Below are 51,772 nucleotides of genomic sequence, written 5' to 3' on the forward strand. Positions count from 1 at the left end.
TGGGCCATCTTGAAGACCGGATCGCAGCGCAGCCGGTTGGCGTCGTTGCCGTCCTCGTAGCCGGCGGCGATCATCTTCATGCGAAAGCCGATCATGTCCGCCAGGCTGTGGACGACCTGGTCCGGGCAGCGCGGATCGTCGATGCAACGCGCCAGACGCTCGGCCACCCGCAACCGCTTTTCCACCTCGGCCAAGGCCAGAACGCCGCTGTTGGACGACAGCATGCCGCCGTCGAAACGGGCGACGACGGACTTGCCGCCGACTGATGACAAACCGCTCAGCGGCAGCGCAAGATCGTTCATGGTGGGTGTGGTCTCCGGGAAATGGTTCGGATCGGCTTAAGCAACCAAATCCTACGTCATTTCAACGGCTTGCGCCACATCCACCAACCCCCATGAATTTGGTTAGGTTGATGCGGCGTGCCGCCGCCGTGAGGCCGCGCTCGCTCAGCAGCGCGTCGAGAACGACGAGAAGATTCAGATCGAGCCCTTTGAAACGCATGTCTTAGCTATCCATAGCGTGGATGCATTTGATTGAAACAAACGATTTTACCAATTTTCCGGAATGTCGCATGGACTTGGCAGGACCTCACGTGCGCCGATCACTGCCTCTATCGCGTGGCGAGTCCCTTGAGAAGAGCCCGAAAGAGGAAATCTGTCGCGTGCGGTGGAGATTGTACTGGGAATGAGAGGCAGCGCTCCGATCATGTCGAACTCTCCGACGAATGGCGGACCGGTACAATAGTTGATCGCATGGTCCGGAGCTATGAAACATCTCGATTACATATGAGGTGCCGAGTGAATACGCTGACAGCACCCACCGTCGCAGCGTTTAGCTGACGTTTGACGACGGTTCCTATCCATTTACACGCAGATTCTTGATGTGCTGGCGCAAAAGCGGGAGGCCGGCGACTTTCTTCGTCATCGGGCTGACGCCGCAGAAGCCGGAACTCGTCCGGTTCCTATGGGCATTGGGCTTGGTCGGTCGCACAGGCTCTATGAGGGGCAATTTTGGCAACGCGACGCGACTCGGGTTTTGAACGACGCCGAAAACGCAAGCTGGAAAGGAACAAGATGGCAGATCAACTCGCCAACGAAATAATCGCCATGATCAAGAAGCGCGCCGCGTCGGAGGGCGGCATAGCGCCTGCCACAGGCGGCGAGATAACGGCTGCCACGGGACTGACTTCGCTCGGTATCGATTCACTGGGATTGGCGGACGTTCTCTGGGACCTGGAGCAGGCTTACGGCATCGAGATCGAGATGAATACGGCCGAGGCATGGTCGGATCTCCAGAATGTTGGGGACATGGTGGAAGCCGTGCGCAGCTTGCTCGCCAAGGTGGTGTGAATGGACAGGCGCGTCGTGATTACTGGGATTGGCGGGATTTGCGGGCTTGGGACCAACGCCGCCGCCATTTGGAGAGAGATGCGAGAAGGCCGCTCCGCCATCGGCCCAATCGTCAACTCCGAGCTCCATGAATTGAGGGTCAGGATCGGTGCCGAGATCAAGGCGCTGCCGGAGCATGACATCGACGGCAAGCAACTCATCTCCATGGACCGCTTCAGCCTGCTCGCTGTGCTTGCGGCGCGCGAAGCCATGCGTCAGGCCGGACTTTCCTCCAAAGAGGGAAATAGCTATCGCTTCGGTGCGACGGTGGGCGTTGGCGGCTGCGGGTGGGATGCGATCGAGCAAACCTACCGCGCCATCCTTCTGGGCGGTAAGCGTGCCGCTCTCTTGACTGTACCCAAGGCGATGCCGGGTGCCGCTGCCGGCCAGGTCAGCATGAGTCTCGGCCTGCGCGGGCCGGTCTTCGGCGTCACGTCCGCCTGTTCCTCGGCAAACCATGCGATTGCCTGCGCGGTGGACCAGATCAGGCTCGGCCGGGCCGACGTGATGCTTGCCGGCGGCAGCGAAGCGCCGCTCATATGGGGTGTGCTGAAGGCATGGGAAGCGATCCGCGTGCTTTCGCCCGATACTTGCCGGCCATTCTCGGCCGATCGCCAGGGCCTGTCGCTTGGTGAAGGCGCCGGCATGGCGGTGCTGGAAAGCTACGAGCATGCCCAGGCTCGGGGCGCCACCATCCTTGCCGAAATTGCCGGTGCCGGCCTTTCCGCCGATGCGTCCGACATCGTCGCGCCGACTGTCGAGGGGCCGGAGGCAGCAATGCGGGCCTGCCTTGCCGATGCCAGGCTGGACGCCGAGGATGTCGACTATCTCAACGCGCACGGCACCGGCACCAAGGCCAACGACCAGATCGAGACGGCGGCGATCAAGCGCGTCTTCGGTCAGCACGCCTTCTCAATGTCCATTTCTTCTACCAAGTCCATGCACGCGCATTGCCTCGGCGCGTCCGGCGCGCTCGAGTTGATCGCCTGCGTGATGGCTATCCGCGAGAGCGTCGTGCCGCCGACTGCCAATTATCGTGAGCTGGACCCCGATTGCGATCTCGACGTCACGCCCAATGTGGCACGCGAGCGCAAGGTGCGCGTGGCACTGAGCAACTCCTTCGCCTTTGGCGGCACGAACGCGGTTCTGGCGTTCAGGCAGGTGTAGAAGCCATGAGAGATGCCTCCGGCAACATTATCTCTCGCATCCAGATGCTTGCCGGATAACGTTGTGAAGGGCGGGTCATTGACCGCCTCGGCGAATGCGGGAAGTGGCAGCGGAAGCTCGACGATCCGGGGGTATCGTCTTTGCGAAATTCTTAACTGTTGAAGCGGCTTGGACGTACCGCCGCCCCGTAAAAGGTAAGCGAGGCCCTGCGGGCTCGGCTTGAGGGTCTGAAGCTGTACACGACAATGTCTGGAAGCCGCAGGGTCGGCTCTGCGCCCGTTATAGTCGCCTGAGTGCTGCCGGCCCGGCCGCGCCGCGGGCGCCGTCAACGAACTCCTTGAACCTGCGGACCTTGCCTGTCTTGGCCGACGCTTCGAGGCGCGCCGTCGTGCTGGCCTCCAGATCCGCGACATGCTTGCGCAGGGTCGTGGTGGGCGCGAGGCCAAAGATGAAGTCGACGTCGTTGGCGCGGCACCAGTCGATGACCTGCGGGTTGCAATAATGGTTATCGCCGCGGAGCAGGATTCGAATGTTCGGCCAGTTGATCCGGATCGCCCGCACCAGACGGCGCAGGTGGGGGCGGATCTCAGCCCCACTCGGCCGCTTGGCCGGTCGCAGGATCGCGCTGACGAACCGTCCCGGACCATCGAACACGACGATCGGCTGGAAGCCGTACTCGTCATGGTGGGCATTGAACAGGCGAAGCTGTGGGCCTCCGTGCACAGCGTCGAAGGTGTCGTCAATGTCGAGTACGATCCGCTTCGGCACCTGCCGGAACGAGGCGCAATAGAGATCGACCATCGCCCGTCCCATCGCGACCAGCTCCCGCACGCCGGGTAGGTTCTCCAGCCGGCACAGCGTCGATTGCGACGCCAGATCCCGACCCGACGGCAGCGCATCCTGGGCCATCTTGAAGACCGGATCGCAGCGCAGCCGGTTGGCGTCGTTGCCGTCCTCGTAGCCGGCGGCGATCATCTTCATGCGAAAGCCGATCATGTCCGCCAGGCTGTGGACGACCTGGTCCGGGCAGCGCGGATCGTCGATCCAACGCGCCAGACGCTCGGCCACCCGCAACCGCTTTTCCACCTCGGCCAAGGCCAGAACGCCGCTGTTGGAAGACAGCATGCCGCCGTCGAAACGGGCGACGACGGACTTGCCGCCGACTGATGACAAACCGCTCAGCGGCAGCGCAAGATCGTTCATGGTGGGTGTGGTCTCCGGGAAATGGTTCGGATCGGCTTAAGCAACCAAATCCTACGTCATTTCAACGATCAGATCCCGAGCAGCCAGCCAGTATTCGACCGTCGCTGGCGCCTCCGCCCACTGAGGCCTTGTGCTTCCTCCAGCGAGTCAAGCCGATCACCATGCGTGTCGCCAGTTCTGGTGCTCACCCACATGCCATTTGCGATCTTGTGTCGGTGAGAGCACCGCAAGCACCTCCCCTGCTAGAGGGCAAGGCGGCTTGCGTCGCCCGTGTTGTTACTATTCTTCGCTGGGGTCGGAGTTTTTTCCTTGGCTTCGGTTGGGACATTCGGCTTTGCAAAAAAACAGGCCATCGTGGTCGATCGTCACGCCCCCGAGTTCGGCGGCACGATGGGACGACGACGGCAGCGCAAGCTCCATTTGCGCGAGGGGCTCGTCCCTTCAACTACTTGACGCATTTGCGCTTTGCGTACCTCCGTGCATGTTGCTCGATGGCAGGCGGAGACCTCCGTCTAAACGATCGCGCATCTATGCAACGCCCACGCGTTGATCGCCATCATCGCGGCGATCGCTTTGCCGCGATCGCCGCAGCCGTTTTCGAGCACGACAATCATGCCAGGCGGTGTCGGCAGCGATGCGCATGCAAAAATTCACAGATGCATTCTGGCCAAATGCTAGCTGCCCAGCAAATGTCCGGCATTTCGCAAGGCCCCTAGGAAGAGACTGGCATGGCCGTTGGCATTGATCTTGGCCTGCATCGACAGGGGCATGCTGTGCCAGTTCTCCAAGGGCGCAGTGAAATGTGAGAACGTACCGTTGACGATGCAATGGTGGGTAACAAGGCCCTGTCTGTCCAACGCCAGCACGCCGATCTGGTCGCCCTGATATCGGATGGCTGCGACCCGCTGGACCTCCGCGTCACCGTCGACCCGCACGTCGAAAAGCAGGATGCCGCGGCTCCTGGTGGCTACCTCGGCGGCCTTTTCTGCGAAGCTTAAGGAGAGCGAGCGAACGCTTTCGACCGCCAGCTGTAAAATCATCAAATCCAGTTCATCCACTGCCATAAGATACCTGCGCGCAACACATGGGTGATAGCAATCGACCACACCGCTTGTTCACAGATGTCGGCTCACGACCGATCATTCAGGGTTTGCCGGTCGTCTATTGACCGAGGGCGTGCTCCGGTTCGAACCGATCCTGAAGCGGAATGCGCTGGATCTACGGAGCCCGAGGAGCAGGCCAGCCAAAGTTGCCGCGACAATTGATGTCGTGATCATTCCAGACATCTGCATCGGCGTCGCTGAACATCCACTGGTAAGTCCGTTCTCTTGCGGCAAGCCCATCCTCGGGCCGTCTTGTACCTGAAGCCCTCGCGGTGGCGTCCCTCGAAGCTCGGGACCGCCGGGCGCTTGATCGTCGAGAACTTTGTTTACGAAGGTCCGGACCTCCTGCAGAGCTTATTCTGGTGCGCTCGCCTTTGAGCATTCCGCTGAAGCGTGACGTTTCGCTAGTCAGTGTTCCTTGCAGGCTCACCGCGAGGGCGCCTTGCACACAGCGGCACGTCAGCGCATGAAACTCGTCCCCCGTTCACTTCACAAAATGGATTTCCTGAAGTACTGGGAGCGCAGAGAAATCTCCGGTCGCAGCCTACCCGGTTAAAACAAGGACCCAAAAATGAAGACTCTCGTCGTCTGCTCCGGCGGATTGGACTCCGTTACCCTTGCTCACAAGGTGGCAGCGGAGCACGAACTCGCCGGCCTCCTATCTTTCGATTACGGCCAACGGCATAGAAAGGAATTGGGCTTCGCCGCCCTTTGCGCGGAGCGACTGAGCGTCCCGCACCGCATCATCGACATCCACGAGATCGGCGGCGGCCTTTCCGGCTCCGCGCTGACCGATAATGTGGACGTGCCCGACGGGCACTACGCCGAAGACACGATGAAGGTCACGGTGGTGCCGAACCGGAACGCCATCATGTTAGCCATTGCCTTCGGCTTCGCCGCAGCGCACGGCGCTGACGCGGTGGCGACGGCCGTGCATGGTGGGGATCATTTCATTTATCCCGACTGCCGTCCGGCCTTCATCGACGCTTTCCAGATGATGCAGGACCACGCGCTCGACGGCTACGCGAAGATTCGCATTTATGCACCCTATGTGAATCTCACGAAGGCGGACATTGTTAGGAATGGAGCAGCATACGGCACGCCATTTGCGCAGACCTGGTCCTGCTACAAGGGCGCCGAGCGTCACTGCGGGAGGTGCGGGACCTGCGTCGAGCGGCGCGAGGCGTTTCATCTCTCTGGGCAGCCGGACCCCACCGACTACGAGGACTCCGACTTCTGGCTCGATGCGCTGCGAAGGAGGACCGCGTAATGTTCCGCATCACCAAGGAATTCCACTTCTCAGCCTCGCATCAGCTCACCTCGTTGCCACCCGATCACCAATGCGCGCGCCTGCACGGGCATAACTACATCGTTGAAGTGGAGCTTTCAGCGAATGGACTGAACGACAACGGCTTCGTGCGCGACTATCACGATTTGGCGCCATTCAAACGCTACATCGACGAGAGCTTCGACCATCGACATCTCAACGACGTGCTGGGACATGAGCAAGTCACGGCGGAATATCTGGCCAGACATTTTTATGAATGGTGCAAGGCACGCCTGCGCGAAACCTCGGCCGTGCGGGTGAGCGAAACACCGAAAACCTGGGCGGAATACCGGCCATGACCGATACGCATCCCGCAATCCGCGTGAGTGAGATTTTCGGGCCGACGATCCAGGGCGAGGGCGTGCTCATCGGTTTGCCGACGGTCTTCGTCAGAACCGGCGGGTGTGACTATCGCTGTTCCTGGTGCGACAGCCTGCATGCGGTGGACAATCAATTCCGCCATGAATGGGAGATGATGTCCATTGGCGCGGTGTGGCAAAACGTGCTTGCGTTTTCCGGTGGCCGCCCGCTGATGGTGTCGCTGTCAGGCGGCAATCCGGCCATCCAGCCGCTCGGCGCGCTCATCGAGCGAGGCCATGGTGAAGGTTACCGTTTTGCGCTGGAAACCCAAGGTTCGGTGGCCAGAGACTGGTTTGCCGACCTTGACGTGCTAGTCCTCAGCCCAAAGCCGCCGTCAAGCCAAATGACGACCGATTGGGCCGCTTTCGAGGCGTGCCTCCAGGCGGCACAAGGCAGGCCGCAAGTCGTGCTCAAGCTCATTGTTTTCGATGAAAGGGACTACGCCTACGCGAAAGACGCCGCTGCGAGATTTCCGCGACTTCCGATCTATCTGCAACCCGGCAATCACACGCCGCCACGCCCCGCAAATGAAGACGCGCCTGTCGACCTTGACGGAATATTGAAGCGCATGGAGTGGCTGGTTGATAGCGTGACCCGCGACAGGTGGTTCGAAGCCCGTGTGCTGCCGCAGCTGCACGTTATGCTCTGGGGTAACAAGAGAGCCGTCTAGCCTAGGCCCGCTTTTCACTGAAACTGTGCCGGCGGATATTCGGGTGGACGGGTTGTCCCAAGCTTTACGGCGCTGCCGGGATGCTTGCGGACTTCTGCCACCGGCACCAAGAGCGTGGCCAGCCGCTTACGACTCGGATTGTTGCCGAGGCTCGGTTTCGACGGGCGTCGGCCTGGCGCGAACCAATCAAAGGTTAGTGCGAGCCACGGGTGGATAGTATGGTGGTGCGATTCGGCGGTGCCTGCTGCAGCTGGCACGGTCCTTGCGGATTCTTGTTGCAAGGCCGAAGGGAGCTGTCGGCCGACAACCATGATCTGGCCAGGACGATTGTCGACTGCTTCCGATACAGAAAAGAGGCCGGACTCGACGTGGCGCTTCAGGGACTGCGAAATGGAATACGGCGCCGGAAGGCACGACCGGACGATATCGTCGCTATGCCAAGACGCGTCTGGTCCGCTCCGAATCCTGTCTCGACACGACGGTCGCCGATCAACAGTGAAAAATGTAGCGCAATCGGTTCACGATCGACTGAGAACCATGACCGTTCCTCTGCGGTGCTCAGACTGCCGCTGAGTGCCTGGCCGTTCCACTTTCGAAATATTTGTCGAATTTTGCCGCGATGCTCCTGACAAAGGGCCGGCTTTCCGCAGGCACGACGAAGCGGTCACCATCAAGTTCAAGCAACCGCGCAGGATCTTGGAGGGCCGTGGAACTCGCTCGGACGAGAAGTCTTTGGCCGGCTTCGCCAAAGCGCTCCACCAGCTCAATCGCCGAGAAGGCGAAGTCACACATCAGCCGCTCGATGATCCAGCCGCGAACACGGTCGTCGTCGGAAAGCGCGATACCCCGAACAGCGGCCAGCCCGCCATCAGCAACCATGCGTCCATACTCGGCGGTCGAAGGCATATTCTGTGCATAGCCCTGGCGAAACTGGCTGATGGACGATGGGCCGAGGCCGATCAAGGTCTCGTAGCGGTCCTCGGTGTAGCCTTGGAAGTTCCGGTGCAAAGTCCCGGCGCGGGCCGCAAGCGCCAGCCCATCGCCCGGCTTGGCGAAATGATCGAGCCCGATTGCTTCGTATCCCTGGTCGATGATCGCCCGCGCTGCCAATTGCGATTGAGCAAATCGCTCCTCTGGCCCTGGCAGCCACGCCTCGTCGATCATCGTCTGATGTTTCTTGAACCACGGCACATGGGCGTAGCCAAAAAGCGCGATCCGATCCGGTTCCAGGGTCAGTGCCTGTGCAACCGTGGAGGCGACGCTCTCCCTGGTCTGATGCGGCAGGCCGTAGAGCAGATCGAGATTGACGGATTCGACGCCGCGCGAACGAACGCCATCAACAACCGTCTTGGTCTGCAAAAAGCTCTGCTCGCGGTTGATCGCTTTCTGCACTTTCGGGTCGAAATCCTGGACGCCGAGGCTCGCACGGGTCATGCCGATTTCGGCAAGTGCATCGAGGCGGGCATCGTCCATATCGTTGGGGTCGATCTCAACGCTGATCTTTGCACCGGGCAGAAACGTGAAGCTGTTGCGCAGGACGGTTCCCAGCGCCACCAGATCCTCCGGTTTGAGCATCGTCGGCGAACCGCCGCCGAAATGGACGGCACGCACGCGGCCCTTGCCTGCGACAAGACCGGCGACGGTGGCGATCTCGGCATGCAGTGAGCGAAGATATGTGGTCACTGATTCGTAGTGGCGTGTCTGCTTGGTGTGGCAAGCGCAGAACCAGCAAAGCTTGTCGCAATACGGGATGTGCAGATAGAGCGAGATCTCATCGCCATCGTTGAGCGCCTGCAGCCAGCCACGACAAATTGCAGCATCAATGCCTGTATGAAAATGCGGCGCTGTCGGATAACTGGTATAGCGCGGGACGTTCTCGCCAAGTCTGGCAGCTAGCTTCAGTCGCATGTCGTGGTCCACCGTGTTTGCGTCGCCGGAACTGTGGATGCTTGGATGAGCCTAAGCCCTGATTTCGATCAACCTTCAGCACGGACAAACTGCCGCAAGGATTTTTCTACCGTCGATTGCTATCCTGCCCGCACTGGACCGGTAGAGCGATCGAATGACATTACGGCAGGACATTCACAGTTCCGGCATTCCCGTTCTTTGCCTGTCTTGCGAGGCACGGCACCGCGGTGTCTGTGGTGCGCTCGAACCAGACCATTTGGCTCAGCTCGCCAAGACGTCGTCGCGGCACAATATCGAGCCGGGGGTCGAACTGATCGGCGACGCCGAGGCGGTCGACTGTTATTCAAACGTGCTTTCAGGCGTGGTGAAGCTCACGAAGAGCCTTTCGGACGGCCGCCAGCAGATCGTCGGTCTCCAGTTCGCGCCGGATTTTCTGGGACGGCCCTTCAAGATGAAAAGCGCGATCAATGCGGAAGCGGCAACAGCTGTCTCGCTATGCTCGTTTCCGAGAGCGGCCATCGAACGGATGATGAAGGAATCACCGGAATTTGTGCATCGCCTGTTCAAGCAGGCGCTGAACGAACTCGACGAGGCACGCGAATGGATGGTGACTCTGGGGCGCAAGACCGCACCGGAGAAGGTGGCGAGCTTTCTCCTCATGATCGCCCGGAACATCGATTCCAGTGTTGACCCGGCGGCCAGCTCGGCGTGCTTCGAGCTGCCGATGACGCGTGCCGACATCTCTGATTTCCTTGGAATTACAAACGAGACCGTGAGCCGTCAGCTGACCAGCCTGAGAATGGACGGCGTGATTCGGATCGAGAACAACCGCCGTGTCACCGTGGACAGCATGAGCCGGCTGGAACGGCGCTGCGGCGGCCGAGGCGCAACCGCCGTTTGAATGACACCGAAGCTGCATGGCCTACGTCACTTACTTCGTTCGGGGCAGGGCATGCTCGCGTTGGGCTTAGAAGAAGTCGCATAGCGACAGCCCGCTCTCCATCCGATCGCATGAGCCAGGTGCGTTTCGGCCAACTCGTCGGAGAAGCATCCATCCTCGACGTGCTCGACGTGCAACCGGCTGTTCCAGGCAGGATCGCACTCGGCCGAAGTCATTACGCCTCATACGCAGGGGAAAATCGCCGTCTCCCCGAACCATGAATGTCACGAAGGCAGCGCAACGCTGGCGCTGGCTGTCCCAAGGCATTGAAACGATCGACGTTCGGCAAGGCATCTGCCCACTTTCCAGCGTCACAGAAGGCGCGCTTCCCCACACGCCCGCGATCGCCTCCATACCCGGCCCGACCGGGGACGCGGGGCCTGTCCATAAGCGTGGCGGCCGGTGCTGCGCTTCCACATTCGATCGCCACAGTCTGATCGCACCGAACTCGATGCTGCTCGAAGCAAAATCGTGCGGCTCTGACATGGATCAGGGCGAGCAGGCCACGGCTGCGCAATAAGGCACTGCGGTTGGCGCCCGCCGGAATTGGAAATCGGGGCTTGCGATGAAATTCGGCACAGAGATCGTCCTTCTAAGCCTGTTTGCGTTTGCGGCCCTGGTGGCTGCCGGCTTCGGCGTAGATGAACCTTTTCGCCGGCATATGTGGGTTTTGTTCTTCGCCGTGGCTGGCTTCACTGCGATTCTGTTGCGCAACACGGAGTTCAAGCCGGCAGTTCCGATCGACCCCGCCGCTTACATGGATGGGCCGATCCGCTTCGGTGCCGTCGCCACCGTATTCTGGGGCGTCGTCGGCATGCTGGTCGGCGTGGTCATCGCCCTGCAGCTCGCCTACCCCGATCTCAACATCCAGCCCTGGTTCAATTTCGGCCGACTGCGGCCTTTGCATACTTCCGGCGTGGTTTTTGCCTTCGGCGGCAATGCACTCATCTGCACGTCACTTTATGTCGTGCAGCGGACCTGTCGTGCCAGGCTGTTCGGCGGCGATCTCGCCTGGTTCGTGTTCTGGGGCTATCAGCTGTTCATCGTCATGGCGGCAACCGGCTACCTGCTCGGTATCACCGAGAGCCGCGAATACGCCGAGCCCGAATGGTATGTGGACCTGTGGCTGACCATTGTCTGGGTCGCCTATCTCATCCTGTTCCTCGGCACGATCCTAAAGCGCAAGGAACCGCACATCTATGTCGCCAACTGGTTCTACCTTGCCTTCATCGTGACCATTGCGATGCTGCATGTGATCAACAACCTGTCGATGCCGGTCTCCTTCCTGGGCTCCAAGAGCTATTCAGCCTTCTCCGGCGTACAGGACGCCCTGACGCAATGGTGGTACGGCCACAATGCCGTCGGCTTCTTCCTCACCGCCGGCTTCCTCGGGATGATGTATTATTTCGTGCCCAAGCAAGCCAACCGACCGGTCTATTCCTACCGGCTGTCGATCATCCACTTCTGGGCTTTGATCTTTCTCTACATCTGGGCCGGTCCGCACCACCTCCACTACACCGCCCTGCCGGACTGGGCCCAGACGCTCGGCATGGTGTTCTCGATCATGCTGTGGATGCCGTCATGGGGCGGCATGATAAACGGCCTGATGACGCTCTCGGGCGCCTGGGACAAGCTGCGCACCGACCCGATCATCCGTATGATGGTGATGGCCATCGCCTTCTACGGGATGTCCACCTTCGAAGGCCCGATGATGTCAATCAAGGCCGTCAACTCGCTCTCGCACTACACCGACTGGACCATCGGTCACGTCCATTCGGGCGCGCTCGGATGGGTTGGCATGATCTCGTTCGGCGCGATTTATTTCATGGTCCCGAAGTTATGGAACCGCGACCGGCTTTATTCGCTGCGGCTCGTCAACTGGCACTTCTGGCTGGCGACGCTTGGGATCGTCGTTTACGCCGCGGTGATGTGGGTCTCCGGCGTCATGCAGGGCCTGATGTGGCGCGAATACAACGAGCAGGGCTTCCTGGTCTACTCCTTCGCCGAAACCGTCGCCGCCATGCATCCCTACTACATCATGCGTGCCATCGGCGGCGCGATGTATCTGTCGGGCGCCCTCATCATGGCCTGGAACGTCGCCATGACCATCCTCGGCTACCAGCGCGAGGAGGATCCGATGCCGCGCTCCATCCCCGCCCTCCAGCCTGTGCGATCAGGAGCCAGAAAATGGGCCTGATGGACAGACACGCGGTCATCGAGAAGAACGCCACACTTCTTCTCCTCGGGTCCCTGCTGGTCGTAACCATCGGCGGTATCGTCGAGATCGCGCCGCTCTTCTATCTCGACAACACCATCGAGAAGGTCGAAGGCATGCGGCCCTATTCGCCGCTCGAGCTCGCCGGGCGCAACATCTATGTGCGTGAGGGCTGTTACCTCTGCCACAGCCAGATGATAAGGCCGTTCCGCGACGAGGTCGAGCGCTACGGCCACTATAGCCTGGCGGCCGAGTCGATGTACGACCACCCGTTCCAGTGGGGCTCGAAGCGCACCGGGCCGGATCTCGCCCGGGTCGGCGACCGCTACTCGAACGGATGGCACGTCCAGCATCTCACCGAGCCGCGTTCGGTGGTGCCGGAATCGATCATGCCGAGCTACGCGTTCCTGAAGGACATGCCAATCGAGGTGAAGGATTTCTCGACGCATCTGATCGCCAACAGCCGTGTCGGTGTGCCCTATTCCGACGACATGATCGCTCATGCCAATGCCGATCTCATGGCGCAGGCCGATGCGAATGCCGATACATCGGGCCTGGAGAGACGCTATCCGAAGGCCAAGCTTGGGGACTTCGACGGCGATCCGCAGCAGTTCACCGAAATGGATGCGCTGGTCGCCTATCTCCAGATGCTCGGCACGCTGGTCGATTTCAGGACCTATGACGAAGCCGCCGGTTACCGCTGAGGAGAATGGCGATGACCTACAATTTCATGCGGGAGTTTGCCGACAGCTGGGGCCTGCTTGCCATGGCACTTTTCTTCCTCGGATGCGTTGCCTTTGCATTTCGTCCCGGCAGCCGCAGGCAAGCCGAGAGAGCCGCTCACATTCCTCTCAAGGACGACTGATCATGGGCAGCGAGCATATCGACGAGGTTTCGGGCATCTCGACGACCGGCCATGAGTGGGACGGCATCAAGGAACTCAACAACCCGCTTCCGCGCTGGTGGGTCATCACCTTCTACATCACCATTGCCTGGGCGATCGGCTACACCGTCGTCTATCCGGCATGGCCGATGCTGACCTCCGCGACCAGGGGTGTGCTGGGGTATTCGAGCCGCAAAGACGTCAAGATTGAACTGGCGGCGGCCGAAGTGGCCAAGGGCAAATATGTCGCTGCCATTCAGGCGAAGACCGTCTCCGAGATTACTGCCGACGATACACTACGCGAATTCGCGGTCGCCGCAGGTGGCGCCGCGTTCAAGGTCAATTGCGTGCAGTGCCATGGCTCGGGCGCTCAAGGGTCCAAGGGTTTTCCCAACCTAAACGACGACGATTGGCTGTGGGGTGGCAACGCCGAACAGATCCAGCAGACGATTGCGCACGGCATCCGCTTCGCATCTGACCCGGATACGCGCCTGTCGGAAATGCCTGCTTTTGGCGACATCATCACGACGGATCAGATCAAGCAGGTCGGCGCCTATGTCGCAAGCCTCTCCGATCCTGTTCAGGACACAAGCCTGATCGAACTCGGCGCCAATGTTTTCGCCGAGAATTGTGCGGCCTGTCATGGTGAGAATGCAAAGGGCAACAGGGAGCTCGGCGCACCCGACCTGACCGACGCGATCTGGCTTTACGGGTCTGGCGAAACAGCCATCGCCGCGCAGGTCCGCGCCCCGAGGCATGGCGTCATGCCGGCCTGGATCGGGCGTCTCGGCGAGATCAAGGTCAAGGAACTCGCGGTCTATGTCCATTCGCTTGGCGGCGGAGAATAGGAACGCAAGCCTATTCTCGTCCTCCCCCCAACCGCCAAGCGACGAGGCCCGGCGCGAGCCGGGCCTCGGCATCATCCAGAAACCGATGGGTCGGGCTTCCGGCGAAATCGTCGCTGGTGACTGGAGCTTCTCGTGCTCGATAACACGCAAATAGAACGGCTCGAAGCCGATGCGGTCAACTCCGCCAAGACCCGTCAGCCGCTCTATGCCGGACGCAAGAAGATCTTCCCGAACCGGGCTTCTGGCAGTTTCCGCCGCTTCAAGTGGTCGGTGATGGCAATCACGCTGGGGATCTACTACCTGACCCCCTGGCTGCGGTGGGATCGCGGGCCATTTGCCCCTGACCAGGCCGTGCTGGTCGATCTTGCCAACCGCCGCTTCTACTTCTTCTTCATCGAGATATGGCCGCAGGAATTCTACTACGTCGCCGGCCTGCTGGTCATGGCCGGTGTCGGCCTTTTCCTGATCACATCCACCGTCGGCCGGGCCTGGTGCGGCTATACGTGCCCGCAGACCGTGTGGGTCGATCTGTTTCTGGTCGTCGAGCGAGCCATCGAGGGCGACCGCAACGCGCGCATCAAGCTCGATGCCGGTCCCTGGACTGCGCGCAAACTCGTGCTGCGAACATCGAAACACGCCATTTGGCTGGTCATAGGGGTGCTGACCGGCGGCGCCTGGATTTTCTATTTCGCCGATGCGCCGATGCTGCTTGGGGAACTCTTCACCGGCACCGCCGCCCCCGTCGCCTACATCACCGTCGCCGTGCTGACGGCGACGACCTATACGTTCGGCGGGCTGATGCGCGAGCAGGTCTGCACTTACATGTGCCCATGGCCGCGCATCCAGGCGGCCATGCTCGACGAGAATTCCCTCACCGTCACCTATAATGACTGGCGCGGCGAACCGCGCTCGCGTCACGCCAAGAGGGTCCTTGCCGCCGGGCAGCCCGTCGGCGACTGCGTCGACTGCAATGCCTGTGTCGCGGTGTGCCCGATGGGGATCGACATTCGTGATGGCCAGCAGCTTGAATGCATCACCTGCGCGCTCTGCATCGATACCTGTGACGGTATCATGGACAAGCTCGGCAGGGAGCGCGGACTGATTTCCTATGCGACGCTGGCCGACTACAACGCCAATGTGATGCTGGCGACCCCGGGCGGCTCCGGTTCAGTCAACCCGTCACTGGTCAGGAGCGCTGACGGCCTGTTCTCCGACAAGGTGGCCCGTTTCCATATTCGCAAGATCTTTCGCCCGCGCACCTTCATCTACATGGGCGCCTGGTCGGCGGTCGGTCTCGCGCTGCTCTATTCGCTGCTGACCCGCGAACGGCTCGAATTGAATGTCCTGCACGATCGCAACCCGCAGTTCGTGACGCTGTCCGACGGTTCGATCCGCAACGGCTACACCGTCAAGCTGCTCAACATGATCCCCGAACCAAGAACGATCATTGTCACGATGCAGGGCCTGCATGGAGCCGAAATAAGCGTTGTCGGCATCGACCTGCCGGCGGATCGCTCCTTCGCCGTCCCGGTCGAACCCGACCGGCTGAAGATGCTCAAGGTTTTCGTGCGTCAGCCGGCAGATCAGGTTCGGGGTGCAGCGCAAAGCTTCAAGTTCCGGGTCGAAAACAAGGCAACGTTCGAATCGGACGAATATACGGCCACTTTCAACGCACCGGAGAGCGCCAGATGAGCGACACCTCGCGACAATCCCGCGAATTCACCGGCAGGCATATGCTGTTCACCATCCTTGGCTTCTTCGGCGTGGTCATAGCGGTCAATCTGGCGATGGCGACGCTCGCCAACACGAGCTGGACCGGCCTTGTCGTCGAAAACACCTATGTGGCGAGCCAGCAATTCAACAAAAAGGCCGAGCAAGGGCGAGCTCAGGCGGCCCTCGGCTGGACTGGCAAACTGACCATCGCAGGCGGTGAGGTCCGCTACAGCCTCACCGATGCTGTCGGCAAGCCGGTTGCCTTGCATGGCGTCAAGGTGCTGTTCCGTCATCCCGCCTACGAGGCCGAGGACAAATCCGTCACTCTTGAGGCTGCCTCCGGTCAGATATTCGCCGCGCACCACACGCCCAAGGATGGCCTCTGGATCGTCGAAATCGACGCCGATGCGAGCCTTGCGGAACCCTATCGCGACGTTCGCCGGATCATGATTTCCCACGGGGCGCTGCAATGAGCTGCTGCGCGCCAGGCGCCGAAATGGCATTGGACCTGGAAAAGGTCACACTGGTCCTGCCTTCTGGCCAGGAAATCAGACTGGCGAGCCGCTCGATTGGCGAAAATCTTCGCCAGACCGACCTCTCGGTGCCGGCTGTGCATTGTGCCGCCTGCATCCAGACGATCGAGACGGCGATCGGCAAGCTAGATCGCGTCGAAGGCGCTCGTGTCAATCTTTCGACGAAACGTGTTTCGGTCCGGTGGCGCGGCGAGGAGGTTCCGCCATTCGTCGCCACACTTGGACGGCTGGGCTATGGCGCGCACCTGTTCGATCCCGAGGCTAGCGGGAAGGACAAGACGCTCTCGGAACTGATCCGCGCCGTCGCGGTCGCCGGCTTTGCGGCGGGCAACATCATGCTGCTATCAGTCTCCGTCTGGTCCGGCGCGCAAGGCGCGACCCGCGACCTGTTCCATTGGGTCTCGGCCTTGATTGCCATTCCTGCGCTCGCTTTCGCCGGCGGCATCTATTTTCGCTCGGCCTGGAATGCGCTGCGCCACAGCCGCATGAACATGGACGTGCCGATCGCGGTCGGGGTATCGCTCGCTTACGCCATGAGCCTCTACGAGACGATCAACCATGGCGACCATGCTTATTTCGACGCGTCGGTGTCGCTGCTGTTCTTTCTGCTGATCGGCCGCACGCTGGATCACGTGATGCGGGAACGGGCACGGACGGCCGTAAACGGACTGGCTCGGCTGGCGGCGCGCGGCGCCATGGTGCTGCGCGAGGATGGTTCGCGCGACTACTTGCCGGTTGGCGAGATCGAACCAGGAATGGAGCTCTTGATTGCGGCTGGCGAGAGGGTGCCCATCGACGGCAGGATCATTGGCGGGGCATCGGATCTCGACTGTTCCCTGGTTTCCGGGGAAAGCACGCCCAGAACGGTGGGCCCGGGGGCGCAGGTCCAGGCCGGTACACTCAATCTCACCGGTCCGCTGACCATCGAGGCGACGGCCGCCGCGAAGGATTCATTCCTGGCCGAAATCGTTCGGCTGATGGAAGCGGCAGAGGGCGGCCGCGCCCGCCATCGCAGGATCGCCGATCGCGTCTCCGCGCTCTATGCCCCCGTGGTCCACCTCACCGCCTTTGTGACGTTCCTCGGCTGGATGGCGGCGACCGGCGACTGGCACCGGGCAATAACAATCGCGATCGCCGTTTTGATCATTACATGCCCGTGTGCGCTCGGTCTCGCCGTGCCGATCGTGCAGGTGGTCGCTGCGCGGCGGCTGTTTGAAAGCGGCGTCATGGTCAGGGACGGCTCCGCCATGGAGCGCCTGGCGGGGATCGACACGGCATTGTTCGACAAAACCGGCACGCTTACGCTCGGACTGCCCAGGCTGATCAATGCGCCGTCCATCGATCCGACGATGCTCGCCATGGCGGCCGAGATGGCAGCGCATTCCCGCCATCCCTTTTCGAAGGCAATCGCTGGCAATGCAGCCTTTGCCGGCCAGCCGAAACTCGCGTCCGTCAGCGAGCATCCGGGCTTCGGCATCGAAGCCATCGCCGAGGGCAGTACCTGGCGGCTGGGTCGCCGCGGATGGCGTGAGTGGAAAGCTCGGATCGGCGGCGAAGGCAAACAAGGCTATGGCGGAACCGTTCTGACGAAGGACGGGGTCATTGTCGCGACTTTCGATTTCGAGGATGAGCTGCGTGCCGATGCCAAGGCGGCCATCGAGCAACTGAACGGCGCCGGCGTGTCGGTGGAGATGCTGTCGGGCGACACAGAAGCTCCCTGCGGCGAAGTTGCGGAAGCACTGGGCGTCGAGCGCTTCGTTCCCGCGTTGCTTCCCTCCGGGAAGGTCGAACACGTCGAAGCATTGACGCGAACTGGCCACAAGGTGCTGATGGTCGGCGATGGGCTCAACGACACGCCTGCATTGGGCGCCGCACACGTTTCGATAGCTCCGGCCACGGCGGCGGATATCGGTCGCAACGCCGCGGATTTCGTGTTCCTGCGTAAAAGTCTTCTGGCGGTCCCACTTGCTTTAGACATTTCGCGGAAGGCCGGACGGCTGATCCGGCAGAACATCGCCCTCGCGATCGTTTACAATGGCATCGCCGTGCCGGTCGCCATCCTGGGGCACGTTACGCCACTGATCGCGGCGGTCGCGATGTCCGCCTCGTCCCTCCTGGTCATCGGCAATGCGCTACGCTTGCAAGGTTTCGTGTCAAATGCATCGGTGCAAGATGCCCGACATGACAGGCACTCCGACATTGGCGCACTGGCACAATCCTCATGACGACGCTCGCCTACCTCATACCTGTGGCCCTGTTCCTCGGAGCGCTTGGGCTGGCCGGGTTTCTGTGGGCCTTGAGGAGCGGCCAATATGAAGATCTCGATGGCGCCGCCGAGCGGATCCTGATCGACCGCGACGAGCCACGCAGCTGAGCCAGCCTGCCCTGCAACGACTCGCTCGAATATTTTCCGCGGTTGCTTCGCGTCATGCCGATTTCGGCGCGCGACGGGTGCGAACCGATCAGCCAGAATACGTTGCCGAATTTCGGCCAGGAAAGTGCTGCGTTTGTGCCGCTTCGCGCATTGCTATTTTCCATACGTTTCCACATAATTCAATAAGTTAGCGGGCATCTCTCCATTGGCCTCCACAGGTCTACGCGGGGCGATATTATAAGAATATTAGACGAGTCGCGGGGGAAGTAATGCCAAGAACGCTTGAAGAGTCGCCGGTCACGACTAAGGCCGCGCGTGCGAAATTGGCGCCCGGAACTCATTGGCGATCAATCGACCCGACCGTGCACCTGGGCTACCGCGTCGCGCCGCGAGGTGGGCGTTGGGTGGTGCGCTTGACGGCAAGTACCGGCAAGAAACGGTTGCGACTGCTGACGATGCGATGGACGCGGACGGCGTGACGTGTCTTTCTTTCCAGCAAGCAGTCGGCGCGGCACGAAGACTGGTCGAGGCAAACGTATCGAGGCCGTCTCAAAGGCCGCTGGCGACCCTGTAACCGGCCGCAGTGTCACCGAGGCTTACATATTAGAACGCGAGAAGGTTGAGCGCGCTCGCGGCGCTCGCCTTGATGCCGGCAATCGTATGCGAAAGCACATTCTGTCCGACGCCGCTATTGCTGACAAAGAATTGCATTGCTTGACGGAAGCCGACCTGCAGGATTGGCGCGGCCGTTTGCCTGCCGATTTCGCCCGAGCAACCGTGCTCCGCGTTAACAACGACTTCAAAGCTGCCCTGAATGCGGGCGTCAGCAAGCACGCACGGCGGCTTCAATCCTTGAATGCCTCTCACATCGGCGTCATCGTCAAGAACGGCTTGGCTGCGACGGATGCGGTTTCCCCCGTTGCCCGAGATAAGATCATACGCACGGCGGACCCGCACGCCTCCGGTAGGCTCTGGCTGTCCGGCACAACTCATCTATCGGGCGACGAGCCGCGCATAGAGAGTGTCGCGAGCACGCGCCTGCACTGATAGCATTCGGGGATTCTAGACCTCTGTTTGTATATCGCAAACGTAAAAATCAGTAATCGTTTGCATATCGTAAACAACATGGGAAGATATCTTCCGCCATCACCTAATAAAACGTGGCAAGCGCGTTTTGTACTTGATTTTCTAATGGATTTGTCGAAGTGTGAGTGAGCCGGCGAGTGATGTAAACACTCGCCGGCTCTAACCACAACCGAAGAGGACGCTTCGACATGGCGGTCACCCAAAATATAGAATTGCCCGAATTCAGCAAGTTGATCTTGGCTGCAGCCAGGCTCGCTAAAGCCGGTCAAGACCAAGATCTTGGCGAACCAATCGACGTCAGGACCGGCGGAACCTATCGCACCCGAGGCGGCCTCTGTGTCGGGCCGCTCCGCCCTTTTCGAGACGAGGAGGACGGCGCCCACACCGATGCCGCCGGGCGTTCCGCATGGTTCTTCGCCCCAGGTATCGGCGCCTATGACCGATACGGCTGCATCCTGTCCGGCGAGATCCCGGAAAGCCAGTTGGACTGCGTCGCCCCGTGGCCTCGCAACCTCTTGATATTGATCTAGAATTCTCAAACAAGGGAATGCAGACATGATCGCTTTCGAAACCGGCAAGACCTTGACCGCCGAAACGTAACAATCTCAATCTGCGAGCTTTTTTCCTTTCAAGAGCGATTAGCTCTTGCTTCGTCAATCCGTTGATTGACATATAAAGAGTGTGACTCTTCTTCTCAACCAGCGTGTCACTACAGCCCTTGCTGCAGGTTTTTGCGGTGGCATCCAAGACGCATAGCAGCGCTTGGGGCATGTTATGCTGCAAGAGTCTTTCCCCGTATCGCACGTATCAGAATACGCCGCCGTAGTAACAAACCCGTTGCGGCGACAAGTAGGATCTTGCCGTAAGCTTTCATTGCAGACCCCTTTTCATCTCGGAAACAAGACATAATACAACCCGCAACTAAATAAAAAGCACTACCAAAGTAACAGGTCACGCAATTCCGGGTGTCTCGCCGACTTTTCAGTAGCGTAAACATATGCTTGTCTGTGTAGACCGGCGTTAGCCGGCGCAGTGCCGTAGGCGCGGACTATCCTGTTGGCCTTGCCTTGGCAGGGGTAACACGGGCGCTCACACTTGCTATCGCAGATCATAAGTGCGACCTCGGCGGCCGTCGGTTTCGCCGAGGCAGTCAACAGCTTCAATCCGACGAATAGTGCGGTATCCGGGGAGAGCGTGACCCGCTTCCCCGCGTTGGCGCGCACCATGATAAGCGCGGCTAGTTCGGCCTCATCAGCCCATCGCCTCGGCATTCTTCACCGTATGAATTTATTCCCAATTATATACTTGACAAAGTACGCGCCACTTGGGATAAACGATTCCAAGGAGTTAGCCAAATGCGCGTCGACAACCCCATATTCCAAGACGCCGACGCCGCCCGCATCCATTTGGAAGCGCGACGTTGGCCGCATGGTCCTAATTGCCCGCATTGCGGCAATGCCAATCCAGACCGTATCACCAAGATGGAAGGCAAGGCGCACCGCCCCGGCCTGTACAACTGCATGCAATGCCGCGAACAGTTCACCGTCACTGTCGGCACCGTGTTCGAGCGTTCCAAGATCGCCTTGAACAAGTGGCTTCTGGCAACGTTCCTCATGGCTTCGTCCAAGAAAGGCATGAGTGCCCACCAGCTGCACCGTATGCTTGGCGTCACCTACAAGACCGCTTGGTTCATGGCTCACCGCATCCGTGAAGCCATGGAGGAAGACGTGAAGTCCGCTGGCCCGCTTGGCGGCGAAGCCAAGACCGTGCCGCCGACGAAACCTATATCGGTCGCGTCGACCGCGATTACCTTTCGCCTCAGCGCAAGGGCCAGCCGCGCTTGAAGCGCAAGATGAAGCCGAAGCGCACGGTTATCGGCCTTGTCGAGCGTGGCGGCAAAGCCCGCATGGTTCACGTCCAGCACGCCACCAAGGCAGTTGTGCGCGATATCCTGGTCCGCAATGCCGACCGCAACTCAACGCTCTACACCGACCAGTCAAAGCTCTACACCACCACTGGCGAGGAATACGCCTCACACAAGACAACCATTCATTCCGCTGGCGAATACGTCCGCTACGAGGGCGGCGTGGCGATCCATTCGAATACGATTGAGAACGTGTTTTCAGTGTTCAAGCGCGGCATGATTGGCGTCTACCAGCATTGCGGCGAAGCTCACTTGCACCGCTACCTTGCCGAGTTCGATTTCCGTTACAATCGCCGCACAGCGCTTAAGGTGACTGACACCGAACGTCACGACCAGTTGCTTGCAATGATCGAAGGCAAGCGCCTTACCTATCGGCGGATTGGTGAAGCCAGTCAGGCTTAGGCAGAAGGCGCGTAAGCTTATCGCCCTGAGGAAGAAAATTCTGAGGGAAGCCGCATCCGGCCCTCAGCGTGAAAGCGGTGAAACTCCTCGCCGCGACGATAAATAGCTAATGCTATTTTTGCATAAGGCACGAAGTGATTTTGACATGCCTCTTTCACTGCGTTCGGATCGCTGACACTAAGACCTACCAAAAGCTTGTCCGCCCTCTCCACGGCCATTTTTGCCGTGGCACTGTTGGAGAAATCTTGGTCCCCGGTCCCCAAAACGCTGTCTCGCTCTAAGATCCCATGCAATTCACGATAAAGGCTTGATAGATCAGCTTTGTTGGCGTCGAATATGCCAACCAGAGCGTCGATCTGCGCAAGAGAGCTATAAACTCCTTTAACCTCTATGACGCCCGGTGAGGCATATTTTATCTTCGACACCTGGAGCGGATAATCCTCTTTGGATTCCGCTGCGATATCCCTGAAAAATCCGAGATAGCTTCCTCCGCGCTGCCAAGGATATTTCGCAATTTTTTCGACCAGTTTCTGGGCGAGCGGCCCGGTCGCGTCTCTCACTTCATCGAGATACGAGAACAAGCTGTATAGGTCATCAAGCTTGGCATAAAACCGTGAGAAGTCGTTCGCGGACCATCTGCCATCTATCCGGTATGTATGGCTCGCCAGCACCGAGAGTTTTATGCCTTTGAATTGCTCAGTGTGGTTTCGGGCAAAAAACCCGGGGGACGGCAATAGATTAGCCACATCCTCGACAACCGTTTCGGCGGGAACGAGTTGCACCTCATTTTCAAACTTTGCCCAATCAAACAGATAAGGCTCACCGCCCCGTCGCTCTCGCATTAGGTAGCTTAGATCGATCCGCTGTCGAAGATAATCTGAGAGAAGTTTTGGGCTCGTGGACTTCGCGATGAACGGCTCGTCGAACCCTTCAATCTCATCTGGGACGGCAAAGGCGACTACGTTGTTGCCCTGCCGATCTTGCAACAGTGCAAGGACTGGCCCGTCGTAATACACCAGCGTCTGGATGTAGGAGGCGTGCCTTTTGTTGCGAGCCTTCATAGCAGGCTCACAACGTCGACTACTGCCCCAGCCGGGTCAAAGTCTGCCGCCATCCAAAAGCTCACGTGAGGCGACTCCTCCGTGCCACGGTGACCAACACCGGAATTGGGAGTTATATCAAGAATCGCGCCAAATGTCTTGTGTTTGAGCAGGCCAACGCTTTGCGCGAAATCGCGAACGCGAGCGATAGGCCCTTCTCCCCAATTCTCATCGTAGATGATCAGCGAACATGCCGCCCAAATGCATGGGTCTGTATTTTTGCGCGGGGGTAAACCAAGCGCATTATGAGAATGGAAAAACACTTCGTCTATTTCCAGCCCTGCAACCAACCTAATAAATCGCCCACTCATTCCGATTGCGTCGATAGGCGGGCATTGGCCGTCTGGCACGTCTGGCAATTGTTCTTTAGGTACAAAAGGCACTGTCAGTCTTCCCCCCGGAAACTGGCGACTTATCGCCTGAAGCGCTAAGTTTTGCAATGGTTGGGCGGATTGTCCCCCTGCTTTTTGCTATTATTGCTTTCCGGTTTCTTTTGGGCGGTCGTATCATGCGGCTTCGGCGGCGTCTTCAGCAGCCGCTGTACGGTCTCGTTGAAGCGCTTTTCGTCGGAATCTTTTCCCGGTTTTCCACCGCTCATGCGTGTTTTCCCCAGCAAGCCATGAAATGAATCGGTTTTTAGGGCTGGGACTCTTGTCACCGAGTCACGAAATCCCGATCAATTGACGTTCCAGCGCGATGGAGGGGGTGAGTCGGCCCGCAAAAGCGCTCACACCCCGCCCCAACGGGCGTCGCTGGATGGCGCACCCCGCTACGGGTGCCTTCTTCCCCGAGCCATCCGGGGAAGTCGTATCAAAGCGGAAGAATCCGCTCCGCCATTATGAAATATGCAAAACGCATATTTTTCCAGTGCCAAATAGGCGTTTTCGCATTTTTCCACTTGTCTGCCGAATCCGGCCTGTCACGCCCCGACACTCTATCGAATCACGCATACTTTGTCACGTATATAATTAGGAATTTATTCCTACGATAGAACGGAATAGGAACATCGGTCAAGGCCGAATTACCACTCGGTGACGTCTATGCCGCCGTCCGGCTGGAACGTGACACGGTAGGAGAAGTCGGCGAAGACGTTGTCGGTTCCATCGTCGGGACCGCAATGCACCTTGACGACATCGCCTCGGGCATCAGGCCCTTTCTTCTATGCGCTCTTCGCCGCAGGGCAGTTGGACCCGTTCATCTTGATAGCGGAGGTGGCTGCTTTCGCCATGGCTGGTGTCAGCGTCATTTCTTCGGCGTGTGCCGAGGTGGCGGCGACAGCGATGAGTCGCGGCGAGGATCTGTTTCATGGCCCGCTCAATACGGCCAAAGACCGGAAAGCCGCAACGATAAAGGCCGGCATGGTTAGCGCCGGGCTCGGGGTCCATTCGAAGCTGTCAAACCTGCCAGGGAACCGCGAAAGGTCGGTTCCAGCTCACCGCCGGCGAAGTGGTCATGTAGACTGCGAAGTAAACGACCGCATTCTTGGTGGGCCGGCGACGGCCCGCGTTCGCTCGAAGTCTTCCGAGGCGGAAACGATGGCGAGATCCGCCGGAACCGCAACGATGGCGGCGAGCGGATTGTCGTAGCTGGCGTTGGTGACGGTGACGCGTTCGAACTCGAAAGCCGGCGTCGAGCATGCCGAAAGGGCGAGCGCGACGACGGCAGTTGCAGACATAAGAAATGTGTATTTCGACCTCGAACCTTGAACACCAAGTCATATGATCCCGCTGGTATCATCACCTTGGCCGGCGACGAATTCACGCCATCGGTAAATTGCAGGGTCCGGTGGCGGGCGCCGGCATGGGGAGCCACACAACACATCGCCAGGCTCTTCAATGTCACTGACGGTGTTGTGGTCGCCTCCGGCTCTAGCGCGGTGGCTGACACCAGCCCTCACCAACCCGACTCGTTCGGATGGGGAACCGCTCTCGCCGGCAAAGGCGCACCGCGTCGAGCATTGGTGTTCGGGAACCAACAACACGGCCGGGTTTGGACTAGCCGCCGCCTCCTGCGAGTCCGAACTCTTTAACAGCGTCGAGGTTTGGAGGACGGCGTGAGGGTAAGAGGGGCCTACTACTACCCGGAAATCCAAACCGTCTTCGCTGCGTGGCGCGCCAGCACCGTTGTTACCAACCGGACACCATAGGTTGCCGCCGAGTGGCGAACAACCAAGAACTGTAGCAGCAGAACGGCGCAATAGATAAGCGACACCCTCAGGGACTGCACCATGAAAACCGCTGCGGTCCCAAAGCCGAAAAGAAACAGGAACGAAAAAGCGGCGTAGTCGCGAGTAAACAGAAATTCCCTGTGAGCATGGAGGATTGCGGTCTCTGACTCGACGTCTTTGTAAAACCGATACCACAGGCGATTTTCGTCACCCGGTGTTCGGGGGAAAGTATCTCCCAAAGAGTCTTTCAGTCGAGACATATCGATGCGAGGATCTGTCGGCCCGTGCCTGCTAAAGGCTCGATGTCCAGGCAATGCAAAGTGCCATCGAAGAAACACCAAGCGGGCTTTCGCAGCGGCGTTCAGAAGGCCGTTTGCGACTGATGTAACAATGAGAGCTAGCCCGACCGGAAGAAGGTTTGCGGCCCCCACCAGCAGGCCCTTGATGCCGGAAACCGCAAGAGCGTCAGACTGTGCCACCCCATAAAACAAAGCAAAGTTCGCGGCAATCGTAAGCCAAAGCTGCCAGCGGGTCTGATCTTTCAACGAGCGCGGCGGTCCATCTGTGCTCACGTATATTCCTCGACCTGTGTGTAGAATGGCAGACTTTCCGCAACGTCATATCCAGCACGTGCCGGGAAACCTCCCCAATGAACCTTGCCGACGCCTTGAGTTGCAATGATATGGCCGCCACGGCGCTTAAATGCGTTTAACACGATCCGGCGGGGATGTTTTTCGTCGTCCTTAGGTGCAGAAACAAAAGCACTGAAACGTGATGCAGAAACCTCCGCCTGAATTTCTCCTAAAAGACGCGTAAGAATCATGGGGCCGACGTTGCGTCGACTGCCGTGATGGGGGATTTGCACAAAGCTAAACTTTTGAAGTGGAAGGCCCACGCTCTCCGCATAAATGGCCGCCCATCGCAATCCATTTACCCCTGTGTCCCCCGTGAGAAGCACACGGGCGTCGTTCTCAAAAGAGCCATACAGTACGACGCTCGTTTCATTGCTGGCGCTGGTGATTCCCCCGTCTTGCAAACGCTCGTTGTCCCAACTCTCCGTCGTCCAACCATGCAGCGCGGCCTTCGCTGCTTCCAAGATCTTGCGCGCGAGCGACTCCTTGCCTAACCACATCTGTGCCGCCTCAATCGCGGCCTGGTCCGGATCGGGCGTCTTTTCGAATTGCGGCAAGAGATAACTGTACGCAACGCGGCTGGGCGAGCATACGCGGAAAGGGCCGATGTCCGTGCCTTGGAATGGAAAGAAAATATTGGTGCCAGCTTCCAAAGCTAAGTCGTAGATTTCGCTGATCGTCCCGTATTCGGCCTTTACAGCGGACTTCAGCCCCTCAGCGGTCCATCGCTTATCCGAAAAAAGGTGACGGGACTCCTCGGCGAGGAGCCAAGGGATATGCATCCAGAGATTTCGCACAGGAATCTCGCTCAAAACCGTGCGCAGCCCCGAAGCATGGTCCGCATCGGAATGCGTCAACACCACATGCTCCAGAACAGGAAATGGCCCGAACTGCTTCTTGAGATGCGCTACGATGTTGTCTCCGGTTTCTGCATGTCCGCCGTCGACCAACATCAGATGATAAGCGGCAGCGTCGCCATAACGCACTACAATGGCGTCACCGGCTTTGGAGCCGGAGCCAACCGGCAGAAACTCAACCTCACAATGCATCTGGCCCCCCAAGCACTCATATAGGAGCCGATTTCAACGTTCGGCTATCTGATTCCATCAATCTCCACCCAAATCCACCGTTTTCCACATGAGAGATATTAGATGAATATTAGACGAGTTTGCGGAAACATAAGCTAAGTGCTTGATTTTGCTGGTATGCCCAAGGGCAATCGAACCCCTGTTATCGCCGTGAAAAGGGCCGCACCGAAGGGGAAGCCCGCCATTCCATGATGACCTGACCAGACCATTGCGTGGCGATCGACCAGTCGACCGTGAACCTGCCGTTGCCGCGTTTGTCGAGCCAGGTTGATCCAGATCAGGGTTATCTCTTCGTCGGCATGGTTTCATTGACCATTTTTCAACGGAGAACGGATGTCTAACGGACGGTTAGGTCGCGTGGAGATGCTTGGGGAGATGAGCCGCAAACCGTGGAGCGATTGCGATGCGTTCCAGTCCCCTTCGTCGCAGATAGCCGACGCTATGGCGGGACGCTGATGGCCGGCTCTGTCGATAGATTCGACGTTATTGTCGTCGGAGCCGGGCCGGTCGGACTTTCCTTCGCCGCATCGCTTGCCCAGAGCCGACTCAAGGTGGCAGTGGTTGAACGGCAGTCGCTCGAAACCCTGGCGAATCCGGCTTTCGACGGTCGCGAGATCGCGCTGACCCACGCTTCGGTTGGAATCCTTCGCGAGCTCGGCGCCTGGGATATCATCCCCGCTTCGGACAAATCACCACTTCAAGGCGCGCGTGTGCTCAACGGATCGAGCCCTTTCGCCCTGTGCTTCGATTCTCCCAGCGGATCTGGGGAACCACTCGGAATTCTGGTCCCAAATTGTCGGATCCGCGACGCCCTGTTCAAGATTGTCCACTTCCAGGGTCATGCCCAGCTGCTGTGCGGCCACTCGGTCGTCACTGCAACAACCAGCCACAAAGAAGCAGTCATAAGGCTCTGTGATGGCAGGCAATTGGCCGCTCGGCTGCTCGTTGCAGCGGATTCGCGTCTGTCCGCGACGCGCGACCTGCTCGGCATTGGGGCCGACATCAATCGGCTTGGCAACTCCATGCTGATTTGCCGGGTGAGGCACGAGCGCGCCCATCACCAGATCGCGGTCGAATGGTTCGATCACCATCAGACGATAGCGATGTTGCCGCTCATGGAAGGCGTGTCGTCGCTGCTTCTCACGTTGCGCTCAAATGAGGCCGACAGACTGCTTGCTCTCGACGACGATTTGTTCCTGATGGAATTGACGAACCGTTGTCGAGGACGCCTCGGAGAGATGACCTTGGCAAGCACCCGCCATGCCTATCCGCTGGTCACGACCTGGGCGCACAAGTTCTGGGCTCCGAGTGCGGCACTGATCGGCGATGCTGCCCTCGGCATGCACCCGGTGACCGCGCATGGCTTCAACATCGGCCTCAGCGGCCAGAAGCAACTCGCCGATGGAATCCTGGCGGCATGTCGTGAGCGCCGCGACATTGCTGATACTGACATGCTCGGCAGATACGAAAGCCGGCTGCGTCTGTCGGCGGCACCGCTCTATCATGCTACGAATGTACTTGTCGCTCTCTACTCAGGCGAGCACCCGACGGCACGGCTTGCAAGACACGCGGGGCTTCGCTTTGCCCAATATCTTCCCTTTATCCGCCATGGCATTTCGGCCATGCTCAGGCGGTGAATCGCAGGCAGCGCTGCCGCTCTGGAACGCTATCTCGGCCCGGCTTCCTTTTGTCTCGCCGGTCGCGTTTGATGCCGTTCGTAAGGCTGCTTCCATGGTGACGTTGCCGATCCTGGGATGGTTCGGATCAAGGCATAGCACGGTCAAGATCTCGATGGTCAGCCGGCAATCCTAACAGCAGACGTGCGACCCGGAGCCATGGTGAGCGCACTGGTTACCCCCGCTGGATAGTTAACCCGTCCTTCAGTGGGCTTGCGTAAGCTTGTCGTCGCGAACAACGATGGGAGCAAGCCGGTCCGTCCATGGCCCCGAAGAATGAAGACACGCTGGAGGCCAAAATCCGTCAGGATCAGCTTGCTGACCTGAGGACCGGTCTCTTCGTGTCGATGCCGATAAGCGCTATCCTGTCAGGCCTGATTTGGGCGGTGCACGCCCTTTCTGGCAGCGGCTTTGCCGCTGCAATCTGGTTCCTGGTCGTCAATGCGATAAATGCCGCCCGCCTTGCACTCGCGCGTTATCAGCTAAAGGAAACAGGGCGCCATGACAATTTCGTGGGGGTTTTGCCGCGGCTTCGCTGGTTTGGCATCCTTGCTCTTCTGGCAGGGTTTGCCTGGTCCTTCCTGGCCGTCCTGACTGTTGGATACACGACACCTCAAGCACCGCTGCATCTGGTCATTCTGGCGGGCATTTCAGCTGGTGCGGTTACATACGGCAGTTCGTATGCCGCGGCGGCGATCAACTTCATAACACCTCCGCTCCTCATCACGGTGGGATGCCTTTTGGCGAAAGGCAATTTTGAAGACTACATTCTGGCTTTTACCGTTCTGCTCTTCATGGGCGGCTTGGTTCGAGCTGCGTTTGTTGGGCAAGCACGCTTCCGCGAAGCGAGCCGCCTGAGGCATGACGCCGAGCGGCTTGCGGCGGAGATGAAGGCCAGTTCCAGGCAGGACCACCTGACGGCCCTTCTCAACAGGCGTGGCCTCGAACACGCTATCGGACGGTTCGAGACCGCGGATGGCCCCTTCGTGGCAATGCTGATTGATCTGGACGGGTTCAAATCCGTCAACGATACCTACGGTCACAGGACCGGTGATGAACTGCTTGTCAGGATCGCCCGCCGCATAGAGGAGGAAGCACCGGAAGGCTCAACGCTCGCTCGTATTGGCGGCGATGAATTCGTGCTGTTTTTTCCCTCAACGAGGGTTTCGGTTTCTACTAGTGATCTCGCCTCCGATATCATAGCCAAAATTGCCCGCCCCTATATCGAGGTCGCGTCCGTCCGTGTCGGGGCATCGATAGGAATATACTTGGCGCAGACGCCGGGCCTGACGGAAATGTTGTTGCGGGCGGATATCGCCCTTTATACGGCCAAGCGTCGTGGCAGGAACGAATTTTGCCTGTTCGATGCCGAACTCGACAGGGAACTGCAACGCCGCCAGTCCGTCGAACGGGACCTTCATTCGGCGATAAAGACGAGAAGCTTGCAACCTTGGTTCCAGCCGATCGTGAAACTCGACACCGAGGCCGTGGTCGGTTTTGAAGCCTTGCTGAGGTGGTCCCATCCGACTCATGGCGCCATCTCTCCACCCGAAATCATCACAGCTGCACGCGAAACCGGAATGCTTCAGCTGCTGACGCAAACCGTATTCGCCGACTGTTGTGCTTTTATCGACGGCTTGGTGAAAGCTGACTGTCGTGATCTCCGTGTGGCGATGAATGTTTCACCGCGCGAACTGGAAGCCGGCGATATCGACGACATGGTTCTGGATGGTCTGGCGGCAAGAGGTCTCCCTGCAACGATGTTCGAGATCGAGATTACCGAAGAATCCCCGGTGGACCCGGACAGAGTGGATGAAAAGCTCGGACGGCTTTCACATGCCGGCATTTCCATCGCGCTCGATGACTTCGGCACCGGCTTTTCTACGTTGGCATCGCTCAAGGACAGTCGGATACGCAAGGTGAAAATAGACCAGGGCTTCATTCGCGGCTTGGCCAAGTCCCGAGAGGACCGACTGCTTGTCAAATCGGTCATCGATCTCGGTAACATGCTCGGGATCGAGGTCATGGCCGAGGGCGTCGAAACAGAGGCGGATCGGCAAACCCTGCACAAGCTTGGCTGCCGAACCGCTCAAGGCTTCCTGTTCTCCAAGGCTGTGCCTCTGAGCCAAGCACTAGAAATGGCAGTCAAACAGCACGCGAACCAGTTGTGACCGCTCCCGCCGCGCCGTCTCTCGCGGCCGTGCGCTCATGAATGGCGGGTATCTGAACGTCCTCGTTTGAAGAGCATGACAGTCCGTGCTGTGCGTCAGCCGGCGAACAGTTCCTTGTAGCCAGTCGTCACCATCCAGTTCGCACGGTCGATATGGCTGCGAAGAGCCTTGCGGGCGCGGACCGGTTCAAGGGCCGGGTCGATGCCGAGAATGAGATCGGCCATTTCCTCTTCGCTGGCATTGTCGGCGCAGGCATCCAAAATCTTCAGATAGATCGTGAAATGCTCCCTGTCGTAGCTCGTGAGGTTCTCCGACCAGGGGACTTCATCGCTCAACGTTGAGCTTCGACTCTCATCTGTTCCCATTGGTCGATTCATGCCTGCGAACCTCGCCTGTTGAGTGCCCGCAGCATATCCCAAAATGGGATAATCCGAAACCGGGATTAGTCGCTGATCCGGTCTTTACCCGACCGGTTCGCCTACATGCCCAAATCTCTTCGATCGCCCCGCCACCAGCGGTTTCTGGCCCAGCTGGTTTCCCTACGCAAGGCCAAAGGCCTGACTCAGGCGCAGGTGGCCGAGAAGCTTGATCGTCCCCAATCCTTCGTGGCCAAGTACGAGGGTGGAGAGCGGCGTCTCGACGTCATCGAGTTTCTCGACTTAACTGCGGCGCTTGACGCTGATCCGTGCGAGATTCTGTCCAGCCTGCGGGCTAACGGGCGCCTGCGCGTCTAACGGCTCGCGCCGGTACCGTGAACCGAGCGCGCTTTTCTTCGGCAAGCTGCCATTCCGCTGCGGGTGGGTCTTTACCAAGCCATGCCGATATAGGATGATAATCCTAGGTGGGCGATTCCTCAACGGAGATCGCAATGGCTAGGACCAAACTTTCCAAGCAGCTTTCACAAGCTGAAATCGAGCGCTTTCTGGCGGAGGCGGAACGGCTGCACAAAAGCATCGTCCAGCCGCTTCTATCACCTACCAGCAACCATTACCTGGCTCTCCAGCGCACCCATGAAGCGCTGTTAAAGACGGTGAAGGATATCACGGGGAAGGATGCGCCGTTCATTCAATGGTTCGGAACAGGACCGGTGAATTAGACCCGACTTGTAGACTCTAGGCCGCAAACGTCGCATTCTCTCTTGGGAGGGAAGGGGCGTGGGCAACCATCGCTATCAGGACAACTCCTGGCTGGCATTCTTGCCTTCGAATCGACCCTGCCGCTGTCGGCTGCATCATCAAAGCCAATATAAGCCACAAACGGGCGAGCGCGTCTATCATGATCCCGGTCAGGAATATTACTGGGACACGCGCCTCAACCTGTTGAAAGGCGAGCGCTGGCTTTGTTCGTAGGAAGCCGCGCGCACGGCGGCGATGTCGTCGAGTTTCTCGACGTAATTGCGGCGCTTGACGATGATCCGTGCGAAAAATCTGTCCTGGCGGGCGCCCGCGCGCCTGACGACGCGCACCAGGTGCTCGTGAACCGAGCCCGCTTTTCTTCGGCAAGCTCAGGCGGTCTCGGCCATTCGGCTTCGCCCCTTGGCGTGGGCAGCCCTTCGGGCTGTGACGGCCGCCGCCCTTGCGGGCGGCGCGGTTTGTCTGTTGGCCTTTCCCGGTGGCGCGGGGTGGGCGGCACTCCCTTCTAGGCCCGCCGCGGCAGCCCGCAACCCTTCGCGTGCCGCTCAGGGTCCTCCTCTTCGTTCCGGTCCTTCGGATGCGGTCCGCCTCCCACGGCGGGCCTTTCCGGTCGCGACTCGCCGCCCACCCCGCTTCCGGGGAAAGGCGCGGCGATTGGCGAGCGGAGGATGAGACGATGCATGCAAACAGCAAGCGTTCCGCCAGCGGAGAGGCTGGCGCAGGCAAGGGCGGGCGCCCCAGCGCCAGCCTTTATCAGGAGATCACGGACCGCATCATTGCCGAGCTGGAGCGCGGCACCGTGCCATGGGTCAAGCCATGGGGCAGCGCAAAGGCAGGCCTTGGCCTGCCGAGGAATGCATCCTCTGGGCGCACCTATTCCGGCATCAATATCCTCATCCTGTGGGGCGCGGTGATCGAGCGCAGCTATCCCAGCCAGAACTGGCTCACCTTCCGGCAGGCGCTCGTCCTTGGCGGCAATGTCAGGAAGGGCGAGCGCGGCACGACCATCGTGCATGCCGACCGCTTTGTCCCCAAGGACGAGAAGGAGCGCGCACGCCACGAGGGCGATGAACCACAGGCTGTGCCTTTTTTGAAGCGCTTCACCGTCTTCAATGTCGCGCAGTGCGATAATCTTCCGGAACACCTCCACGCCGCCGCCGAGCCGCTGCCTCAGTGCGAGATCGTGCCGCAGGCCGAGACGCTCATTCGCGCCAGCGGTGCGGATTTCAGGGTCGGCGGCGATCGCGCTTTCTACATGCCGGGCAGCGACCACATTCAGGTGCCGCCGCAGCCGGCGTTCCATCACCAGATCGACTATTACCGGACCTGCTTTCACGAGCTTGGCCACTGGACCGGCCACCCGACGCGGCTTGCTCGCGAGCTCTCCGGCTCGTTCGGCTCCAAGGCTTACGCGCGTGAAGAATTGGTCGCCGAAATCACTGCCGCCTTCGTCTGCAGCAAGCTCGGTATCGAGCCGACCGTGCGTCATGCCGATTACATCGGCTCATGGCTAGAGGTGCTGCGCGAGGACAACCGCGCGATCTTCCGTGCCGCCAGTCTTGCATCCAAGGCCGCCGATTTCCTGCTTGGCCTTCAGGCCGATGCCGAAGGCGAGGCGCAGGAAGGGATTGCGGCATGACGATGCGCGACCCTCAACTGACCGCGACCGAGCCGACGCCGCAAGGCGAGCAGATGCTCATTCCCGGTGTCCGGCCGATCACCACGCGCGATCGGCTCACCCTCCTGATGGACGCGCCGATGCGTCCGCGCGCGGCGCAAAAGCCGCTCGATATCGGCCTCTTCGATGAAGCCAGCAGAAATCAACTCGACCTGTTCTGACAAGGAGACCTTTCCATGATCCTGATCACCGATCCACTGCGCGCACGACTGCTCGCCAATGGCGCCGCCGACGCCGACATCGACCATTTTCCCGTTGTGAAACTGTTCGATCCGACAGGTGCCGCGACGTGGCTTCTGAGCGAACTCGACGCCGATGGCGACACGCTGTTCGGTCTTTGCGATCTCGGCTTCGGCTTCCCCGAACTCGGCAGCGTCAGTCTGGCCGAGCTTGCATCCGCAAAAGGTCCGCTTGGCCTCGGCATCGAGCGCGACCTGCATTTCCAGGCGCGCTATCCGCTCTCCGCCTATGCCGAAGCCGCCCGCATTTGCGGCCACATCACCGAGGCCGAGCGACTTCTGCGGCAGGCAGCAGACGCCCTTTCAAAGCCCCATTCCGAGCTTCCGTCCGACACGGCGGAACAGCAGCGCCGATAGGCGCAAAAACCGTCCCGCCGCGCCGGCCGTCGGCCTCTGCGGCGGGGACAACCTCACCAAAGCGAAGGAGAGTAGCCATGCAGCTTGCCCACATCCCCTTGGATCACCTCAACATTTCCGCGCTCAACATGCGCGGTGGAAAACGCGCGCCCGACATATCCGACATCCTGCCATCCGTGCGTGCGCGCGGCGTGCTGGTGCCTCTCCTTGTGCGGCCCAATGGCCAGCCGGAAACCTTCGAGATCGTTGCCGGCAGGCGGCGCTATTTCGCCGCCAAATCGCTTGCCGACGAGCGCGGCGAAGGCGATCCCTTGCCCTGCGCCATCATGGAGGACGGTGACGACGCCGATGCGCTGGAAGCCTCGCTGATCGAAAACCTCGCCCGCCTCGATCCTGACGAAGTCTCGCAATGGGAGACGTTTTCGCGGCTCGTCAGGCAAGGCCGCACCGTTCCCGACATCGCTGCGACCTTCGGCATCACTGACCTCAAGGTCAAACGCATTCTGGCGCTTGGCGACCTCTTGCCCAAAATCCGCGAAGCCTATCGCCGCGAGGAGATCGACGCCGAGACGGTGCGCCATCTCACCATGGCGTCCAAGGCGCAGCAGAAGGACTGGCTGGCACTCTGTGCCGATCCCGATCAATACGCGCCGCGTGGCTTTCAATTGAAGCAATGGCTGTTCGGCGGCCAGTCGATTCCCACCAAGGTGGCGCTGTTTGCCATCGAGGAGTATCCCGGCCTGATCACCTCGGACCTGTTCGGCGAGGACAGCTATTTCGCCGATGCCGACCTGTTCTGGCAAAAGCAGAACGAAGCGATTGCCACCAGACGCGACACATATCTCAACGAGGGCTGGAGCGAGGTGGTGCTGCTGGAACCGGGCCAATATTTCCACCCATGGGACCACGAGAAGACCCCGAAGAAGAGGGGCGGCAAGGTCGTCATCACTGTCTCGCATCGCGGCGAGGTCGAGTGTCACGAGGGCTGGCTGTCACGCAAGCAAGCCCGCCGCGCCCGCGAGGGCGGCGAGCAAGACGAAACAGCCGCCAAGCCGCCGCGCCCCGAACTCACCGGCCCGATGCAGAACTATGTCGATCTGCATCGCCATGCCGCCGTGCGCGCGACCATGCTCGACCATCCCACCGTGGCGCTGCGCCTGGTGGTGGCGCACGCCATCACCGGTTCCGGCCTCTGGCAGGTGCGCCCCGAGCCGCAGCGCGCAGCCAACGAGACGGTGACTGCCAGCCTTGCCGGCTGCAAGGCTGAAGCCGCATTCGGCAAAAAGCGGCGCGAGGTGTTGGCCCTGCTCGGATCACCGGATGAGGATGGCGTGGTCGCCGGCGGCAATGGCGACGCCTTTGCTATCGCCGGCGTCTTCGCGCGCCTCTTGGCGCTGTGCGACGACGATGTGATGCGCGTTCTCACCCTTGTCATGGCCGAGACGCTTGCAGCCGGCAGCGCCGTCATCGAGGCGCTCGGCAACCATCTGAACGTCGATATGGGCACATGGTGGCAACCGGACGATGCCTTCTTCGACCTCTTGCGCGACAAGGAAATCGCCAATTCGATGCTGGCCGAGGTCGGCGGCAAGCTGGTCGCGGACGGCAATGTCGCCCAGAAGGTCAAGGCGCAAAAGAAGATCATCCGCGACTTCCTGGCGGGCGAGAATGGCCGCCTCAGGGTCGAGACCTGGCTGCCGCGCTGGATGAAATTCCCGGCCGAAAGCTACACCAGCCGCGGCGGCTTCCGCACCGCCGATCAGTGGACACAGGTACAGCCGCTGTTCGTCCGCGAATAATCGATCAGGGCCCGAGCGGCGGTTCTCTCGAGTACCGCCGCTCAGGTCGCGCGCGCCGCTCCGGGCCGCGCCGGCTGGCGATTGGTCGTCTTGTCGAGCCAGTGCCGCGCGCGAGAAATCCCGACGCCAACTCGCCCCCGTTTCGGCAGCCCTGCACCGCGCCGGGTTGCTTGCCGAGGCGCCAGGCGCATGGGGCCAATTGTCCGATCCGGTTGCCGACAGAGCCCGCGCAGCCGGCGCCCTGTAATGCCGCCTGGTCGTTGTGCCGCCGATCGCGCCACCTGTCTCCATGTGTCTCAGGGACCATTCCCCTGCGGCTGGCTTGACGACCTATGGGCGGATCCGGCCCGCCCGAAACCCTCGCCAGCAGCTTTTTTCCCCGCCGCCTGCGGCGGCTTCCTCGCGCCGCTTCGCTTCAAAAAAGCTGTCCGCTCGGGTCCTCCGCTATCGCTGCGGCCGTCCCGGTTCCGGCGGTCCGGACGCGCCCATCACGGTCCGCCATCGCAGGGGAATGGTCCCCGGCGAGCACCAAAAGGAGACTAAAAATGACCGCGATCGGATACGTCACCAAACAGGAAAACGGCGGCTACAAGGGCCAGCTCAAGACGCTCAGCGTGCGCGCCGACATCGACATCGTGCCCAATCAGGCAAAGAGCGCCGACACCCATCCCGACTTCCGGGTGCTGACGCAAGGGGTCGAAGTAGGGGCCGGCTGGATCCGCACCGGCGAGACCTCCGGCAAGGACTATGTGAGCCTGTCGATTGCCGCCCCGGAGTTCGGTCCGCGCAAGCTCTACGCCAATCTCGGCCGCGCCGCCGGCCAGGATGACGACGACACATACGCCATCATCTGGAACCCCGTCGACTGAACCGCCAGCCTCGAGCCCCGCGCCGCAACCGGCGCGGGGCTCTTCTCAAGAAGGGGCGGCGAAAACTCGCCCCCCACTCTTCGCCCGTCCCCAAAACGATCTCGCTCGCCGATCCTCGCCTTCGCTTGTCCGTAACGAAACGAGGATCATCATGGACGACGAAAACGAACGCGCGGCCCGCGCCAAGAAGGGCAGTCCGTTTCTCAACACCGCGCAGGCCGCCTTCTATATCGGGCTGTCCCAGCGCACGCTGGAGAAGATGCGGCTCAAAGGCGGCGGCCCGCAATTTCGCAAGCACGGCCGCTATGTCCGCTATCACATCGACGAGCTCGACGACTGGTCGAAGGGACGCGCGCAGGAGACCAGGCCCGAGGATGCCGGGCATGATTCCGGCTCGGCCGGTGAGGGAGGCCGCTCATGAGCCGGCGTCCCACTATCCGTCTGATCGGCAGCCACCTGCGGCGCATTCGGGCGCGCAAGACGATCGCCGTGGCCACAATAGGCCTCGGCCTGATCGGCTTCGCCGCTTTCGACAACCCATCGCCCTGGCTGGTGTGGAACGCCTCGGCCAGTGCGCCGGTCGGCCTCTATCGCGTCGCGTCCGGATCGCCGGCTCGTGGCGATCTCGTGCTCGTCCGCCCGCCAAAACCGGTCGCCGATCTCGCCGCCGAACGCTTCTTCCTGCCCAGCAACGTGCCGCTGGTCAAGCGCCTTGCCGCGCTGCCTGGCGAGCATGTCTGCGCCTTCGGCGACGCCATCATCATCGGCGGCGAAATTGTCGCGCGCCGGCTGGCAACCGACACGCAGCACCGTCCGCTGCCTTGGTGGAATGCCTGCCGCAAGCTCGCCGCCGCCGAGGTTTTCCTGCTCGGCAACGATAGAAACCGCTCCTTCGACAGCCGCTATTTCGGGCCGGTGCCGGCCGAAAATATTGCCGGGAGGCTCGTGCCGCTATGGACCGAGTAACCCTCCTGATGCTGGGCATGGTCGCGATAGCGCCATGCGCCTGTTCCGCCGCGACCGACGCTCAGCCGGCCGCCATCTCCCGTGGTCCGCAGATGGCAAGATGGCAGCACTACGTAGCTGAGGCAAGCCGGCGTTTCAGCATTCCACAGCCCTGGATTTATGCGGTCATGGATGCCGAAAGCCGGGGGCAGACAATGCTGGACGGACGGCCGATCGCCTCACACGCCGGCGCCATTGGCCTCATGCAGGTGATGCCCGGCACCTACGAGGAGATGCGCGCAGAGCTTGGCCTGGGGGCCGATCCGCACGACCCTCGCGACAACATTCTGGCAGGCACTGCCTATCTGCGCGCCATGTATGACCGCTTCGGCTTTCCCGGCCTGTTTGCCGCCTATAACGCTGGGCCGGACCGCTACGAACAGCATTTGCAGCGTGGGCGACCGCTGCCCGGCGAGACGGTTTCGTATTTGGAACAGCTCAAGGCTGCCGGGATTTCGGCCGCCGACATGGACGCGTTCACCGGCAAATCCCGTTCCGGAAAAGCGCCGGAAATCCCGTCCGGGCAGTCGCTGTTTTTCCTGCGAAACGATGTTTCCGCGACCGATCCGAATGGCCAAATCGTGGTGCCGCTCGGATCGGAGCGAGCAAGGTCAGGCCGGCCGGATCGCAGGTGAGGGCAGGGGTACCGTGGGTCGGGCGGGGCAGGGAGGCAGGTCCGGGAAGGCAAGATAAAGGCATCGCCTCCTGGAGGCGGCGAAGTCTTTGTCTGCACATCGTTTTTCATGGAGGCTGCCTTCAGCGTCAGGAGAGCTTCTGCCGACAAGACTTTGATTTTGCTCAAGATTACTAGGAGGCTCAATGCAGGATGAAGAGTTCAAGCCGAGCCTGGGCAAAATCGGATCGCGCGGCTCGAAGGCAGGCAAGCGTTTCGCCGGCCAGATCCGCGCCGCGATCAACCGAGCCGGCGGCGGCAGCGGTCGCCCTGGCCGCTTCATCGGAAGCCGGGCGGGGCGCGGCGGGGCTGCTGCCGCCGTTCTCAGAGCGCGCGACCGCCACGCGGCGTTTCGGCAGCGGCGCGCCGTCGTCAAGGCGCGTATCGTTAAGCTGGCCGGCAAGGGTGTTGACGGGGCACGTGCACACCTTCGCTACCTCCAGCGCGACGGCGTCACCCGCGAAGGGGAGCCTGGCGAGCTCTATAGCGCCGACAGCGACCGCGTCGATGGCAAGGCGTTCATCGATCGTGCCGATGGCGACCGGCATCAGTTCCGCTTCATCGTCGCCCCTGAAGACGGCATCGAGTATGATGACCTGAAGCCGCTCACGCGGCGCCTCATGGCGCAAATGGAAGAAGACCTCGGCACCAAGCTCGACTGGGTCGCTGTCGATCATTTCAACACTGGTCATCCGCACACCCATATTATCGTCCGCGGCAAGGACGACCGCGGCGAAAATCTTGTCATCGCGCGAGACTACATCTCGTCTGGAATCCGTGAACGGGCGGCCGAGCTGGTCAGCCTCGACCTTGGCCCGAGAACGGACCGCGAGATCGAGCAACGCCTGCGCCAGGAAATGGAGCGGGAACGCTTCACCAGCATCGATCGGCAGCTGCTCCGCCTGCGCGACGATGACGGGCATGTCTCACCGGCCAGCCGAGACACGTTTCGCCAGACGCTGCACCAGGGGCGCCTGCGTAAGCTCGAGCGGATGGGTCTGGCTGAGGAAGTCGGCTCGGGCCGCTGGCGCCTTGATGGCGAGCTTGAAGCGACGCTGCGCCGCATCGGCGAGCGGGGCGACATCATCAAGACCATGCACCGCGAACTGACCGGCAAGGGGCTCGCCCGCAGTGTCGCCGACTATGTTGTCCATGATCGTTCTGCAGAGCAGATGCAGCCTGTCGTCGGCCGCATCATTGCGCGCGGCCTGGCCGACGAAATCACTGACCGCCATTACCTCGTCGTCGACGGCGTGGACGGCAAAAGCCACTATGTTGATATCGGCAAAGGCGAGGCCACCCAACCGACGCCAGAGGGCTGCATAGTGCGGGTCACGCGGAGGGACACCGGGCCAAGGCAAGTCGACCGCACAATTGCCGAGATCGCCACGGCCCATGACGGGCGCTACAGCGTCGATATCCATCTCAAGCATGACCAGTCGGCCACCGAACGCTTTGCCGAAACGCACGTGCGGCGACTGGAGGCGATCCGCCGGGCGACCGGTCGTGTCGAGCGCGAGCCGGACGGCACCTGGATCGTCGCACCGGATCATCTCGACCGTGTGTCTGACTACGAGCGTCAGCGGGCCGGGGCCGAGCCTGTCACGGTTGACAAGCTCTCATCGACGCCGCTGGAACAACAAGTCAGCTTCGACGGCGCCACCTGGCTCGATCGAGAGCTGGTTTCCGACATACCGGAGGCCTTGCACAGCTCTGGTTTCGGCCGCGATGTCCGAGAGGCGCAAGGCCGCCGACGGCAGTGGCTGATTGCGCAAGGTCTTGCTCGGGAAGAGCAGGACCGGATCGTCTATCGCGCCAACATGCTTTCGATGCTGCGCCAACGCGAGTTGAACCGCGTGGCCGGCCAGTTGTCGAACGAACTCGGTCTGCCCTATTCTGAAGCCCAGAGTGGAGATCGAATAGAAGGCACGCTCCGCCGCTCCGTCGAGCTCGCCGGCGGAAAATACGCTGTCATCGAGAAATCGCGCGAGTTCACGCTGGTGCCATGGCGGCCGGTGCTTGAGCATCATATCGGCAAGGAGGTTTCCGGCGTCGTGCGTGCAGAGGGGATTTCATGGACCATCGGCCGGCAGAGAAGCGGACCAAGCATTTCGTGACATGGCTACACAACTTCTTTGCCCGCGTTGAAACGGGTACTCAGTCCGGACGGAGTTCGCCTGCTAATTGCCCGCGGCATTGATCTCGCGAGGGATAAATGGCTGGTCGTGCAAGACTTATCGTTCGCTCTACAAAAAGCGCCCCAGTCATTCATCGTATTCCATGGTTCTGAGCCAAAACCCTCCTGCGCCACCACGGCACTCTTCCCGGTGCCACGGAAGCCCCGCCGACGACGGCGGTGCCGGCCTGGTTGCGCAGGGCTGCCCCCGACCCGAACAGTTGCGGCGCATGAGGACATTGCAATCACTGCAGGTGCGGCCATCGGCGCGCTCGATGCGATGGTCCGCCAGCTAGAGAGGTGGGCTGGCGCCTGGTGACAGCGCCTAGGGCTTTCGGCGGCCGCGGTACGGCGAGCAGGCTCGCGGCGTCGAGGATGAAGCCGCACTTCGCGATGTTCTTCTGCTCACACGACCGGGAGACGAGGTCGGCCCCGCGGGCCGGATGCTGTTGGCCGGGCGTGAACTGGCAGCCCATCCCGCTGAGGATCTTCTAACGGGAGAAACCTCGCTGCGGTGGGGAAGATTTCGATCGTCGCCCGCGACGACGAGGCGGTCAGCGACCTGACCAGACGAGCTCGGCAGCTTTCCGCTGCGGCATGGTGACCGGCGCGATCATGGCCGCCGAATGAGATCGCTTCGAACGCACCGTCGGATGCTGGCTCGCCGACGCTTTACTGGCGCAGCGCCTGGGAGGGCAATGCGGTGCCGCTACTGGGCACCGAGGCAGCTTTGGGCATGAGACCCGATCAATCGCGCCGGGCCGCAACGGTCATTGCGGCATCTGGAGTCGAGGCCGGGTCAGACCGGGGGAAAAACTGCTCGTCGCGTAGGAGCCCCGCGTTGCGCGCCGTCGATCTTTCCGCCCAACTCGGCGCCGCGCTGACCGGGGCCTGCCATTGCCCCGAAACTGAGGCCAAGGCGACGGACCCGCCCTGCGTATACCGACGCCCGCCGCGCCGCCGTCGGCGGAAACGAGCGGGCCGTGGACCTCACACAATCTGAGGTGCTGATGACGATGTGCATCGCCTACTTCCATCCGCACTCCTACCCACGAGCTCACCCGTGCGCCCGCGGTGCTGCGAACCCGCCGACGAATATTTGGCAGAAGCCGGAGTGGGCGCTCACCCGCGACGATTTTTTTGGCCTTGACCGGGCCGGGCGGCGCGACCCGAGCGTCGGGACAAAAAGCCGGGAAGGGGAGGGCACCAGCCCGGTTGAAGCCAAGGGCATGATGATGTGAGGACGATCTGCTGGCAAGAATTTGCGCAGATCGATGCTGTCCTGGCGCGCTCGTCGAAGATTCTGAGCGGCGCCGACGTGGCTGCTCGAAGGGAGAACACTTCACTGCGTGACCGTCCGGACCTGATTACGATCTCCATTGGAATAAAGAAGAACGACGGGCCGAATGGCAGGGTGGATCGCCAAGATGCGCGATCTGCCGGCTGTCCTGCGCGCATGCGGCACTCGCCACCATGAGCTTTACGACAAAATTGCCGGCACAGGCCGATTTCAAGAAGGTCTTGCTCTATGCTATCAGGAGGCGATCGCACGCAGCGCAAGATCGGCCAGTGCGGATGCTGGCCAAGCTGCCCGGCGCGTCGTGAGATGTTGCCCGTCGGATGGTGACGCTTTAGATCAGGCGGATCTCCACCCAGCGCCGCGCAGGTCGAACCCAGCGATTTTGTGGCACGCGCTCGAAAGGTGCTGCACCGCGGGAATTGCCGCCTCATCCATGCACTGCAAGAGTCACGAAAGGACGGTGACCCCCGAAGCAAAATCCTATCCGTGGGCACTCACGTGCGCCTGATGCGCACGTATCCATCGTGCGCATGCGTTCCATAAACACAATCGATTTTACCGACCAAAGAGAATAGCGGATACCGCCCGTTTCTTGAGGAAGGCTTATGGAACGACCGGCGCCGCTTGACCATTCGAAACCAATCGAAGTTGGCCGGCGCGAGCCCTGAGTTCCGGTTGATCTACATTCCAGGCGGCGGCACTGCCGCTATTGAGGCGATGAGGACGAAGTTCAATGGAAATATTGGGGCCTTCTAACCCAGAACAGGCCTGTTCCGCTTGTGTCGTGCTGCGGCCCTCATCCTCTCCATTACCGGCTGGATTGGGATGCGACAATCCAGAATGGGATCCGAAGATGCCGTGCGGGAACCACTCTAGAACCAAAGTGGAAGCAGTAACGGCAGGATATCGGCTGGAGGTCTGATGCTTAATCACAAAACAGTCGGTTCGAAGGGGCGCGACCCGTGCCCAGAAGGGACAAAGGCCAGAGACCTAAGCTTCGATTTCGCCAAAGGCGTCCTCATTATATTGGTGATAATTGGGACAATATGTTATCTATCGAGGCACTGACGACTTTTGGCTGTCGCCATATTTTAAGTCGATCTACATGTTTCACATGCCTCTGTTTATGGCGATAAGTGGATATCTTTCTTCGGGAGCGATTCTGCGCAAATCGTTCCCTCAAGGCGTCAGTGATCGAGCAATGCAACTAGCATTGCCAATGCTTTTTTGGTGTGCGTTGATTTGGATATCGAAGGCCGCCGTAATGTCTTCGGCGAACAGTTTAACCAGTGGAATGTTGGATTTTCTTAGGGAGTTCATTGGCACATACTGGTTCATCTGGGCAGCTTTCGCGTCCTTCGTCCTGATAAAGTTGCTCACGACTTTCAATGGCTCGTCGGTGTGGATCATAGGCGCATCTGCAATTGCGATCGCATTCGCGCCCGTCCCGTGGTCAATAACCCCGTTGGTACGATACACATACCCATTCTTTTGTTTGGGGTTCTTGTTTGCGCAGCCGATCGGATGGCAGGCAGCTAGCATCAGGCGCCACAAGGCTATTTTTGTGGTGTTACTTTCGATGGCTGCGTTCACGTGCTTTCTTGTTTGGGGAAAGGAAACGTACGTCTACAACAATCTTGTTTTGATCTACGATGCACAGTCGGCCAAACAAGTGTTGCTGATGTTCGCTGGCTCGGTAGCAACTTCTGCAGTGGCGATGCAGCTTATATTCCTATGCTGGAGAGTTGGCTATTCAACTCGCGTAGCTCGCTTTGTCGCGCTGGAGCTTGGTCAGAGCACACTGCTGCTTTACCTGCTTCAGGGTGCCGTGTTTCGCTTCATGGATCTAATACCGTTCGGAGAGCTTTGGGATCTCGCGAGCAGAATCGAGAGTTCGCCACTTTGCTTGGTTTGGCGATTGTTGTCACAGCGATGACAGTTCGCAGGATTGTGCGCCACCTTGGATATGTGTCGCGGAGCTATGCTTAATTTATGATGTGACTGCCGACAGTTGGCATTGAAGTCATTGGCGAGCCATGCCGGCGTGGCATTCCCCTCACGGATCACTTGATCCGCCGCCCGAAGTAAGGCGTGCCTGTAGGCCGGGATCGGTCCCGAATGCTCGTAGGACGGCAATTCGCTCGGGAGCCCGATCAGATTTGAAGCTCCGCGACCGTCTGGCGCCGACCGCAGCCAATGAAAGAGCGTCTGACCGATCGTCGCGTTCATCTCCAGAAGCCCGCCTAGTATGTTGTGACCACTGCTGTGGCAATGCAGCAGTCCTGGATGGCTGCATCAAATAGGTCCAAGATGCCCCGGGTGCGCTTCCACCGCATCACCGGGACCTTCGCTGCAGCTAAATGAAGAAAATCCAGGCGCGCGCTGAAGCATCGTAAAAAATTCATGGATTATGTCAGCTAATAAAATGACCCGATCCAATTTCAGTCGATCAATCAGCGCCCTTCGTCGGGGCTGTCGGTCCGCATCGCGCCTGGCGACGGCGCTATGCTGGTGCTCCTACGGCCGCCCTGTTGAACCGCTTTCTCCAGCACCGAACTGAATTGGTCCCGCTGGCGGACATTTCGATGCTTCCGCCTTGCGGGCCTTCTTTGTTGCGGCCGGCTCTGCGGCACGGCTGCGCCGACGTGAACGTGCTTGGCGGCACGTTTTGTGAGGGAGGGAAAGAGGCGCGCGGCCCTCTCCCTGCAAGTCGCCGCTGGCGGATTCCTCCGTCTGCCCGCTTCGCTCCGTGCAGACCGGGGAGACCCCTCCGCCCCCTTGCTCGCGCTGCTCGCCACGATGCAGGGGGACAGGCGACCTGAACCCGTGCCCAAGCCGATCTGATGGCAGAGGCGGTGGGGCTGGACATGGGCCCGTGGTGGACGTACGTGCCACACAAATCCTCATGCTCGCCTAACCGACCGCAACGTATGGCAATCCGGGCAGTCCCGACTAAAGATGGAGTAGGTCTCGGCCATTCCCGTGTCCGAACCCAGAAAAGTTACTGGTTTCCTTACGGGCGCGATACAAAGGGCACGGGCTGGACTTGGCTGCCGGGGGCGGGGCTTGTCGACCGCTCGATCGAAAGTGAGAGACGAGGAGGAGAATCACCGACCTGCAGAGCGGCAAGGCGCTCGCCTACCTCCCTGTCAGTCACCGTTAGCCGATGGTTTAGACGAAGATAGTCCGTCCATGTCGGCGTGCGGAATGTCTCGGTCCAAAGAGTCGAGTTCTGAAGATCGCGCTGGAGGGTCCAGTCCCGCGCACCGGCACGGCTCTGAACGCGCCGCCTTTCGCGCATGCAGCTCAGAAATTCCTCGATATTCTCCTCGGGTATCGAGTACTCCACCTTGATCACGATCGGGCCGCTCCTGGGCTTCAAATCGAGGGCCAGTTCTGGTGGCCTGAAGTCGAAGGCCCCTTGATCCGATTCCTCCCATAGCCGTACCGGCAATAGCTTTCCCACGGCTGCAACCAGCAACAGCGCCGCTGCAGCACCTTCCAAAGCCCACGTCAGGGAATAGTACTGCGCGACAGCACCCCAGATCCAGCTGCCCGCTGCCATGCCGCCGTAGGTCAGGGCGTAATAGATCGACAGGGTGCGACCAACGACCCACCTTGGGCTTGCCAACTGCACACACACGTCGGTTCCGGTCCAGGTGACAACCCAGCCTGCGCCAGCGATTGCAAGCGCGATCGCTGCTACAGCCACCGATGATGTGAGAGCCAGTAAAAGGCAACACGTTGCGCAAGCAACGGATGCGAGCGTGATCAATCGATTTTGGGACGTGATGCGTCGCAAGTAGCTATTGCCAATGCCCGCGATGAAGGCGCCTGTGCCGAAGCCGGCTAACAGGACGCCGTAAACAATTGGCCCCCCCGCCAGTTGGTCGCGAACCACGAGGGGGAGCAGAGCAAGGATCGAGATGCTTGACAGCCCGAACAGGGTTGCGCGCACGATCGCCACTCTGATCTCCGAGGAGATTGCCGTGAAGCGCATGCCATCATGAATGGCCGTCGTCATCCGCTCGCGCGGAAGAGGCGAAGAGCGAACTTGCCACTTGGAGCGCAGCACAGCGCTCAACGGGACCAGGTCGGTCAGCGCAGCGAAGGCGAAAGCCGTAAGGGGGCCCAGCAAAGCCAAAATTACACCGCCCAGCGCCGGTCCTATGCTCCGAACCACGTTGTACCCCACCGACATCAGCGTCACTGCAGCGGGTATGTCGCGCTTTTCCAGGATGTCGCCGACCGAGGCGTGCCAGGCTGGATCATTCAAGGCAAAGCCGCATCCCGCCAAGAAACTCAGTCCCAAGATCAGCCATGGACTGACAAAGCCGAGTCCAACAGAGAGAGCCAGCGCCGTGGATGCCAGTGCGATCAGGCAATGTCCGGCAAGCATCACGCCGCGGCGGCTGAAGCTGTCTGCAATCGCTCCAGCAAGGATCGACAAGAAGAAGGCGGGCAGTGTCGATGCAGCCTGCACGAGCGCAACCATCAGATCGGAGGCTGAAATCGTTGCCATAAGCCAGCTTATAGCCACGCTCTGCACCAGCCAGCCAAGGCTGGATATCTGCGTGGCTGTCCAGATCGAACGAAAGACCGGATTCTGAAGAGGGATCAGTGTGTTTGCCGCAAAGGGCGGGGAATCTTGACGCCGCATGACTTCTCACCTCCACCACGTAGTTCTTTCACTCACTCACTCGCTGACAGCGGTGCGCTTACGCACAGCTGCGTCACAACCAAGTTCCGATATCGCGCTCGCAACAAAGTAGATGTCGCATCCACGGTGCCGATGCGCGATGAGTGTGCCAGTTGGGCGTCAGCTGGTCTGGGTCGCGCAGCCCGATGGGGTGCGGTCTGCCCTGCGACTCTTGGCCTTGGACGGTGCTACCGCCCCGATGGCCGGGTTGTCAAACTGCCACGGTGCTAGCAGCGCCCATCCCATCCTGACAGGCATGAGCATACGACGCAGTGCATCGCTGGTATCGGAGGCGGGTGCAAGATCAAGGGTGGCATCGTCTTGACAAGTACGAGCTGGTGGGCGCCTTTGCCCGACCTACACATCGGCGATTCATGGGGCCGCCGTTCAACTCGTTGGTCTATGCGCAAAAAAACATAATACGCTTGTAAAAGACGTTTCGTGTCGGCGCAGGCGCCGAGGAGGGCGCGGAAGCCTTGAGCATCGTCATCCCGCCACCGAACGTCACCGGCTCGCTGCACATGGCCATGCGCTCAACAACACGCTGCAGGACATTCTGGTGCGCTTCGAGCGCATGCGCGGCAAGAACGTGCTGTGGCAGCCCGGCATGGATCACGCCGGCATCGCCACGCAGATGGTGGTCGAGCGCCAGCTTATGGAGAAGCAGATCCACCGCCGTGACCTGACGCGCGACGAGTTCATTGAGAAAGTCTGGGAGTGGAAAGCCGAATCCGGCGGCGCGATCTTCAACCAGTTGAAGCGGCTGGGGGCCTCGGCCGACTGGAGCCGAGAACGTTTCACCATGGACGAGGGCCTATCCAAGGCGGTGCTCGAAGTGTTCGTCACGCTCTACAAGGAAAGGCCTGATCTACAAGGACAAGCGCTTGTCAACTGGGACCCGAAGCTCTTGATCGCGAGTCCGACCTTGAGGTCGAACAGCAGGAGGTCAACGGCAACCTCTGGCATTTCCGCTACCCCGTCGAGGGCGAGGTTTTGGATCCGGAAAATCCTAAAACCTTCATCACCGTGGCGACGACCCGCCCGGAGACGATGCTGGGCGATATGGCGGTCGGCGGTGCATCCCGACGACGAGCGTTTCCGGCATCTTGTCGGCAAGAACCTCATCCTCTGCCGATCGTCGGCCGCAGGATCGCGGTGGTGGCGGACGAGTATTCTGATCCGGAGAAAGGCAGCGGCGCGGTCAAGATCACGCCGGCGCACGACTTCAACGAATTTGAGGTCGGCAGGCGCCATAAGTTGCCGGCGATCAATATTCTCACCGTAGAGGCGGCGGTCACCCTCACGGACAATGACGACTTTCTCGCCGGGACGACATGGTGCGTAGTCGCCATGCTGCCCCTGGCCAGATCGTAGATGACCTCGGCTTGTTCGCCATGGCGAGCCGAAGCACGTTGACGGCCGTGCCGGGTGATGCGCCGTCCCAGACTATTATCCCAAAATCGGCGCGCGCCATCTCCCGGTCTTTGGCGGCGTACAGCCCAGTCGCCCAGATCATTGCGGGGTTCCTTGGCCGCATGGAAGACCCCGACATGTTTGTAGCCGTAGCCCGCGAGCAGGCCCTGCGCCTCGGCATCGGCTCCAGAGGCGTCGCCAATCAGCACGCCGTGCACGGCAACAACGATTGGGCGGATCCGAGCGATGGCAGGTTCCGGCAGCTCAAATATCTCGCGTGAACCCCCTATGAATATCATCGACATCATGACTTTCCCTTCTCTCCAGGGCTCCCTCGCTCTGACCGCCGTCTCCCTCTGGCCCTGCGTGAGGGGTCACCCGAACGCCGAGACGGCGAAGCCGGCTCGGGGAGCGGCGGGACGCCGCAACTAGAGCCCGGTCGGCGGCAGGCCGGCGCGCAGACCTGCCGCTCCGGAGGCGCTACGCGCGCGGAGCTAGTGGCCTTTGTCGGCCAGCCAGAGGCTCACGTCCTGGATCGAGCGCATGAGCACCGACGGATTGTCCCGCGCGGGAATGAAGCCCCAGCTCTGCCAGTAGCGCTCTGCCTCGGCGTCGATCGCCCGCACCACCACCGCGCGGCCGCCGACGATGTCGGCGCCGGCGACGCAGCGATACAGCGCGTCCTTGACCAAGCCGCTACCGACGCCTTGTCCGGCATAGCGGTGGTCGACGGCGAGTTGTCCGATCAGCAGGCAGGGGATCGGATCGGGCGGGCGTCCGGTGCGGATGGCGCGCGGTGCGCTATTTGGCTGGATCACGCCCGGCGCGAGGCCGTAATACCCGACGACTGTTCCCTCGTCGTGAACGACCAGGACGCGGGTAAACCCGCGGGCCTGGTTCGTTCGCGCGAAGCCGGCCAGCCAAGCATTGAGCGCCGGCTTGCCGCAATCGAAGCTGTCGAGGCGGTGTGCGTGGTCGAGGAGTTCGATGCCTGAAAGCGCCACCTAGCGGTCCCAGGGCGAGGACCGACGCAGCCGCTCGGCCGCCTTCGCCGGGGGCGCAGCGGCCGGGGCTGAGATCGCCTGCATGAAGGCGTCATAGGCTTCCGGGGACACGCGGATGACGGTTTCGTTGAGGATGGCCGCCTGCGCCTCGTGCAGCGCGGCGCGCCGCATGAACTCCGTGCGCGACAGGCCGAGCAGCTCCGCGCCGCGGTCGATGATGGTGAGATCATCGTCGCGAAACCGCATCGAGACGGGTGCTTCCTTCCTGGTGGGTGTGGTGGCCATGGCGCGCTCCTGTGCTGCGGACGTATATACGTTAGTGTAACGCGGAACGCAATACTACGTTCCCTGGCGACGTCTCGTGGCGGATGGTCTCAGGATTTCTCGCCGCATCGGTTCTTCTCGGCTTCTCGCCCCAGTCGCCATTGCCGCAACCCAGAGCAAGGTGGCTTTGGTCAGCTCCGGCGGATCAATTACGGCTTAGGAAGCGCATTTGTTTTTGGCGGCCGGATGAGCGGGTCCAGAAGCGAAGTCGCTGCCATGACTGTCGCCGGACCAGCCCCGGCTATCCCGAACCTGATAAACATCTGACGCGATGGCGACTTTCGGGCCGTCACGCCACAAAGGAGGAACGGCTATGAAGGCTGGGCGGCGGCACTTTCATTCTCAGGCGCCGCTCTATGCCACCTGTCGGCCAATGTGACATCGCCACTGCGGTCCGGGCAATCGCGGTTGTGGTGACCGCGAGCCACTAAGCTTGTGCCGTACCCTTACAATGATTCATCAAGGCGTTTACCTCGGCAATCACGAGATCCGGCGTGATGTCGAACTTGCATCGGACTTTGACCGGACAATGCCGCACTTGGTCCAGACCACATCCGCGACATTCAATAACACTCATAAGCATGCTGACCAAGGGACCTCGAAACCCCCAAATCTCCGGTAGATGTGACGCCGTGAAAATGCCGATAGTAGGGCGGCCAAGCTGGGCAGCGACATGGCCGGTGCCTGAATTGTTCGAAACGACGAGCGCGGCCGAATTCACGAGACAATTGAATTCCAATTCTGACAAGTCGACAGCCGTCCGAATGTTCGCGGCTCCACGTTCCCTAGCTATCTTCGCAACCTCCTCAAGCGCTTCCAGGCATTCGCCACGGCCAACGAGGACCACCTCACCACGGGTCGAAAGAGCAGCGACAACTTTGCCAAAACTTTCAATCGGCCAATCTCGCAGGCTGGAATTGGAGAACGGAGCCACGACAATCGGGGCATTGCCTGTAGTCGAATTCTGTGGGTGACCCGCTCCGCTTTCGAAATAGGCAGCTGCCTTTGCGACCAGAAAGAGGAGGATTTCTGACACATGCTGGAGACGCACCTGCTTACGGTCAATGAACCAATCAAGCCATCTACGGGGGATTTTGTTAGCAAGCCCTATTTTTTGGACCAGCTTGTAGAAAATGGTTCTGCGCAGTTTCAGATTGAATGGCGCTATCGCAATATCGATCTGATGCATGCTGTACGGATCAACTATCGCCGCACGGTGCCTGGCGGGGACTTCAAGCAAGATGGGCCTTGTTTCTTCCGGAACACGCATATCAATGGCAAGATCAAACTCGCCGGTCAGCAGCGGCCTTATGTCGGCGGCTTCTTTGCGCGTTTTGACTTTTGGGTTGCGAGGAAAAAAGTCAAAAGCAATGTGATCGTCGGCGAGGTCGAACTGTTTTGCAGTAGCGATGTTCCAGCTTCCCACCACCAGCGTAATGTGGGCATGCGCAAAACGCTGACGAAGGTCCTTTAGGGGCCCTAGAGACATCCAAAAGTCGCCGACATGATCAAGCTTGAGGACCAAAATTCTCATCCTTGCGCTTGACTGTTCCGGCTCTTCCCAGCTGCGGTATATAATTTGATTGCCGTCGTGCTTTGTAAAATATGCCATTGCCATTCCGAAGATTATACGGTCAACACTGATAGCCCAGTGACGCGTGTGTAGGGTTGGAGTGCTCCCCACTTGTCCGCGTCTCCGCAAGAATTCTGCCATCAGATCCAAGCCGCGCTCCAGCAGGAGCTGTCGGGCGAAGTCTGCATCTCTAGCGGTGGTAGCGCGCCAAGAAGCCAGCTATGTCCCGACCCGCAATGTGAAGGGCTTCGTCACGGTCTTGCATGCAGTGAGTTCGAGAAACGCCGAGTAGACGGCGTTCGCCAAGCCGCCGTCCCCAGATCTCGAGCATAACGGCTGTGGCCTCGCTCTTTGGTCGATGCTGATCCTGAATGAGACCGTCGCCGCCGGCGACGACATCGCCGGCCGGATTGACCGTCTCCGGCACGCCCTGTCGCTGTGGTCCCGCATCATGGTGGTTACAAAGGACCCGCCGCAGGCGCTTTTTTCTGCGCGTCCGGGTCGTCCAACATGAAGTGGACGAATCAACCCTGTGATGAAGTCGACCGCCGGCGCGCCGGGGGGGGGGGGGGGGGGGCGGGGGGAGCCGGGCGGGGGGGGGTGGGGCGGGGGGGCGGCGGGGGGGGGGGGGGGGCGGGGGGGCGGGAGGGGG

49 protein-coding genes and 6 pseudogenes are annotated in these 51,772 nt (G+C 60.5%); 37 read left to right on the forward strand and 18 right to left on the reverse strand.

The genetic code is table 11. The features are described 5' to 3' along the window. The coding region (locus NKH93_RS30455) for a transposase (RefSeq protein ID WP_352974864.1) at positions 1-302 on the reverse strand (302 nt) is incomplete at its 3' end. A gap of 97 nt (positions 303-399) precedes the next feature. Then, a pseudogene (locus tag NKH93_RS30460) lies at positions 400-501 on the reverse strand (LysR family transcriptional regulator); the annotation flags it as partial. Positions 502-835: 334 nt separating this feature from the next. On the opposite strand from NKH93_RS30460, the gene NKH93_RS30465 reads away from it, so the two are divergent. From NKH93_RS30465 to NKH93_RS30475, 3 genes are read left to right on the forward strand one after another with little or no spacing between them, the layout of a single operon-like run. Beyond that, positions 836-1,039, forward strand: a complete 204-nt coding sequence (locus NKH93_RS30465) for a polysaccharide deacetylase family protein (protein ID WP_352876221.1) — start codon at positions 836-838, stop codon at positions 1,037-1,039. A gap of 34 nt (positions 1,040-1,073) precedes the next feature. Beyond that, entirely contained in the window at positions 1,074-1,349 is a 276-nt protein-coding gene (locus NKH93_RS30470; protein ID WP_352876165.1) for an acyl carrier protein, read from the forward strand. Next, positions 1,350-2,555 (forward strand): beta-ketoacyl-[acyl-carrier-protein] synthase family protein, encoded by a 1,206-nt coding sequence (locus NKH93_RS30475; protein WP_352638588.1) that lies wholly within the window; start codon positions 1,350-1,352, stop codon positions 2,553-2,555. Between the two features lie 318 nt (positions 2,556-2,873). Here NKH93_RS30475 and NKH93_RS30480 read toward each other — a convergent pair. Together NKH93_RS30480 and NKH93_RS30485 are read right to left on the reverse strand one after the other, a co-directional pair. Next, positions 2,874-3,758: pseudogene (locus tag NKH93_RS30480) on the reverse strand (IS1380 family transposase); the annotation flags it as partial. 674 nt (positions 3,759-4,432) lie between these two features. Continuing rightward, entirely contained in the window at positions 4,433-4,822 is a 390-nt protein-coding gene (locus NKH93_RS30485) for a hypothetical protein (RefSeq protein WP_352595649.1), read from the reverse strand. A 610-nt stretch (positions 4,823-5,432) separates the two neighbouring features. On the opposite strand from NKH93_RS30485, the gene queC reads away from it, so the two are divergent. Genes queC through queE form a run of 3 tightly spaced genes read left to right on the forward strand, consistent with a single transcriptional unit; the run spans position 5,433 to position 7,218 of the window. Beyond that, positions 5,433-6,131, forward strand: coding sequence for a 7-cyano-7-deazaguanine synthase QueC (gene queC / locus NKH93_RS30490; RefSeq protein WP_352474109.1), 699 nt, complete (start codon positions 5,433-5,435; stop codon positions 6,129-6,131). Then, complete coding sequence (gene queD, locus NKH93_RS30495; RefSeq protein ID WP_023722053.1) at positions 6,131-6,487, forward strand: 6-carboxytetrahydropterin synthase QueD; 357 nt, start codon at positions 6,131-6,133, stop codon at positions 6,485-6,487. Before queC ends, queD begins: the two co-directional genes overlap by 1 nt. After that, positions 6,484-7,218, forward strand: a complete 735-nt coding sequence (gene queE, locus NKH93_RS30500; protein ID WP_352974868.1) for a 7-carboxy-7-deazaguanine synthase QueE — start codon at positions 6,484-6,486, stop codon at positions 7,216-7,218. Before queD ends, queE begins: the two co-directional genes overlap by 4 nt. Positions 7,219-7,776: 558 nt before the next feature. Here queE and hemN read toward each other — a convergent pair. After that, positions 7,777-9,126, reverse strand: coding sequence for an oxygen-independent coproporphyrinogen III oxidase (hemN, locus tag NKH93_RS30505; protein ID WP_352700261.1), 1,350 nt, complete (start codon positions 9,124-9,126; stop codon positions 7,777-7,779). 154 nt (positions 9,127-9,280) lie between these two features. Here hemN and NKH93_RS30510 point away from each other — a divergent pair, with 154 nt between their 5' ends. The 13 genes and pseudogenes from NKH93_RS30510 (at position 9,281) to NKH93_RS30570 (ending at position 22,044) form a co-directional block, all read left to right on the forward strand. Continuing rightward, positions 9,281-10,027 (forward strand): Crp/Fnr family transcriptional regulator, encoded by a 747-nt coding sequence (locus tag NKH93_RS30510; RefSeq protein WP_352700260.1) that lies wholly within the window; start codon positions 9,281-9,283, stop codon positions 10,025-10,027. Between the two features lie 256 nt (positions 10,028-10,283). Continuing rightward, a complete protein-coding gene (locus tag NKH93_RS30515; protein ID WP_352700259.1) occupies positions 10,284-10,586 on the forward strand; it encodes a hypothetical protein in 303 nt (100 codons plus the stop codon). A gap of 45 nt (positions 10,587-10,631) precedes the next feature. Then, positions 10,632-12,263, forward strand: a complete 1,632-nt coding sequence (gene ccoN / locus NKH93_RS30520; protein WP_352474113.1) for a cytochrome-c oxidase, cbb3-type subunit I — start codon at positions 10,632-10,634, stop codon at positions 12,261-12,263. Then, on the forward strand, positions 12,254-12,985 hold the full coding sequence (gene ccoO / locus NKH93_RS30525) for a cytochrome-c oxidase, cbb3-type subunit II (protein WP_352700258.1): 732 nt from the start codon (positions 12,254-12,256) through the stop codon (positions 12,983-12,985). Before ccoN ends, ccoO begins: the two co-directional genes overlap by 10 nt. A gap of 11 nt (positions 12,986-12,996) precedes the next feature. Next, complete coding sequence (locus NKH93_RS30530; protein WP_352457387.1) at positions 12,997-13,146, forward strand: cbb3-type cytochrome c oxidase subunit 3; 150 nt, start codon at positions 12,997-12,999, stop codon at positions 13,144-13,146. A 2-nt stretch (positions 13,147-13,148) separates the two neighbouring features. Next, positions 13,149-14,012, forward strand: coding sequence for a cytochrome-c oxidase, cbb3-type subunit III (gene ccoP / locus NKH93_RS30535; RefSeq protein ID WP_352668544.1), 864 nt, complete (start codon positions 13,149-13,151; stop codon positions 14,010-14,012). A gap of 132 nt (positions 14,013-14,144) precedes the next feature. After that, positions 14,145-15,704, forward strand: coding sequence for a cytochrome c oxidase accessory protein CcoG (gene ccoG, locus NKH93_RS30540; protein ID WP_352700256.1), 1,560 nt, complete (start codon positions 14,145-14,147; stop codon positions 15,702-15,704). Beyond that, a complete protein-coding gene (locus NKH93_RS30545) occupies positions 15,701-16,198 on the forward strand; it encodes a FixH family protein (RefSeq protein ID WP_352700255.1) in 498 nt (165 codons plus the stop codon). Before ccoG ends, NKH93_RS30545 begins: the two co-directional genes overlap by 4 nt. Continuing rightward, on the forward strand, positions 16,195-18,483 hold the full coding sequence (locus NKH93_RS30550) for a cation-translocating P-type ATPase (protein ID WP_352700254.1): 2,289 nt from the start codon (positions 16,195-16,197) through the stop codon (positions 18,481-18,483). The genes NKH93_RS30545 and NKH93_RS30550 overlap by 4 nt, the downstream gene beginning before the upstream one ends. After that, a complete protein-coding gene (gene ccoS / locus NKH93_RS30555; protein ID WP_023679633.1) occupies positions 18,480-18,632 on the forward strand; it encodes a cbb3-type cytochrome oxidase assembly protein CcoS in 153 nt (50 codons plus the stop codon). The genes NKH93_RS30550 and ccoS overlap by 4 nt, the downstream gene beginning before the upstream one ends. Positions 18,633-19,112: 480 nt before the next feature. Then, positions 19,113-19,679, forward strand: a complete 567-nt coding sequence (locus NKH93_RS30560; RefSeq protein WP_352700253.1) for a hypothetical protein — start codon at positions 19,113-19,115, stop codon at positions 19,677-19,679. Positions 19,680-19,906: 227 nt separating this feature from the next. Then, a complete protein-coding gene (locus NKH93_RS30565; protein ID WP_352700252.1) occupies positions 19,907-20,248 on the forward strand; it encodes a hypothetical protein in 342 nt (113 codons plus the stop codon). An 825-nt stretch (positions 20,249-21,073) separates the two neighbouring features. Continuing rightward, a pseudogene (locus tag NKH93_RS30570) lies at positions 21,074-22,044 on the forward strand (IS1595 family transposase). A 17-nt stretch (positions 22,045-22,061) separates the two neighbouring features. On the opposite strand, the gene NKH93_RS30575 reads toward NKH93_RS30570, so the two are convergent. From NKH93_RS30575 to NKH93_RS30600, 6 genes are all read right to left on the reverse strand, one after another. Continuing rightward, entirely contained in the window at positions 22,062-23,105 is a 1,044-nt protein-coding gene (locus NKH93_RS30575) for a hypothetical protein (RefSeq protein ID WP_352700251.1), read from the reverse strand. Further along, positions 23,102-23,527: a hypothetical protein gene (locus tag NKH93_RS30580; RefSeq protein ID WP_352700250.1), complete on the reverse strand. Its 426-nt coding sequence runs from the start codon at positions 23,525-23,527 to the stop codon at positions 23,102-23,104. The genes NKH93_RS30575 and NKH93_RS30580 overlap by 4 nt, the downstream gene beginning before the upstream one ends. A gap of 44 nt (positions 23,528-23,571) precedes the next feature. Then, the gene (locus NKH93_RS30585) at positions 23,572-23,742 is read right to left on the reverse strand and encodes a hypothetical protein (RefSeq protein ID WP_352700249.1); all 171 of its coding nucleotides are present in this window, start codon (positions 23,740-23,742) and stop codon (positions 23,572-23,574) included. 852 nt (positions 23,743-24,594) lie between these two features. After that, a complete protein-coding gene (locus NKH93_RS30590; RefSeq protein ID WP_352700248.1) occupies positions 24,595-24,819 on the reverse strand; it encodes a hypothetical protein in 225 nt (74 codons plus the stop codon). Positions 24,820-25,220: 401 nt separating this feature from the next. Next, positions 25,221-25,883 (reverse strand): hypothetical protein, encoded by a 663-nt coding sequence (locus NKH93_RS30595; protein WP_352700247.1) that lies wholly within the window; start codon positions 25,881-25,883, stop codon positions 25,221-25,223. Beyond that, the gene (locus tag NKH93_RS30600; RefSeq protein ID WP_352700246.1) at positions 25,880-26,992 is read right to left on the reverse strand and encodes a ComEC/Rec2 family competence protein; all 1,113 of its coding nucleotides are present in this window, start codon (positions 26,990-26,992) and stop codon (positions 25,880-25,882) included. The genes NKH93_RS30595 and NKH93_RS30600 overlap by 4 nt, the downstream gene beginning before the upstream one ends. 494 nt (positions 26,993-27,486) lie before the next feature. Between NKH93_RS30600 and ubiM the strand changes: the two genes are divergently transcribed. Beyond that, the gene (gene ubiM, locus NKH93_RS30605; protein ID WP_352974877.1) at positions 27,487-28,668 is read left to right on the forward strand and encodes a 5-demethoxyubiquinol-8 5-hydroxylase UbiM; all 1,182 of its coding nucleotides are present in this window, start codon (positions 27,487-27,489) and stop codon (positions 28,666-28,668) included. Between the two features lie 302 nt (positions 28,669-28,970). After that, complete coding sequence (locus NKH93_RS30610) at positions 28,971-30,878, forward strand: putative bifunctional diguanylate cyclase/phosphodiesterase (RefSeq protein ID WP_352974878.1); 1,908 nt, start codon at positions 28,971-28,973, stop codon at positions 30,876-30,878. A 95-nt stretch (positions 30,879-30,973) separates the two neighbouring features. Here the strand turns inward: NKH93_RS30610 and NKH93_RS30615 are convergent, their stop codons facing one another. Continuing rightward, positions 30,974-31,255 (reverse strand): DNA -binding domain-containing protein, encoded by a 282-nt coding sequence (locus NKH93_RS30615; RefSeq protein ID WP_352700265.1) that lies wholly within the window; start codon positions 31,253-31,255, stop codon positions 30,974-30,976. A 105-nt stretch (positions 31,256-31,360) separates the two neighbouring features. Between NKH93_RS30615 and NKH93_RS30620 the strand changes: the two genes are divergently transcribed. Then, positions 31,361-31,612: a helix-turn-helix domain-containing protein gene (locus NKH93_RS30620; protein ID WP_023722035.1), complete on the forward strand. Its 252-nt coding sequence runs from the start codon at positions 31,361-31,363 to the stop codon at positions 31,610-31,612. Positions 31,613-31,746: 134 nt separating this feature from the next. Further along, positions 31,747-31,974: a hypothetical protein gene (locus NKH93_RS30625; RefSeq protein WP_023679647.1), complete on the forward strand. Its 228-nt coding sequence runs from the start codon at positions 31,747-31,749 to the stop codon at positions 31,972-31,974. Positions 31,975-32,172: 198 nt separating this feature from the next. On the opposite strand, the gene NKH93_RS30630 is transcribed toward NKH93_RS30625, so the two are convergent. Then, positions 32,173-32,343, reverse strand: coding sequence for a hypothetical protein (locus tag NKH93_RS30630; protein ID WP_352974880.1), 171 nt, complete (start codon positions 32,341-32,343; stop codon positions 32,173-32,175). A 344-nt stretch (positions 32,344-32,687) separates the two neighbouring features. On the opposite strand from NKH93_RS30630, the gene NKH93_RS30635 reads away from it, so the two are divergent. The 11 genes and pseudogenes from NKH93_RS30635 (at position 32,688) to nolL (ending at position 44,096) form a co-directional block, all read left to right on the forward strand. Then, a complete protein-coding gene (locus NKH93_RS30635; RefSeq protein ID WP_352974881.1) occupies positions 32,688-33,650 on the forward strand; it encodes an ArdC family protein in 963 nt (320 codons plus the stop codon). Beyond that, on the forward strand, positions 33,647-33,850 hold the full coding sequence (locus tag NKH93_RS30640; RefSeq protein ID WP_023679651.1) for a hypothetical protein: 204 nt from the start codon (positions 33,647-33,649) through the stop codon (positions 33,848-33,850). Before NKH93_RS30635 ends, NKH93_RS30640 begins: the two co-directional genes overlap by 4 nt. A gap of 15 nt (positions 33,851-33,865) precedes the next feature. Next, complete coding sequence (locus NKH93_RS30645; protein WP_352567089.1) at positions 33,866-34,285, forward strand: DUF2958 domain-containing protein; 420 nt, start codon at positions 33,866-33,868, stop codon at positions 34,283-34,285. A 77-nt stretch (positions 34,286-34,362) separates the two neighbouring features. Continuing rightward, the gene (locus NKH93_RS30650; protein ID WP_352974884.1) at positions 34,363-36,084 is read left to right on the forward strand and encodes a ParB/RepB/Spo0J family partition protein; all 1,722 of its coding nucleotides are present in this window, start codon (positions 34,363-34,365) and stop codon (positions 36,082-36,084) included. A 545-nt stretch (positions 36,085-36,629) separates the two neighbouring features. Beyond that, the gene (locus NKH93_RS30655; RefSeq protein WP_023672372.1) at positions 36,630-36,953 is read left to right on the forward strand and encodes a DUF736 domain-containing protein; all 324 of its coding nucleotides are present in this window, start codon (positions 36,630-36,632) and stop codon (positions 36,951-36,953) included. Positions 36,954-37,104: 151 nt separating this feature from the next. Further along, a complete protein-coding gene (locus NKH93_RS30660) occupies positions 37,105-37,374 on the forward strand; it encodes a helix-turn-helix transcriptional regulator (RefSeq protein ID WP_023679653.1) in 270 nt (89 codons plus the stop codon). Further along, positions 37,371-37,919: a signal peptidase I gene (gene lepB / locus NKH93_RS30665; RefSeq protein WP_352974887.1), complete on the forward strand. Its 549-nt coding sequence runs from the start codon at positions 37,371-37,373 to the stop codon at positions 37,917-37,919. The genes NKH93_RS30660 and lepB overlap by 4 nt, the downstream gene beginning before the upstream one ends. Beyond that, on the forward strand, positions 37,907-38,593 hold the full coding sequence (locus tag NKH93_RS30670) for a lytic transglycosylase domain-containing protein (RefSeq protein WP_352974888.1): 687 nt from the start codon (positions 37,907-37,909) through the stop codon (positions 38,591-38,593). Before lepB ends, NKH93_RS30670 begins: the two co-directional genes overlap by 13 nt. A gap of 184 nt (positions 38,594-38,777) precedes the next feature. Beyond that, a complete protein-coding gene (gene rlxS / locus NKH93_RS30675; RefSeq protein WP_352974889.1) occupies positions 38,778-40,748 on the forward strand; it encodes a relaxase/mobilization nuclease RlxS in 1,971 nt (656 codons plus the stop codon). Positions 40,749-41,790: 1,042 nt separating this feature from the next. Then, positions 41,791-42,048 carry a hypothetical protein gene (locus NKH93_RS34410; protein ID WP_502896523.1) on the forward strand — a complete coding sequence of 86 codons (258 nt, stop codon included), beginning with the start codon at positions 41,791-41,793 and terminating at the stop codon, positions 42,046-42,048. A 980-nt stretch (positions 42,049-43,028) separates the two neighbouring features. Beyond that, positions 43,029-44,096 (forward strand): annotated as a pseudogene (nolL, locus tag NKH93_RS30685) (nodulation factor fucose acetyltransferase NolL). Between the two features lie 9 nt (positions 44,097-44,105). On the opposite strand, the pseudogene NKH93_RS30690 reads toward nolL, so the two are convergent. Both NKH93_RS30690 and NKH93_RS30695 read right to left on the reverse strand, forming a co-directional pair. After that, a pseudogene (locus tag NKH93_RS30690) lies at positions 44,106-44,354 on the reverse strand (hypothetical protein); the annotation flags it as partial. Between the two features lie 766 nt (positions 44,355-45,120). Further along, complete coding sequence (locus NKH93_RS30695; protein ID WP_352508099.1) at positions 45,121-46,767, reverse strand: MFS transporter; 1,647 nt, start codon at positions 46,765-46,767, stop codon at positions 45,121-45,123. A gap of 512 nt (positions 46,768-47,279) precedes the next feature. Here NKH93_RS30695 and NKH93_RS30700 point away from each other — a divergent pair. After that, positions 47,280-48,135 (forward strand): annotated as a pseudogene (locus NKH93_RS30700) (class I tRNA ligase family protein); the annotation flags it as partial. A 56-nt stretch (positions 48,136-48,191) separates the two neighbouring features. Continuing rightward, positions 48,192-48,500, forward strand: a complete 309-nt coding sequence (locus tag NKH93_RS30705) for a hypothetical protein (RefSeq protein WP_352690169.1) — start codon at positions 48,192-48,194, stop codon at positions 48,498-48,500. Between the two features lie 213 nt (positions 48,501-48,713). On the opposite strand, the gene NKH93_RS30710 is transcribed toward NKH93_RS30705, so the two are convergent. From NKH93_RS30710 to NKH93_RS30720, 3 genes are all read right to left on the reverse strand, one after another. After that, positions 48,714-49,223, reverse strand: a complete 510-nt coding sequence (locus NKH93_RS30710) for a GNAT family N-acetyltransferase (RefSeq protein ID WP_352453588.1) — start codon at positions 49,221-49,223, stop codon at positions 48,714-48,716. Continuing rightward, positions 49,224-49,508: a type II toxin-antitoxin system TacA family antitoxin gene (locus NKH93_RS30715; RefSeq protein ID WP_352493107.1), complete on the reverse strand. Its 285-nt coding sequence runs from the start codon at positions 49,506-49,508 to the stop codon at positions 49,224-49,226. Between the two features lie 466 nt (positions 49,509-49,974). Further along, the gene (locus NKH93_RS30720; protein ID WP_352493108.1) at positions 49,975-51,159 is read right to left on the reverse strand and encodes a glycosyltransferase family 9 protein; all 1,185 of its coding nucleotides are present in this window, start codon (positions 51,157-51,159) and stop codon (positions 49,975-49,977) included. 319 nt (positions 51,160-51,478) lie between these two features. Between NKH93_RS30720 and NKH93_RS30725 the strand changes: the two genes are divergently transcribed. Next, a complete protein-coding gene (locus NKH93_RS30725; RefSeq protein WP_352493109.1) occupies positions 51,479-51,634 on the forward strand; it encodes a hypothetical protein in 156 nt (51 codons plus the stop codon). Positions 51,635-51,772 lie beyond the last annotated feature (138 nt).

It is taken from the genome of Mesorhizobium sp. M0954, from assembly GCF_040319155.1.
Lineage (GTDB): Bacteria > Pseudomonadota > Alphaproteobacteria > Rhizobiales > Rhizobiaceae > Mesorhizobium.

Excerpts from the sequence above, each read along its gene's own strand:
- lepB (WP_352974887.1), top strand. The coding sequence starts at position 37,371 with ATGAGCCGGCGTCCCACTATCCGTCTGATCGGCAGCCACCTGCGGCGC.
- NKH93_RS30475 (WP_352638588.1), top strand. The coding sequence starts at position 1,350 with ATGGACAGGCGCGTCGTGATTACTGGGATTGGCGGGATTTGCGGGCTT.
- ccoS (WP_023679633.1), top strand. The coding sequence starts at position 18,480 with ATGACGACGCTCGCCTACCTCATACCTGTGGCCCTGTTCCTCGGAGCG.
- NKH93_RS30600 (WP_352700246.1), bottom strand. The coding sequence starts at position 26,992 with ATGCATTGTGAGGTTGAGTTTCTGCCGGTTGGCTCCGGCTCCAAAGCC.
- NKH93_RS30655 (WP_023672372.1), top strand. The coding sequence starts at position 36,630 with ATGACCGCGATCGGATACGTCACCAAACAGGAAAACGGCGGCTACAAG.
- NKH93_RS30615 (WP_352700265.1), bottom strand. The coding sequence starts at position 31,255 with ATGAATCGACCAATGGGAACAGATGAGAGTCGAAGCTCAACGTTGAGC.
- queC (WP_352474109.1), top strand. The coding sequence starts at position 5,433 with ATGAAGACTCTCGTCGTCTGCTCCGGCGGATTGGACTCCGTTACCCTT.
- NKH93_RS30635 (WP_352974881.1), top strand. The coding sequence starts at position 32,688 with ATGCATGCAAACAGCAAGCGTTCCGCCAGCGGAGAGGCTGGCGCAGGC.
- NKH93_RS30645 (WP_352567089.1), top strand. The coding sequence starts at position 33,866 with ATGATCCTGATCACCGATCCACTGCGCGCACGACTGCTCGCCAATGGC.
- NKH93_RS30470 (WP_352876165.1), top strand. The coding sequence starts at position 1,074 with ATGGCAGATCAACTCGCCAACGAAATAATCGCCATGATCAAGAAGCGC.
- NKH93_RS30550 (WP_352700254.1), top strand. The coding sequence starts at position 16,195 with ATGAGCTGCTGCGCGCCAGGCGCCGAAATGGCATTGGACCTGGAAAAG.
- NKH93_RS30510 (WP_352700260.1), top strand. The coding sequence starts at position 9,281 with ATGACATTACGGCAGGACATTCACAGTTCCGGCATTCCCGTTCTTTGC.
- NKH93_RS30660 (WP_023679653.1), top strand. The coding sequence starts at position 37,105 with ATGGACGACGAAAACGAACGCGCGGCCCGCGCCAAGAAGGGCAGTCCG.
- queE (WP_352974868.1), top strand. The coding sequence starts at position 6,484 with ATGACCGATACGCATCCCGCAATCCGCGTGAGTGAGATTTTCGGGCCG.
- NKH93_RS30545 (WP_352700255.1), top strand. The coding sequence starts at position 15,701 with ATGAGCGACACCTCGCGACAATCCCGCGAATTCACCGGCAGGCATATG.
- NKH93_RS30625 (WP_023679647.1), top strand. The coding sequence starts at position 31,747 with ATGGCTAGGACCAAACTTTCCAAGCAGCTTTCACAAGCTGAAATCGAG.
- NKH93_RS30695 (WP_352508099.1), bottom strand. The coding sequence starts at position 46,767 with ATGCGGCGTCAAGATTCCCCGCCCTTTGCGGCAAACACACTGATCCCT.
- rlxS (WP_352974889.1), top strand. The coding sequence starts at position 38,778 with ATGCAGGATGAAGAGTTCAAGCCGAGCCTGGGCAAAATCGGATCGCGC.
- NKH93_RS30485 (WP_352595649.1), bottom strand. The coding sequence starts at position 4,822 with ATGGCAGTGGATGAACTGGATTTGATGATTTTACAGCTGGCGGTCGAA.
- NKH93_RS30575 (WP_352700251.1), bottom strand. The coding sequence starts at position 23,105 with ATGAAGGCTCGCAACAAAAGGCACGCCTCCTACATCCAGACGCTGGTG.
- ccoO (WP_352700258.1), top strand. The coding sequence starts at position 12,254 with ATGGGCCTGATGGACAGACACGCGGTCATCGAGAAGAACGCCACACTT.
- NKH93_RS30650 (WP_352974884.1), top strand. The coding sequence starts at position 34,363 with ATGCAGCTTGCCCACATCCCCTTGGATCACCTCAACATTTCCGCGCTC.
- NKH93_RS30585 (WP_352700249.1), bottom strand. The coding sequence starts at position 23,742 with ATGAGCGGTGGAAAACCGGGAAAAGATTCCGACGAAAAGCGCTTCAAC.
- NKH93_RS30720 (WP_352493108.1), bottom strand. The coding sequence starts at position 51,159 with ATGGCATATTTTACAAAGCACGACGGCAATCAAATTATATACCGCAGC.
- ubiM (WP_352974877.1), top strand. The coding sequence starts at position 27,487 with ATGGCCGGCTCTGTCGATAGATTCGACGTTATTGTCGTCGGAGCCGGG.
- ccoN (WP_352474113.1), top strand. The coding sequence starts at position 10,632 with ATGAAATTCGGCACAGAGATCGTCCTTCTAAGCCTGTTTGCGTTTGCG.
- NKH93_RS30715 (WP_352493107.1), bottom strand. The coding sequence starts at position 49,508 with ATGGCCACCACACCCACCAGGAAGGAAGCACCCGTCTCGATGCGGTTT.
- NKH93_RS30640 (WP_023679651.1), top strand. The coding sequence starts at position 33,647 with ATGACGATGCGCGACCCTCAACTGACCGCGACCGAGCCGACGCCGCAA.
- NKH93_RS30515 (WP_352700259.1), top strand. The coding sequence starts at position 10,284 with ATGAATGTCACGAAGGCAGCGCAACGCTGGCGCTGGCTGTCCCAAGGC.
- ccoP (WP_352668544.1), top strand. The coding sequence starts at position 13,149 with ATGGGCAGCGAGCATATCGACGAGGTTTCGGGCATCTCGACGACCGGC.
- NKH93_RS30620 (WP_023722035.1), top strand. The coding sequence starts at position 31,361 with ATGCCCAAATCTCTTCGATCGCCCCGCCACCAGCGGTTTCTGGCCCAG.
- queD (WP_023722053.1), top strand. The coding sequence starts at position 6,131 with ATGTTCCGCATCACCAAGGAATTCCACTTCTCAGCCTCGCATCAGCTC.
- NKH93_RS30530 (WP_352457387.1), top strand. The coding sequence starts at position 12,997 with ATGACCTACAATTTCATGCGGGAGTTTGCCGACAGCTGGGGCCTGCTT.
- NKH93_RS30670 (WP_352974888.1), top strand. The coding sequence starts at position 37,907 with ATGGACCGAGTAACCCTCCTGATGCTGGGCATGGTCGCGATAGCGCCA.
- NKH93_RS30565 (WP_352700252.1), top strand. The coding sequence starts at position 19,907 with ATGGCGGTCACCCAAAATATAGAATTGCCCGAATTCAGCAAGTTGATC.
- NKH93_RS30590 (WP_352700248.1), bottom strand. The coding sequence starts at position 24,819 with ATGTCTGCAACTGCCGTCGTCGCGCTCGCCCTTTCGGCATGCTCGACG.
- hemN (WP_352700261.1), bottom strand. The coding sequence starts at position 9,126 with ATGCGACTGAAGCTAGCTGCCAGACTTGGCGAGAACGTCCCGCGCTAT.
- NKH93_RS30610 (WP_352974878.1), top strand. The coding sequence starts at position 28,971 with ATGGCCCCGAAGAATGAAGACACGCTGGAGGCCAAAATCCGTCAGGAT.
- NKH93_RS30725 (WP_352493109.1), top strand. The coding sequence starts at position 51,479 with ATGCTGATCCTGAATGAGACCGTCGCCGCCGGCGACGACATCGCCGGC.